This is a genomic window from Arthrobacter sp. L77 (assembly GCF_000816565.1).
In the GTDB taxonomy this organism is placed as follows: Bacteria; Actinomycetota; Actinomycetes; order Actinomycetales; family Micrococcaceae; genus Arthrobacter_D; species Arthrobacter_D antioxidans.
Genome location: NZ_JWSU01000008.1, coordinates 174,796 through 230,427 on the forward strand (window position 1 = coordinate 174,796; position 55,632 = coordinate 230,427).

The following is a 55,632-nucleotide window of genomic DNA, read 5'->3' on the forward strand; positions in this document are numbered from 1 at the left end:
GGCTGCCCCTGGGAGGTGAACCGCCTGATGCCGATTCCGCTGAGTGTCGCTGGATCGTGATTCGCGCTACCGGTGGATGTAGGTGAGGCAGTCAGCGTTGTCGGGTCCTGGGCCAACGCGGACTTCGGGTGCGTTGCACATCAGATGATCGTTGTGGGTGCATTCGGTGCGCTGGCACGCTCCGACGCCGGCCAGGACCTTGGGCAGGCCGCCGTGGACACCGATGTCGATGAAGGTGGCGCACGCCGCGTGGTCCTCTTCTCCGCCTACTGTGATGGCGGCTGCATTGCAATGGGAATGGTCGTTGAAGGAACAGCTGGCGACACTGCATTCTGCAACTTGTGTGCTCATGACAAAGGTCCTCCCTGGTTCAGCTGCCCGGCCGGGCAGCATCCTGCGTCCACGGTAGGCCTGAGGGAGGCGATCAAAAAGACCCAATCGGGTGACGTAATCCGCGGCTCCGGGTGGCGCATCTCTATCCCCTGACCGACGACGACGGGATCGGGGGACAGGCTGTCCTTCCCGCTGGCAGGATAGCGTCATGACTGCCGAGTCCTCGTCCTCCACCGCCCCGTCCGCAGCGGACGACCCCGCGGGTCCTACCTCGCGGCGACGCATCACCGCCGAACTGCTGATCGTCTTCGGGCTCTCGCTCGGGCAGTCCGGCGTGTACGCCGTCGTCAGCCTGGCGGACAAACTGACACGAGGACCCCTCGCCGGCCAGACCACCACCCTGAACCCGGTGCTCAACGAGCGTGAATACTTCGACCTCGCCTACCAGCTCCTGGACATCCTCTTCGCGCTGATGCCCGTGGCCCTCGTCCTGTTCCTGCTCAGCGGGCCCGGCGTCTCGGCCGTCCGGCGCCTCGGCCTCACCTTCGAGCAGCCGCTGCGCACCATCGGCGTCGGGGTGGGCCTCGCCGCGATCATCGCCGTCGGCACGCTCGGGGTGTACACGGGGGGCCGCGCGCTCGGGATCACGACGGCGCTCGTGCCGGCCGCGCTCGACGACTACTGGTGGACCATCCCGGTGCTCGTCCTCTCCGCGCTCCGGCACGCGGTGCTCGAGGAGGTCATCGTGGTGGGCTACCTGTTCATCCGCCTGCGCGACCTCGGCTGGTCCACGCCCGCGATCATCATCACGAGCGCCCTCATCCGCGGCAGCTACCACCTCTACCAGGGGTTCGGCCCGTTCATCGGGAACGTCCTGATGGGCCTGCTGTTCGCCTGGTTCTACACCCGGACGCGGCGGGTCATGCCGCTCGTGATCGCCCACGCGCTCATCGACATCACGGGGTTCGTCGGCTACGCGCTGCTCGGGCCCGCCCTGGGGATCGGCGGCTGAGCGGGCTCAGATCTCCACGCGCCCGTTGTCGGTCTCGAACGTCACCGACATGACACCGGGCGTCCCGTTGGGGGCGATCCACTGGACCTGCACGTCGTCGAGCGTCTTCTCGACGTCCGTCCCCAGCCAGTCCGTCACGCGCTCCGACGAGCCGGCGATGGTGAGGCACTCCAGCTTCACCGAGGCGGCCCGCGCCTTCGAGGGATGGAGGTCCTCCGTGCCGTCGTCCCAGCGGAGGAGATAGGGGACCTGGGGGTCCGCGATGAGCCCCTTGATGCCGATCTGCTGCCAGGTGAGCTCCTGGCCGTCCGGGAACTTCCGGTTGCCGGGTACGGCGCTGCGCCCGAGGCGCTCCTCGAACGGTGCCAGATCGTCGACGGCCACGCACCAGCCCATCCAGCCGCCGCCGGCTTCGGAGCGGGCGCGGACGGCCTGACCGAACGGGGCCTTGTCCGACGCCGGGTGGTTCAGCACCTCGACGACCTCCAGGTACTGGCCGTTGACCAGGGGGAAAATCATGTTGCGGGTGCCGAAGCGGGGGTGCACACCACCCTTCACCGGCTCCACGCCGAGCTTGGCCGAGATTCGATCGGCCGTCGCGGCAAGTCCATCGGGTTCGCAGGCATAAGATACATGGTCCAGGCGCATGCGGCTATCTTGGCACTAAGTGATCTGGGTCTCGACTAAGGGTTGCCTTACTCCCTGGGCGTGTCGGGGGAGAGGATCGGGACCGGGTCGGGAGCGCTCCCGCGGGCGGCTTCACGGAGGGTCACACGGTTGCCGGATCCGCCCGGATCGGCTTACATGAATGCAGGTCATGAGTGCCAGCACACAGCCCCGGCTTGCTGGCCGGCAACCCTCCAACCGCGGTGGGGTGCCCCGGGTGAAGACCAGGTCCGGCGTCCCATCGGCGCCGTTCAAGCGCGGGCTCCTGCGGGGTCCGGTCTCCCGGAGCGGTGTCCACCGACCGGAGCATCGGACAGGCGGAGCCCTTGATCAGAGGGAGCACCATGTCCACCGATTGGTCCTTTGAAACACGCCAGATCCATGCCGGCCAGGTGCCGGATGCCGTCACGGGGGCGCGGGCGCTCCCCATCTACCAGACCACCTCGTTCGTCTTCCCGAGCGCGGACAGCGCCGCGAACCGGTTCGCCCTGTCGGAGCTGGCACCCATCTACACGCGCATCGGCAACCCCACCCAGGAGGTCGTCGAGACCCGCATCGCGAGCCTCGAAGGGGGCGTCGGTGCCCTGCTGCTGGCCTCCGGCCAGGCCGCGGAGACCTTCGCGGTCCTCAACATCGCGGAGGCGGGGGACCACATCGTGGCCAGCCCCAGCCTCTACGGCGGCACCTACAACCTGTTCAAGCACACGCTGAAGAAGTTCGGGATCGAGACCACGTTCGTCGAGGACCCCGACGACCTCGGGCAGTGGCGCGCGGCGGTCCGGCCGAACACCAAGCTCTTCTTCGGCGAGGTCGTCTCCAACCCCCGGCAGGACGTCCTCGACCTCGAGGGCATCAGTGCCGTCGCGCACGAGCACGGCATCCCCCTGATCGTCGACAACACGCTGTCCACGCCGTACCTGATCCGACCCATCGAGTGGGGTGCGGACATCGTGGTGCACTCGGCCACCAAGTACCTCGGCGGCCACGGCAACGCCATCGCCGGGGTCATCGTGGACTCGGGCAACTTCGACTTCGCGCAGGACCCCGAACGGTTCCCCGGGTTCAACACGCCGGACGAGAGCTACCAGGGGCTCGTCTACGCCCGCGATCTCGGGGTGGGCAGCCCGCTCGGCGCGAACCTCGCCTACATCCTCAAGGCCCGCGTCCAGCTGCTCCGCGACCTCGGCTCGGCCGTCTCCCCGTTCAACGCCTTCCTCATCGCGCAGGGACTCGAGACCCTCAGCCTGCGCATCGAACGCCACGTGCAGAACGCACAGGCCGTCGCCGAGTGGCTGGAGGGGCACGACGGCGTCGAGCGCGTCACCTACGCGGGCCTGGCCTCGAGTCCCTGGTACGAGCGCGGGAGGAAGTACGGGCCCGACGGCACGGGGGCGATCGTGAGCTTCGACATCGCCGGGGGGCTGGAGGCGGGGAAGCGCTTCGTCGACGGCCTCGAACTGCACTCGCACGTCGCGAACGTGGGCGACGTGCGCTCGCTGGTCATCCACCCCGCGTCGACGACGCACAGCCAGCTCGGGGCGGAGGCCCAGCTCACTGCGGGCGTGCGACCCGGCCTGGTGCGGCTGTCCGTCGGCCTCGAGAACATCACCGACATCCTCGCCGATCTGGATGCGGGCTTCCGCGCCGCCAAGGGGGCCTGACCGTTCGTGACCACATACCCTCCTGCTCCGCTGCCCGACTGGACCCACGACGCACCGCCGCACGGGGACGGGCTGCTCCGTTTCGCGTCGGTCGGCCCGCTGGTCCTCGAGACCGGGGGTGAGCTGCCCGACGTCCAGCTCGCGTTCGAGACCTGGGGCCGGCTGGACCGGGACGGCTCCAACGCCGTCCTCGTGCAGCACGCCCTGACCGGCAGCTCGCACGTGGCGCGCGGCGCCTCGGAGGAGGAGGGCTGGTGGGACTCCCTCGTGGGCCCCGGCCGCACGGTGGACACCGACCGCTACTTCGTGGTGTCCGTCAACATGCTGGGAGGCTGCTACGGCTCGACGGGGCCGTCCAGCCTCGCACCCGACGGCGAACCGTGGGGTGCACGGTTCCCGTTCGTCACCATCCGCGACGCCGTCCGCGCGGAGAGCCTGCTCGCCGACCAGCTCGGCATCGACCGCTGGCACTCCGTGCTCGGCGGGTCGATGGGCGGCGCCCGGGCCCTCGAATGGGCACTGATGTTCCCCCGGCGCGTGGAGCGGTGTGCCGTCATCGCCTGCACTGCCGCCAGCTCGGCCGAACAGATAGCGTTCGCCCAGGCGCAGCTGCAGGCCATCCGGCTCGATCCCGCCTACCGCGGCGGCGACTACTACGACGGCCCGCAGCCGGAGGCGGGCCTCGGCATCGCCCGGCGGATCGCGCACATCACCTATCGCGCGGAGCAGGAACTGGAAGCACGTTTCGGTCGTGCGGAGCAGGACGCCGAGCAGCCCCTCGGGGCCGTCCTGCCCGCCGGCCGGGGCCGCTACCGGGTGGAGAGCTACCTCGACCACCAGGCGGACAAGCTCGTGGACCGGTTCGACGCCAACAGCTACGTGATCCTCACCGAGGCGCTCATGAGCCACGACGCGGCGCGCGACCGCGGGAGCCTCGAGGACGTGCTGGGGACGGCGACGTCGGAGTTCTTCATCGCCGCAGTGGACACCGACCGGCTGTACTTCCCCTGGCAGTCGCATCGGCTCGCGGCCGGCCTGCCCGGCGAGGTCCCCGTCCACATGATCTCCTCGCCGATGGGCCACGACGCCTTCCTCACCCAGATCCACCAGCTCGACGACCAGCTCCGATCGGCTTTCTACGACCGGTAGCCGATGCCGCCGGTGAGCACCTAGGGTGGAAGTAAGCCTGCTTAGGAAGTGGTGGCGGGCGCGGCCGGGGCGACGTCACCGGCCGATCGATCTGCGATGAAGAGGAGCTGTTCATGGAACTGAGCACCATCGGCTGGAACCAGGAAGCCCGCGACAAGATCCTGCTCGACGCCGACCGCGCGCTGCAGGGCGCGGTGAAGGAGGCAGCGGAGACCATGGACGGGAAGTCCCGCGACGAGGTCTACGAGTTCCTCTTCCAGAAACTGCAGCCGCAGTTCGTCGACTTCAAGCCCGGGCCGGACCTCAGCGCCTGCGCCGACGCCGTGGCCAACGGCGAGGTCGCGCTCGACGGCTGAACGCCGGCGGGCGCCGACCGGAGCTAGTCCGCGGCGCCCGGCGGCATGCCCGGGCCGAAGATGGGCCCGGGCTCGGGACGCTTCGCGATCACGCCGTCGCCGGAGGACTGGTGCCGGAGCCGCCGCAGGACCCAGGGCATGAGGTGTTCGCGCGCCCAGACGAGGTCCTCGCTCCGCGCCGCCCGCCAGCTCCGCGCCGGCAGGTCCTTGGGCTGCAGCGGCAGCAGGGTGTGCCGCACGGCGAGGGTGTCGAGCACCATGGCGGCAATGGTGTGGTGGCCGAGGGGGGAGAAGTGCAGCCGGTCCGCGGACCACATCTGCGGGTTGGTGAGCTGGCGGAGCGCCCACATGTCGGCGATGACCGCTTCGTGCCGGGCGGCGATCGTCCGGAGGTTCTCGTTGTAGATGGCGGTCTTCGACCGCACGCTCCCGAGGACCGTCTCGCGGACGTCGGGGCCCGTGACCAGGACGACCGTCGCGCCCGAAGCGCCCAGCGTCCCGACCACCGGGTCGAGCTTCTCGGCGAGCAGGTCGGGATCGCCGCCGCGGCGCAGGAGGTCGTTGCCGCCGGCCGAGATGGTGACGAGGTCCGGGCGGAGAGCCAGGCCCGCCTCCACCTGCTGGTCGATGATCTGCTGCAGCAGGCGCCCCCGCACCGCGAGGTTCGCGTAGGCGAAGTCCGCCTGGCCGCGCGCCAGCTCCTCGGCCGTCCTGTCCGCCCAGCCGCGGTTGCCCCCGATGCTCTCCGGGTTGGGGTCGCCGATGCCCTCGGTGAAGGAATCTCCGAGCGCCACGTACCGGTGCCACGGATGCGGGTCGGGGTGGAGGCCGGGGTCGACCATCGGGCCGTCCGGAACGGGTGCGGCGTCGGGGGGCAGCGGGGTCTCGGCGTTGGAAGGGGTCACCGGGCCATTCTGCAACGGGCGCCCTTCGTGCGCCAGCGAGCGGCCCCGCGGGAAGAGGTGGAAGGATGGGATGCATGACTGAACCTGCCACCGGCACTGCCGCGCCCTCCACCGACGCCCCGACCCCGGTGGTCCTGTGGTCGAAGCCGGAATCCGAGCGCGGGGGTACGCCCCTGCTCGTCCTGTTCCACGGCTACATGGCCGACGAGCAGGACCTCATGGGCCTCGCCGACCACCTGCCCGCAGATTTCACCGTGGCGTCCGTCCGCGCGCCCCTGCCGGCGGGACCGGGCTACTCCTGGTTCCCGCTCTCCCGCGAGCTCGACTACTCCGTGGAGCGCGTCGTCGAGAGTGTCACGGCGGTGTCCGGCTGGCTCGACTCCGTCCGCGGGAACCACTCCGGCGTCAGCCTCCTCGGCTTCTCCCAGGGCATGGCGGTCGCGACGTCGCTCCTGCGGCACCGGCCCACGGACTTCGCATGCGTCGTCGGGCTCTCGGGGTTCACCGTGCCGTCGGAGGGCCATGCGTTCTTCCGTGACGACGACGCCGCAGCCTCGCCCGTGCAGTTCTTCTGGGGACGCGACCAGGAGGACCAGGTCATCACGCCGGAGCTGATCGAGGTCACGCATGCCTGGCTGGTGAAGCACACGAAGCTGACGAAGATCCTCTACCCGAACATGTTCCACGGCATCAACCAGCAGGAACTCGCGCACGTCCGGGAGTTCCTCACCATGACGGTCCTCGGACGCCGCTGACCCCGCCGGGCGGTCGGCTCACGCCCGGGCGCGGCTGATCCGGATCTGCACGCCGTTGACGCTGACGGTGTCCCCGGCGTGCAGCTGCCGGCCGCGGCGCTCCTCGATCTCGCCGTTCACCTGCACGAGCCCGTTGTCGATCAGCGTCTTGGCCTCGACGCCGTCCTCCGCGAGCGAGGCGAGCTTCAGCGCCTGCCCGAGCCGGATCATGTCGTCGCGGATGGGCAGTTCAGCGGTGCCTGCGTCGTCGGTCATGCATCCCATCATGCCGGATGCGCCGCACTAGGCTGTACGGGTGTCTGATGCCCCCGCGCTGCCCCCTGCCCTCGGCTTCCCGCTCGCCCTCGCCGCCGGCCTCGCGATTCCCGTCCAGGGCAGGATCAACGGCGCCCTCGGCACGGTGCTCGACGACGGCATCGCCGCGGCGCTGATCAGCTTCGGGACGGGACTCGTCATCATGACCGCCCTCACGCTCGCGCTGCCGAGCGCGCGGGCGGGAGCACTGCAGATCATCCCGTCCGTCAGGGAACGGCGGTTCCCGCCCTTCTACATCGCAGCCGGGGCCATCGGGGCGTTCTTCGTGTTCTCCCAGTCGCTGACCATCGGGATCCTCGGCGTCGCCCTCTTCACGGTGGCGACCGTCATGGGCCAGTCCCTCAGCGGGCTCCTCGTCGACAAGGCCGGGATCGGCCCCGGCGGCAGACGTGCCGCCACACCCATGCGGGTGATCGGCGTCGTGCTGACGGTCCTGTCCGTCATCTGGGCGGTGTCCCCGCGGTTCGGGGCCGCCGGCGAGGTCTCGGCCTGGCTGGTCCCGGTCCTGCTGCCCGTCGCGGCAGGCGTGCTCATGAGCTTCCAGCAGGCCATGAACGGGACGGCGGCACTCCACTACGGCACCCCGCTCGCCGCCACCCTCATGAACTTCATCGCGGGCACCGTGGTCCTGCTGTCGGCCTGGCTGATCAAGATCGCCCTCGCGGGGCCCGGCAATCCGCTGCCCACCGAGTGGTGGTACTACCTCGGCGGGCCCATGGGATGCATCTTCATCGCGCTGGGTGCGCTGCTGGTGCGCAGCCTCGGTGTCCTGCTCACGGGGCTGTGCATGATCGGCGGCCAGCTCGTGGGATCGCTCCTCCTGGATCTCGTGGTTCCCGCGCCCGGCACCATCGTGGTGTTCGCCACGGTGGCCGGCACGCTCCTGACCCTCGCGGCGATCATCCTCACGACGCTGCCCTGGCCGCGGCGCGCCCGCGCCCGGGCCCGGCGACCGGTATCCGGGTAAGGGCTCCGGCACACAGCAGGGGCCGGTCCCGGAGGGCCGGCCCCTGCTGTTCGAAGCGGTCCCGGCTAGCGGTCCGCGACCTCGTGGTCGTGGTCGTGCTCCGGGTGGAGCCCGCCGCCACTCTCGGTGCCGCCGCCGAGGGGGTTGCCCTCGAAGCGGTCCTTCGTGCCCTTGCCCTTCGCCGGGGCGCCGGCGCCGTTCACCTCGACAGTGCTCATGGCATAGCTGATCGTGAGGTGGGCGACGGCGTCGCTCAGCTGGTCGAGGGCCTCGATGCTGAGGTTGTTGGTGTCGTCACACGCCGCGTGGTAGCAGGCGTCATAGGGAGCGCCCGCTTCGCCGCCGAAGAGCTCTGCCTGCTCGGCGGTCTTGATGCCCTCGGCACCCGTGAACAGCCCGCCGGCCGGGATGCCCTCGGCGATGAAGGGCCCGTAGTCGCTGCGGCCGCTGAACGCGGTCTCACCGGAGGCCAGCCCCACCGAGGCGAAGTAGTCGTGGAAGTCCTGCTCGATCTGCCCGGAGCCTGCGGGCCCCGCTGCGGCGCCCGGGCCGACGGGGAAGGCCGAGTTGTCGCCGTCGTACACGAAGCGCCCGAAGTTCGGCGAGCCGATCATGTCGAAGTTGAGGTACAGGCCCACGGAGTCCAGCTGGTCCTTCGCGACGAGATCGGCCACGTAGTGCTCGGCGCCGAGCAGGCCTTCCTCCTCCGCGCCCCACCAGGCGAAGCGGACCTTGTTCGCGGGCTTGACCTTGCTCATGCCCTCGGCCACGGCGAGGATGCCCGCGCTGCCCGTCCCGTTGTCGTTGATGCCCGGGCCGGCGAGGACGCTGTCCAGGTGCGCCCCGACCATCACGACGTTGTCCGGGTTGCCGGTGGCCGTCTCGGCGATCACGTTGTACGTCTCGCGGTTCTCCGAGACGGTGTCCACCACCACGCTGCCGGTCACGCCGTCGCCGATCAGGTCGGTGCCGGCGGCGAAGCTCGCCCCGACCACCGGGATGCCCACGAGGTCCGGCGCGCCGAGCGTCCCGGCCACGGGACCGGTGTTCGCCCCCACCCCGGTGTTGAAGATGATGACGGCGCTGGCGCCCGCCGCCTCGGCGTTGGCGGCCTTGACCGCGAAGGTGCAGCTGCCGCGCTGGACGAGGGCGATGGCCTTGTCCGGGAACCCGACGAAGTCGGAGGCCTCGCAGCCGCTGGTGCCGGTCGCGCTCGCCGTGCCCGTCGTGTCGACGGCCTTGATGACCCCCGACGCCGCACCGGCGCCGGAGAAGGTCATGGTCGCCACGTCGTCGGGGCCGTAGGTGACGCCGTCGGGCGTGGTCTGTGCCAGCACGGCGGGGCTGAGCTCCGCGAAGTACGGGAAGGTGAAGGGCTGGACGGTGGGCTTGTAGCCCGCCGCGGTCAGCTTGCCCACGATGTAGTCGACCGAGTCGGAGTAGCCCTCGGTGCCGGAGGCCCGGGTGTCACCGTTGGCTTCGGCGATGGCGTCCAGGGCGGTGAGGTGACCCACCACCTTCTCCACCGTGACTGCGGTCCGGAGCTTCTTGGAGGAGTTGTTGTTGCTGTTGTCGAAGGTCGGGGCGGCATTGGCCGCGAAGCTGCCGCCGGCCACGAGGGCAACAGTGCCCGCGAGGGCCAGCGCCGAGCGCCCGAGGCGGGAGCGCGGCGGTAGGGACAGGGTCATGGGATTCCTCAGGGTGCGAGCGCCCGGTCGGTCCGGACTGACGTGACATGGATCACACGTCACATTGGTCCCAACTTAGGAACACAGGGGCGCCGCGTCAAGGACCGGCGGGCCCCGGGATGCGGGTCGCCGGGCGGAACGGGCCCCGGCCGCGCGGGACGGACCCGGTAGGCTGGCGGATAGCCTCCGCGCCCGTCCACCGGGCCGGATCACCCGATCCACGCGACCCCCACCAGCGGACCGCACCCAGCGGCCTGCCCAGAACTGGAGACACACCATGGCAGCAGCCAAGTCAGCACTCGACCCCATCATCTCGCTCGCCAAGCGGCGCGGCTTCGTATTCCAGTCGGGGGAGATCTACGGCGGTTCACGGTCTGCCTGGGATTACGGGCCCCTCGGCGCGGAGTTCAAGGAGAACATCAAGCGGCAGTGGTGGCAGACGATGGTGCGCGGCCGCGAGGACGTCGTCGGGCTCGATTCCGCCGTCATCCTGCCCCGCCAGGTCTGGGAGGCCTCAGGGCACGTCGAGGTCTTCAGCGACCCGCTGGTCGAGTGCCTCTCCTGCCACAAGCGGTACAGGGCCGACCACCTCGAGGAGGAGTACGAGGAGAAGAAGGGCCGCGCCCCGGAGAACGGGCTGAAGGACGTCACCTGCGCGAACTGCGGCACGCGGGGCCAGTGGACCGAGCCGCAGGAGTTCTCCGGACTCCTGAAGACCTTCCTCGGCCCCGTGGCCTCCGAGGAGGGCATGCACTACCTCCGCCCGGAGACCGCGCAGGGCATCTTCGTGAACTTCAACAACGTGCTCACCACGGCGCGCAAGAAGCCGCCGTTCGGGATCGGGCAGATCGGCAAGAGCTTCCGCAACGAGATCACGCCGGGCAACTTCATCTTCCGCACGCGGGAGTTCGAGCAGATGGAGATGGAGTTCTTCGTCGAGCCGGGCACCGACGAGGAGTGGCACCGGTACTGGATCGACCAGCGGTTCTCCTGGTACACCGACCTCGGCATCAAGGCCGACAACCTGCGCCTCTTCGAGCACCCGCTGGAGAAGCTGAGCCACTACTCCAAGGGCACCACGGACATCGAGTACCGCTTCGGGTTCTCCGGTTCCGAGTGGGGCGAGCTCGAGGGCATCGCGAACCGCACCGACTTCGACCTGTCCACGCACTCCAAGCACTCGGGCACCGATCTCGGCTACTTCAACCAGGCCACCAACGAGCGCTACACGCCGTACGTGATCGAGCCCGCCGCCGGCCTGACCCGCTCGTTCATGGCGTTCCTCGTGGACTCGTACACCGAGGACGAGGCACCCAACGCGAAGGGCGGCGTGGACAAGCGCACCGTGCTGAAGCTGGATCCGCGCCTCGCCCCCGTCAAGGCCGCCGTCCTGCCGCTCAGCCGCAACGAGGACCTCTCCCCGAAGGCCAAGGACCTCGCGGCGCAGCTGCGGAAGTCCTGGAACATCGAGTTCGACGACGCCGGGGCCATCGGCCGCCGCTACCGCCGCCAGGACGAGATCGGCACGCCGTTCTGCATCACGGTGGACTTCGAGACCCTCGACGACCAGGCCGTCACCATCCGCGAGCGCGACAGCATGACCCAGGAGCGCGTGTCCCTCGACAAGGTGCAGGGCTACCTCGCCGAGCGCCTGATCGGCGCCTGATGGCCCTGGACTACCGTGCCTGGCAGGACGGGGACGACCTCGAGCTGATCCAGCTCTGGGGAGGCCCCGAATCGGCGGCCGCCGAGCAGTTCCGCGGCTCGTTCCGCCCGCCGTCGGACAGCCCCTGGAACCGCTGCATCACCGCGGTGGACCAGGGCGTCCCCGTGGCGGCCGGCTGCGTGTACGGGGCGGCGCTCCACCCGGACCGGCTCTGGTGCTACATCGAGGTCGCCGAGGACCACCGGCGTGCCGGTGTCGGGTCGACGCTCCTCACGATGCTGCAGCACGAGGCCGCGGCGTCGCCGTCGGGCGTCACCGTCCTGCGGTCGAAGGTGTCGCCCGGGACCACCGGCGCGGCGTTCGCCGAGGCCACCGGGTTCGGCACCCTGCAGCGTTCGCGGCTCGTCGTCGTCGGGCCCGGGGCCCTCGCGGCGCCCGCCTTCGACGACGCGGCCGGGCCGCAGCTCGAGGAGGCGGCCACCGGGTCCGTGGAGCTCACGCGGGCCCTCGCGGCCTTCTACGAGTCGGTCCACGCCTGGGACCGGGCGGACCTCAGTCTGGGCCGCGCCCAGCAGCTGTTCCTCGGCGATGCGAGCGGCGCCGGGGGAGCGATCGTGCTGCGGGACCGGCCGAAGGCCGACGGCGGGGCCATCGCGGCCTTCGCGGTCAGCTACACGCAGGCGCGCTCCGACGACCCGGCGGACGTGCTGCTCGGCTACGACACGACCCTGCCCCCGCAGGAGCAGCAGGCTGCCGTCGCCACCCTCATCGCGATGCTCGTGCACCAGTACCCCATCCAGCTGGAGGTCGACGACGCCATGGAGGCGCTGGCCGCCGTCGTCGACCCCCTGCTGGCCACGGGCGCGGCACGGCTCGCCGGGCCGGAGACGCTGGTCGTCGCGACGGGCTGAGGCCGACGGCGCGTCAGCCGCGGTCGTGCCGTCCGGCCTCCAGGTCCGCGAGGTCCGCGGCCTCCCGCTCGGTCACGGTCATGGCCCCGCCGCCGAGGTGCGCGGGCATCCACCAGGCGCCGGCCTCCGGGGTCACCGGGAAGTCGGCGATGCACGTCTCGATGCCGTCCTGGAGCTCCCGGCGGAGCTTCTCCGTCTCCTCGGCGACGTCGAGCCCCGGCGCGTGGCGGATGGCGGGGCTGATGTGGACGCGGACGGGGGACCTCCACGCGCGCCGCAGGGAGAAGCCGTGGCCGCGGGTCAGCAGCCGGTGGGAACCCCAGACGGAGACCGGGATCACGGGGACGCCGGCCTCGGCGGCGAGCCGTACCGCGCCGGTCTTGAGCGCGCGGACGGTGTAGCTGCGGGACACCCCGGCCTCGGGGAGGATCGCCACGTACTCGCCGGCCCGCAGCTTCGCGAGGGCGTCGTCGTATGCCGCCGCACCCGCCTTCCGGTCCGTGACGACGTGCCCGAGGCCGAAGACGAACGGGCTGACGAACCAGTGCTCCGCCGCGCGTCGGGAGATCATGTAGCGCGCCTGGATGCGGGCGTGGTTCCACAGGACGAGTTCCGCGAAGGCGAAGTCCAGGTAGCCGAAGTGCGTGATGACGACGACGGCGCCGTGCCCGGGCACGGCGCGGCGCGACCGCCCGTTCAGGGGGTCCGACGCGGGCAGGTTCTCCGTCCCGGTGACCGTGACCGGCAGGCGCAGCGCCGCGAACGCGGTCTTTCCCGCATACACGACGAACCGGTACATGCGGTCGCTCTGCCGCGGCTTCCATCCCATGCTCAGATCCTTCTTCCTGCCCTCGGTGGTCGCGGGAAGAACCCGCTGGTGCTCTCTATGTACTCTTTGTACCCCGGCCGGGCGGACATCCGCTGCTCGGTCAGGGGTTTTCCGGTCTTCGCGGCGAGGGTCCAGCCCATGAGGGCGGGGGAGAGGACGGTCAGCACCCCGGGCCAGGAGTCGGCGGCCACGAGGAAGAGCCCCGTCCAGACCAGGGCGTCGCCGAAATAGTCCGGGTGCCGCGTGGACCGCCACAGGCCGGTGTCGAGCACCGTCCCGCGGCGCGACGGGTCGTTCCTGAAGGAGGCCAGCTGCTGGTCGCCCACGGCCTCGAAGAACAGGCCCGCGGCCCAGACCGGGAGCATGTCCTCGTACCGGGGGTCCTCCTCGCCGCCGCGGCCGCGCCGGCCGATGAACGCGGCGAGCCGGAGGCTCCAGACCATCACGAGGACCAGCACGAGGATCCGCCGTCCGTCGTCGCCCTCGCCCGCCGAGGCCAGGAACACGACGACGGCGATTCCGACGAACCCGAGGCCCCACGCGACGTCGATGACGGCGTGGCGTCGCTGCGCGGTCGCCACGGCGAAGGTGAGCGCCATCAGCAGGACGACGGCGACGATCGAGAGGCCGACGCCGCCGAGGACGGAGGAGAGGGGGAAGCCGGTCATGGGCACCTCCGGGGGGACCGCGGATGGGGGGAGGGGGTCAGGCGGTGATGTCGAGCGGATCGCCGGCGCGGAAGAGCGGGGCGGACCGCTCGAGGACGCGGCGCTCGATCACGGCACCGGTGTCCTCGGCGAAGCGGCCGAGGAGGAACGAGGTGCTCATGCCGTGCCAGACCGGCACCGTGCGGAACATGAAATGGCCGGCGCCGAGCATCCGTACGTAGCGCACGTCCGCCGCCACCGGCTTGGCCCGGCGGGCGAAGGCGAGCGACGCCGTCGGGCTCGTCCACCGGTCGGTGTCCCCGTGCATGATCAGGAGGCTGCGGCCGCGGACCGGCTCGACGGGGCTCGAGGGCGCCAGCCACGGCGCGAGGGCCGCGACGGCGCGGACCTGCGGGTGCCCCGCGGCGGAGAGCGCCGTCAGCCCGCCCATCGAGTGGCCGAGGAGGTAGACCGGCACGTCCGGGTGTTCCACGCTGATCCGCCCCAGCGCCCACCGGGCGTCCTGGAGGGCCGACCGGTCCTCCCCGTTCCACCCGCGGACCCGGTTGCGCAGCGTCCAGACCGCGAGTCCCTGCCCGCCGCCGCCGGAGGCCAGGCGCGCGGCGAAGGGGCGCATCCGGAGGGGGCTGAGGTGCGTGGGCCGCACCGCGTCGTAGCTGTCCGCCCGGCCGCCGTGCAGGACGAGCGCCACGCCGCGCACCTCCGACGCCGCACCGCCGATCGAGAGCACGGGATCCCTGTCCCGTGCCGGGGGTGTTGCCTTCGCTGCCACGTGCCACCTCTCTCCGCCCCGGACGGGGCTGCCTCTGCCCGGGGCGGGCTCCCTGCGTAGAATCGCAGACGGTGCCCGGCGCACCTGTCACCGCACCATCCAACCAGCCCGACCACCGAGGATGCCCGTGGGCCACAGCCACCAGCACACCAGCGGGAGTTCGGAGCCGTCCGCCCCCGCGATTGCCGCGCGGCGCCGGGCGAACCTCCTGCTCGCGGCCATCCTCGTGCCCCTGGGCGTGGTCACGCTCATCGCCATGATGCTCCTGTGGCCGAGCGGGGACCGCAGCTCGCTCACCGTCGCCAGTCCGTACGCGACGGCGGAGGGCGTCAGCTTCGACCGCGGCACGGTCCGCGAGGTCCGGGAGGCGGACTGCCCGTCCTCCCGGCCCACGGTCGACGCCGGCGGGACGGCGCTCACGTGCACCGTCGCCTACACGCAGCCGGCCCTCGGGGGCGCCCTCGTCCCCGTCGAGGTGACGCCCGAGCTCGCGAAGGCCGAGGCCGTCGAGCCGGGCGACGAGATCCGCTACCTCAACCTGGCGACCGTCGTGCAGGGCGGGGCGGCGCCCTACGTCTTCGTCGACTTCGTCCGGTCCGTCCCGATCGTCGCGCTCGCCGTCCTGTACGCCGTCGTCGTCATCGCCGTGGCGCGCTGGCGGGGGCTGCGGGCCATGATCGGCCTCGTGGGCGCCCTCGTGGTCCTCGCGCAGTTCATCCTGCCCGGCCTCGTCGAGGGTGCGCCGCCCCTGCTGCTGGGCCTCGTCGGCTCGATCGTCATCATGTACGGCGTCCTCTACTTCGCGCACGGCTTCTCCGCGCGCACCTCGACGGCGCTGCTCGGGACGGTCTTCGGCCTCGGCATCACGGCGGTGCTCGCGGCCTGGGCCACGGACGCCGCACACCTGACCGGCGTGGGCGACGAGAACGCGTACACGCTCGCGAACGCCTCGGACGAGCTGTCGATCTCCTCGATCATCCTGTGCGGCCTGATCATCTCCGGGCTCGGTGTCCTCAACGACGTGACGATCACGCAGTCCTCGGCGGTGTGGGAGCTGTACGAGCTCGCCCCGAACACCTCCGGGCGCCGGCTCTTCGGGTCCGCCATGAGGATCGGCCGCGACCACATCGCCTCCACCGTCTACACCATCGCCTTCGCGTACGCCGGGGCCGCGCTGCCGGTGCTGATCCTCGTCTCCCTCTACGAGAGGAACCTCATCGACACGCTCACGAGCGGCGAACTGGCCGAGGAGGTGGAGGACCCCGTGCGTGGTCAGCAGCAGCAGCTCGTCCTTCGTGCCNCGGCCGCCCTCGCCGCCGGGGGCGCGGGGACCCTCGCCCCCGGCGATCGGCTGGTGGCGCTCGGTGATCGGCGCACCCCGGAGGCGGGCGCGTGACGAACGCGTGGCGCAAGGCGGCAAAGGCGGCCAGGGCGGACAGGGCTCGTGCGGCAGGCAGCGCCGCCGGATTTGCGGGTGCTTGCGACAATGGAGGGGTGACCGCAGTACCCACCCTCCCCGTCCCCTCCGGCGATCCCGGCTACGGCGACCCCTCGGATGCTCCTCCCGACGCACCCGACGGCGCGCTCAGGCTCGATCTGCCGCCACTCACCCTCGGCCCCATCACCGTGGACACGCCGGTGATCCTCGCCCCCATGGCGGGCATCACCAACAGGGCGTTCCGCCGACTCTGCCGCGAGTACGGCGGCGGCCTGTACGTGTCCGAGATGGTGACCTCCCGCGCGCTCGTGGAGCGCAGCCCGGAGTCGATGCGCATCATCTCGCACGACGACGACGAGGCGGTCCGTTCGGTGCAGCTCTACGGCGTCGATCCGAAGACCGTCGGAGCGGCCGTCCGCCTCCTCGTCGAGGAGGACCGCGCTGACCACATCGACCTGAACTTCGGCTGCCCCGTCCCGAAGGTCACCCGCAAGGGCGGCGGCGCGGCCCTGCCGTGGAAGCTCGATCTCTTCACCGGGATCGTGCAGACCGCCGTGCGCGAGGCATCGAAGGGGAACGTCCCGCTGACCATCAAGATGCGCAAGGGCATCGACGAGGACCACCTCACCTTCCGCGAGGCCGGCAAGATCGCGCGTGACAGCGGGGTCGCCGCCGTCGCCCTCCACGGCCGCACCGCGGCGCAGTTCTACTCGGGGCAGGCCGACTGGAACGCCATCGCGGAACTGCGCGAGGCCCTGCCGGACATCCCCGTGCTAGGCAACGGCGACATCTGGAGCGCCGAGGACGCCGTCCGCATGGTGCGGCAGACCGGTGTCGACGGCGTCGTCATCGGGCGCGGCTGCCAGGGGCGGCCGTGGCTCTTCGGCGACCTGGTGAACGCCTTCGAGGGCAGCTCGTCCCGGCACCGGCCGGGCCTCGGGCAGGTCGCCGCCACGGTGTACCGCCACGCGGAGCTGCTCGTGGAGACCTTCGGCAGCGAGATGATGGGGCTGCGCGACATCCGCAAGCACATGGCCTGGTACTTCAAGGGCTACGTCGTCGGCGGGGACCTGCGCGCCAGGCTGGCCACCGTGCCCACCCTCGAGGTGCTGCGCGGGCTCCTGGACGAACTCGACAAGGACTCGCCGTACCCCGGGCAGGACGCCGAGGGGCCCCGCGGCCGCGCCGGTTCACCCAAGAGGACCGCGCTGCCCGAGCACTGGCTCGACGGCCGCGTCCTCAACGCGGCGCAGCAGGCGGACATCGCCGCGGCCGAGGTGGACGTATCCGGCGGATGACCGCCCTCCCGCAGTCCACATCGGCGCGGGCCGGCACGCACACCCTTCCCCGTTGCGCTAGAAAGGCACCATGAGCTTCCGCGATCCGTCCGTCCCCCCCGGCTACAGTGCCGCGGACACCGAGCGGTGGGTGGAGGAACCGCCCAAGGGTTCGCACCGGACCGACTTCGAACGCGACCGCGCGCGGGTGCTGCACTCGTCCGCCCTGCGCCGGCTCGGCGCGAAGACCCAGGTGGTCGCACCGGACACCGACGACTTCGTGCGGACGCGCCTCACCCACTCGCTGGAGGTCGCCCAGGTGGGCCGCGAACTCGGCAGGACCCTCGGCTGCGACCCGGACATCGTGGACACCGCGTGCCTGGCGCACGATCTCGGACACCCGCCCTTCGGGCACAACGGCGAGTCCGCGCTCAACGACCTCGCCCACGGGATCGGCGGGTTCGAGGGCAACGCCCAGACCCTGCGGCTCCTCACGCGGCTGGAGCCGAAGGTCCTCGCCCCGGGCGGCGGGCCCGCGGGGCTGAACCTCACGCGGGCCAGCCTCGACGCCGCCTGCAAGTACCCGTGGACGGCGTCGGCAGCGCCCGTCATCAGCGGCCAGCGCACCACGAAGTTCGGTGCGTACGACGACGACCTCCCGGTGTTCGCGTGGCTGCGCGACGGCGCCCCGGACGGCCGCTCGTGCCTCGAGGCGCAGGTGATGGACCTCGCGGACGACATCTCCTACTCCGTGCACGACGTCGAGGACGCGATCGTCGCCGGGCACCTGCAGCTGAAGTGGATGGACAGCGCCGACGCCCGCGCCCGCGTCGTGGGCTACACGCAGCAGTGGTACCTCCCGGGCAGCGACCCGGCCGCCGTCGACGCCGCCCTCTCCCGGCTGGAGAGGACGCCGGTGTGGGTGCGCGAGGCGGACGGCACGCGACGGTCCATGGCGGCGCTCAAGAACATGACGAGCCAGCTGATCGGCCGGTTCTGCCTGAGCGCCATGCAGTCCACGCGGTCCATCTACGGACCCGATCCGCTGACGCGCTACAACGCGGAGATGGTGGTCCCGGAGGAGACGGTCATGGAGATCGCCGTCATGAAGGGCCTGGCCACCACGTACGTCATGACCACGGACCACCGCCAGCCCCTCTACGAACGCCAGCGGGAGATCCTCGCGTCCCTCGTGGCGCAGGTCCACGCCGACGGGGACCGGCACCTCGAACCGATGTTCGCCGCGGACTGGCGGGAGGCGGAGGACGACGACGCCCGCCTGCGCGTGGTCGTCGACCAGGTCGCCTCGCTCACCGACGTGTCCGCCCTCGGCCTCCACGAACGCATCGTCGGCCCGGTCCCGGCCCTCTGGTAGGCCGTTCCCGCGCCTGCCCGGAGGGGCGCCCACCTCCGCCCGGAGGGCGGTCGGAGTGTCGCCGGGGCGGGCCTAAACTGGGGGCATGGCCGGACTCATCAAACGCGAAGACATCGATGAGGTACGCCAGCGCACGGACATCAAGGAGGTCGTCGAGGCCTACGTCACGCTGAAGTCCGCGGGTATCGGCTCGTGGAAGGGCCTGTGCCCGTTCCACGACGAGCGGTCGCCGTCCTTCCACGTGCGGCCTCAGATGGGCTCGTACCACTGCTTCGGCTGCGGCGAGGGCGGGGACGTCATCAGCTTCGTGCAGAAGCTGGACCACACCTCCTTCAGCGAGACGGTCGAGAAGCTCGCCGCGCGGATCGGCCTCGAGCTGCACTACGAGGACGGCGGGACCGGGCCGCGCCGCGAGGACGTGGGCCGGCGGCAGCGGCTCCTGGATGCGCACAAGATCGCCGCCGAGTTCTTCCGCGACCAGCTCCTCACGCCCGGCGCCGGCACGGCCCGCCAGTTCCTGCAGGATCGCGGCTTCGACCGCGACGCGGCCGCGCACTTCGGCGTCGGCTACGCACCCCAGGGCTGGGACGGACTGCTCAACCACCTCACGGGGCGCGGCTTCACGCTCGACGAGCTGAAGCTCACCGGCATGTTCAGCGCCTCCTCGAGCAACGCCGGGCGCTTCTACGACCGGTTCCGGGGGCGCCTGATCTGGCCCATCCGCGACATCACCGGGGACACCGTGGGCTTCGGTGCGCGCAAGCTCTTCGAGGACGACCAGGGGCCCAAGTACCTCAACACCCCGGAGACCTCGCTCTACAAGAAGTCCCAGGTGCTGTACGGCATCGACCTCGCCAAACGGGAGATCGCGAAGAACCGGCAGCTCGTGGTCGTCGAGGGGTACACGGACGTCATGGCCTGCCACCTGGCGGGCGTGGGCACCGCCGTCGCCACGTGCGGCACGGCGTTCGGCACGGACCACATCAAGATCGCCCGCCGGCTCCTGTCCGACGACGGCACCGGCGGCGAGGTGATCTTCACGTTCGACGGCGACGCCGCGGGCCAGAAGGCCGCGCTGCGTGCGTTCGAGGAGGACCAGCGGTTCAACTCGCAGACCTATGTGGCCGTCGAGGCCTCCGGCGCGGATCCGTGCGAACTGCGCCAGACACGGGGCGACGACGCCGTGCGGGAACTCATCGCCGACCGCCGGCCGCTGTTCGAGTTCGCCATCAAGGCGTCGTTCGCCACCTTCGACCTCTCCTCCGGTGAGGGCCAGGTCAGGGCGCTGCGCCATGCAGCCCCGATCGTCGCGCAGATCCGCGACGTGTCGCTGCGGTCCACCTATACGAGGGAGCTCTCCCGCTGGCTCGGGATGCAGTACGTGGGGGAGGACCAGGTGGCACGGGCGGTGTCCGCGGCCGCGCGCCGGGACACCTCGTCCTCGGCCGGCGGGCGTCAGCAGGGGCAGCAGGCCCACCAGTCCCGCCAGGGAGGCCAGGGCCAGTCCGGGAACGCGGCGACCGGCGGTCCCGGTGCGGTGCCGTCGGAGGAGCCGTTCTTCGAGCGGCCGGACCCCCGGGACCCGATCGCCCGCATGGAGCGGGAGGCGCTCGAGGTGGTGCTGCAGCAGCCCACGCTCCTCACGGCGCCCCAGTGGGAGAGCTTCTCCACCATGCACTTCACCGTCCCGGTCTACGAGGCGCTCCACAACGCCGTCCTCGCCGCGGGTGCGGCCGGAACGGAGCTGTCGCGCTGGGTGGAATCGGTGCGCGACGGCGTGCCGGACGTGCTGCGCCCCCTCGTGAGTGAACTGGCGGTCCGGCCGCTGCCGGCCAAGGACGCCGACGCGATGGTGAGCTACTGCCGGGACATCCTGAACCGGCTCACCGAACTGCGGATCACGCAGCAGAAGGCGGAGAAGCTGGGGCAGCTCCAGCGGATGGATCCCGCGGCCGATCCGGCCCTCTACAACCAGCTGCAGAGGGACCTGATGGAGCTCGAGATGCAGCGGCGGCAGCTCCGCGAGGAGTGAGCCCGGGCCGATTTCACTTCGCTGCCCGGGGTATGTAAAGTAGAGACCGCGCTTTCCTCCGTAGCTCAATTGGCAGAGCATTCGACTGTTAATCGAAGGGTTACTGGTTCAAGTCCAGTCGGAGGAGCAACGAAGGGCCGGTGGCCAGGGTCGAGACCCGGGCCACCGGCCCTTTCCCTTTGCCCGGGTGCACGAGGACCGCTCCCGGAAACCTGTCAGAGGGCAGGCGTAGGCTTCGGCCATGAACACTGAAGGTACTGAGGGCAAGCTCATCCTGGTCACCGGGGCCACGGGGTACATCGGCGGTCGGCTCGTGACGAAGCTGGTCGCCGAGGGCCGCCGGGTCCGCGTCATCGTCCGGTCCCCCCAGAAGCTCAAGGACGTCCCCTGGGCGGGATCCGTCGAGATCGTGGAGGGCGACCTGCAGGACCGCGAGGTCATGCGCACGGTCACCCGGGGCGTCGACACGCTCTACTACCTCGTCCATTCCATGGGGTCCGGACGGAACTTCGACCGGCGCGAGGCGGACATCGCCACCACGGTCTCCGAGGCCGCCACCGCCGCGGGGGTGCGCCGCATCGTGTACCTGGGCGGCCTCCACCCCGAGGGCGTGGAGCTGTCCACCCACATGCGCTCACGCACGCAGGTCGGCACCATCCTCCTCGAATCCGGGACGCCGACGATCGCCTTCCAGGCCGGCGTGGTCATCGGGTCGGGATCGGCGTCGTTCGAGATGATCCGCCACCTGTCCGACGTCCTCCCCGTCATGCCCGCGCCCAAGTGGGTCCTCAACCACATCGAGCCCATCGCGGTCCGCGACGTCATCCACTACCTCATCGGGGCGCTCGACCTCCCCGAGGGCCTGAACAGGACGTTCGACCTGGGGTCCCGCGAGGTGCTCACCTATGCCGAGATGATGAACCAGTACGCCGAGGCGGCCGGGCTCCCGCGCCGCAAGATCCTCGCGCTGCCGGTCCTGACGCCGCGCCTGGCCGGGCACTGGGTCAATCTCGTCACTCCCATCCCGCGGGCGATGGCCATGCCGCTCATCGAATCCCTGCAGCACGACGCCGTCACCGCCGAACACGACATCGACCAGTACATCGCCGTGCCCGAGGGCGGGCTCACGGGCTACCGTCGGGCGGTGGACCTGGCACTCGGCAAGATGCGCGGGGGAGAGGTGGAGACGAGCTGGGCCGGCGCCACGCAGGTGGACTCCGAGGCCGACCCGCTCCCCTCGGACCCGCAGTGGGCCGGCCACACGGTCTTCACCGACGTCCAGACCTACAGCTCGAGCGCCTCCCCGGAGAAGCTGTGGACCGTGGTCGAGGGGATCGGCGGCGAGAACGGCTGGTACTCGTGGCCCGTGGGCTGGGCGGCCCGCGGCTGGATGGACAAGCTCGCCGGCGGCGTGGGCCTCCGGCGTGGACGGCGGGACGCCAAGGAACTCCTCACGGGCGAGGCCCTGGACTTCTGGCGGGTGGAGGAGATCGTCCGCGGCAAGCGCCTGAGGCTCCGCGCGGAGATGAAGGTGCCCGGCAGGGCGTGGCTCGAGTTCAGGGTGGAGCCGGACGGCTCCGGCAGTTCCCTCTACCAGCGGGCGGTCTTCTTCCCGCAGGGGCTCTCCGGACGGCTGTACTGGCTGGCCGTGCTGCCCTTCCACGGTTTCATCTTCAAGTCGATGGCACGCAACATCGCGACGACGGCGGAAGGCCTGCCCTCGGACTCAGGGTCGGCGTCCGAGACCACGGCGGCCTGAGGCGGGTCCCTGCAGTGGCGCGCGGCAGTGGCGCGCGCCGACGCCGCGCTACTGCAGGGCGGGGACGGTCCTCGGCCGGACGACCGTCCAGAGGAACACCACGCCCAGGGCGATGCACGCGGCCATCACGACGGCCATGGGGGTGGCGGATTCGATGCCCTCACCCAGCAGGCCGACGAGCGGCGAGATCAGGCCCGCCGTCCCGAAGGTCACCGCACCCAGGAGGGACGCCGCCGTGCCGGCCTGCGCTCCGTTGTTGATGAGTGCCAGGACCTGGACGCACGGGAAGACGAAGCCCGTGGCCATGATGTAGAACCACAGCGGCACGGCCGTACCCCAGAAGCCGAAGCCCAGCTGGTCGAAGCCGATGATGAGGATCGCCATGGTCAGCTGGACGATCGTCGCCGTCGCGATGACCCACTGCGGGCCCACGCGCCGGAGGACGCGCGCACTGATCTGCACGCCGGCGACGATGCCGAGCGAGTTGACGGCGAACAGCAGCCCGTACTGCTGCTCGTTCAGTCCGTAGGGGCCCTGGAACAGGAAGGGCGAGGCCGAGAGGTAGGAGAAGAGCCCGGAGAAGTTCATGCCGCCGACCAGCAGGATGCCGATGAAGATGCGGTCGCTCAGGACGGTCCGGTAGCGCTGGGCGACGGTGAGGCCGGACCGGCGGCGGTTCTCCCGGGGGAGGGTCTCGACGATGAACAGCGAGACCGCGGTGATGACCAGCACGCCGTAGCCGGCGAGGAACCAGAAGATGCCGGGCCAGGGGAAGAGCAGCAGCAACTGGGAGCCGATCACCGGGGCGAAGATGGGCGCCATGCCGTTGACGAGCGCCATGTAGGACAGCATGCGGACGAGGGTGTAGCCGCCGAAGAGGTCGCGCACCATGGCCATCGCGACCACGCCGCCGCCCGCGGCTCCCATGCCCTGGAGGACGCGGAACAGCATGAGCGTGTTGATGTCCTCGGAGGACGCTGCGCCGATGGAGGCACCGACGTGCAGTGTGGTCGCGAAGATCAGGGGCAGGCGACGGCCGATCTTGTCGCTGAGCGGTCCCACGAGGAGCTGTCCGCCCGCGAAGCCGATGATCGTTCCCGTCAGCGTCAGCTGGATGGCCGCCTCGGAGACCCCGAGGTCCGACCGCAGGGCCGGGAAGGCGGGCAGGTACAGGTCGATCGTGAACGGCCCGAGGGCGGTCAGGGTGCCGAGGATGACCACGTAGATGATCTTCTCGCGGCGGGAGAGGGCGTCGCCGGGATGGGTGGTGGTGCTCACGCTGGTGCTCAAGATGCTGCCTAACGGAAAACGGTGGTGCGGCCGGGGTTCTGATCGGGTGAAGCAGGGGATGCATCGACTGCGGCGGCGGCCCGGCGACGACGGCGGAGCGGCTCGCGACGTGCAGCACGTCGTCCACGGTGGGACGATTTGGTTGCTGCGGCGAATCAACGGTGCTCCTATCGTACGACCCCCGTCAACCCTCGCGCCGTCCCCGGTCGTGGCCCGGACGGCGGATGCGCTGCTAAGCAGGCTTCGGATTGACGTAGGGTGTTGAAGGGCCGAACGAGCAGGGAGAACCAAGCATGAGCGAGCACGACGTCGACACGGAGACCACGGAGCCACCGCGGCATCTCGCACGGGTCATCGGCATCACGATGGCCGCCGCCGTCGGAGGCCTCCTGTTCGGGTTCGACACGGCCGTCATCAACGGTGCGGTCGATTCGATCCAGGCCGACTTCGGTCTGAGCGCGAGCGTACTCGGGTTCACCGTCGCCATCACGCTGCTCGGCTGCGCCGCGGGTGCCTGGTTCGCCGGGGGGCTGGCCGACCGCTGGGGGCGCAAGAAGGTGATGGTCGCGGCAGCCTTCCTGTTCGCGATCAACTCCGTCGGATCGGCCTTCGCCGTCTCCGAGTGGGACCTCATGGCCTGGCGCCTCGTCGGAGGCCTGGCGATCGGTATCGCCTCCGTCATCGTCCCCGGGTACATCGCCGAGATCGCGCCCTCGAAATGGCGCGGTGGGCTCGCCTCGGTGCAGCAGCTCGCCATCACGATCGGCATCTTCGTCGCACTGCTCTCCGACGCCTCGTTCGCCAGTGCCGCCGGCGGCGCCGGGAACGAGTTCTGGTGGGGCCTGTCCGCCTGGCGCTGGATGCTCCTGGTCGGCGTGCTCCCCGCCGTCGTCTACGGCGTCCTCGCGCTGATCATCCCCGAGTCGCCGCAGTTCCTCATCCGTGCCGACCGGGACAAGGACGCCGCCCGCATCCTGTCGCGGGTCTCGGGTGTCAGGGACACCGAGGGCAAGATCCGCCAGATCCGGGAGAGCTTCGAGCGCGAGGACCGTGCGAGCTACCGGGACCTGCGCGGTCCCGCGCTGGGGCTGCAGCCCATCCTGTGGGTCGGCATGGCCATCGCGGCGCTCCAGCAGCTCGTCGGCATCAACGCGATCTTCTACTACTCCACGACGCTGTGGAAGTCGGTGGGCTTCAGCGAGAGCGACTCCTTCACGACGTCGGTGATCACCTCGATCATCAACGTCACCATGACGTTCGTCGCCATCTTCTTCGTCGACCGCATCGGGCGCCGCAAGCTGCTGCTCGCCGGATCCATCGGCATGACGGTCGGACTGCTCGCGGCGACCCTCGCGTTCCTCCAGGCGGAGGGCACCGGCGAGGACGTCGCACTGCCCGGGGTCTGGGGCCCGGTGGCCCTCGTGGGAGCGAACCTCTTCGTCATCTTCTTCGCCGCCACCTGGGGCCCGGTCATGTGGGTCACGCTCGGCGAGATGTTCCCCAACCGCATCCGTTCGATCGCCCTCGGCGTCGCGACGATGGTCAACTGGGTCTTCAACTTCATCGTCACCCTCACCTTCCCGTGGGTCAGCGCCAACCTCGGCCTGTGGGTCATGTACGCGGCCTTCACGGTCTTCGCCGTCGTGTCCTTCGTCTTCGTCAGGACTAGGCTCCCCGAGTTCGCGGGCAGGGACCTCGAGGACAACGCCGAGCTCGCGTCGGCGCGATGACGGGCACCGGGAATGCCGGGCGAGCGGCAGTACCGCATGGGGGCGCATCGTGCTCCCGGCGACGCCGGGACCGGCGGGCGGCTGACGTGCCCGGGCCCGATGGTAATTTTGGTTCAGCGAATGTCCAGCAAGACACACACGAATGGAGGCAGGGCCTATGAACAGCTCGGCTAGTACGCGCGGCAAGCGGTCCACAGGCTCACTCTCGCTCTACGGACTGGTCAGGCTGCTCGCGCGCCTGACGCCGAGGCAGGTCAGCGACGAGGTCTCGATCGCCCTCGAGCAGATGAAGCGGAAGGGCACCAAGGCCGGCATCGCTGCCGCCTTCCTCGTCGTCGCCCTGGTCTTCGTGCTGTTCTTCGCCGTCGCGCTCGTCGTCGCGGCCATCATGGGCCTCGCCGAGATCATGCCCGCCTGGCTGGCAGCCCTGCTGGTGGCGCTGGTCTTCCTCGTCATCGGCGGCATCTTCGCACTGATCGGGGTCTCCCGCCTCAAGAAGCAGCTCCCGCTGGTGCCCGAGGACGCGATCCGCGGCATCCGCTACGACCTCGGGGTGCTCAAGGAGGGCCGCAGCTTCGACCCGGCCACCCTGGACATCAAGAAGCCCAAGGAGGAGAAGAAGCCCAAGGACGCCGACAAGGACACCCCGCCGAAGGAGCCCACGCCCTCCTACGAGGAGCTGCGCGGCCGCACCGGCGAGCGCCGGATGCACATCGCCGACGCCCGCGATTCCCTCGGTGCGCGCGTGGACGTCAAGGCACGCGTCGACAAGGCCCGGCACCGCTCGCCCCAGGGCGCGCAGACGGCCGGCAGCCCGGCCGCCGGCGACAGGACCGCGGCAGTCGCCGTCCGGCGCGACGTCCCCCTCAACACGAGCCTGGCCGACCGCTGGAAGCCGCTGAGTGTCCTCGCGGCGTCCGTCGCGGCGATGCTCGTCATGCTGCGCCGCCTGCTCAGCAAGTAACAGCGAGTCCGACCGACAGACGGCCGGTCCGCCGATCCCCGCCCGCGAGCGGGGGACGGGGGGCCGGCCGTCTGCCTGCATAATGGGACGGGGAGGCACGGGTGATGAGACTGATCGGGGCTGGAGGACGGCCGGGTGGCGATGCCACGGTGCTGACGACGGCCTGGACCCTGCCCAACCTGGTCACGATCGTCCGGTTCCTCGGAGTCCCGCTGTTCGTGTGGTTCATCACGCAGCAACGCTACGGCGCGGCCGTGATCACGCTCGTGGTGATCGGTTCCACCGACTGGGTCGACGGGTACCTCGCCCGGCGGCTCAACCAGGTGTCCGTCGTCGGGAAGTGGCTCGACCCGGTCGCCGACCGCACCGCCCTGATCGTGGTGGCGGTGACCTTCGTCGTCGACGGAATCGCCCCCGCCTGGCTTGTCTGGACCATCGTCATCCCGGACCTCATCCTCATCATCAACGCACTCGTCCTCTTCCGCGGGCCGCTGCACCTCCCCGTCATCACGGTCGGGAAGATCCGGACCGCGCTGCTGCTGGTCGGAGCGCCGCTGCTCCTGCTGCACGAGGTCGAGGGCTTCGAGCAGGACTGGATCTCCGGTCTCGCCCAGGCCCTGCTCGCCGCGGGGTGCGTCCTGCACCTCGTCGCGTTCGTGGCCTACTTCATGGCAGCACACCGCAAGTACCGGCTGGAGCGGGCCGAGCAGCAGTCGTGCCCGCCCTAGCCATCGCGCTCGCGCTGCTCGGCGCGGTCTTCCTCGCGTTCGGAGCGCAGCGCCAGGGCAGCGCCGTCCGGGCGAACACGGGCGGACTGAACCTCAGCTCGTCAGGCTTCACCCGCCTCCTCACCAACCCGCGCTGGCTGTTCGGACTCCTCCTGCTCGTCACGGGGACAGCGCTGAACGTGATCGCCCTGTCGCTCGCCAGCCTGACGGTGGTGCAGCCCATCGGGGCCATCGCGCTCGTCATCACCACGATCGTCAACTCCCGGGACCAGGGCATCCGCCTCAACCGCCCCACCGTCGCCGCGATCACCGCGTGCGTGGCGGGCAGTGCCCTCTTCGTCATCCTCGCCGTGAACGTCACCCGCGAGAACCACGCGATCGAGCCGGCCCAGGAACTGTCGGTGGTGCTCCTGCTGGCGGCCGCGGTCCTGCTGTTCGGCTCCCTGGCCGTGGTGGGCCGCCACCGCCTCAACGCCTTCGCCTACATCCTGGGGGCCGGCGTCCTCTTCGGGTTCGTCGCCGTCCTGACCAAGATCGTGGCGGGCCACCTGCTCGAGCCGAACGGCCGGTTCCTGCTCAACGTCCCGATCACCACCCTGCTGGCCCTCGCCGCCGCCGTGGCACTCGGAATCTGGTTCGTGCAGAGCGCCTACGCGACGGGCCCGCCCGACCTCGTCATCGCGGGCCTCACCGTGATCGACCCGATCGTCGGCATCGCCGTGGGCATCACCATCCTCGACGAACTCCAGCCCGATGTCCGGACGGTGACCGCGTTGGGCATGGGTGCGGCAGCCCTCGTTGCTATTGTTGGGGTCGTTGCCCTGGCCCGACACCACCCCGACGTCGTGAAGCGGCAGCGCTGATCCGCCCCATCGAAGCACCTGTCCAGCACACCGACGTAGGGATCCCCTTCCGTGAGTTACCCGGCTGATTCCAAGCCCCTGACCATCCTGATCGCCGCGGACACCTACCCGCCCAACGTGAACGGTGCGGCGCAGTTCGGCTACCGCCTGGCGAAGGGGATGTCAGGACGCGGCCACGCGGTGCACGTCCTCGCTCCGCGCCCCTCCAACGGCCCGAGCGTCACCGAGCCGGACGGCGACTGGTCCGTCCACCGCCTCCGCTCGCACAGCGTCCCCACGCACGACTACTGGCGCATCTGCTACCCCTGGGAGATCAAGCGGGACATCAGCCTGCTCTTCGACCGCGTCCAGCCCGACGTCGTCCACATCCAGTGCCACTACATGGTGGGGCAGTACGCGCTGTACGAGGCCGTGCAGCGGGGCATCCGGGTCGTGGCCACCAACCACTTCATGCCGGAGAACATCAACCCCTTCCTGCCCTTCCCCGAGTGGTTCAAGCGGATCGTGGCGAAGAACTCGTGGCGGGACATGGGCAAGGTGATGGGCAAGGCCGCCGCCGTCACCACCCCGACGCCGCTGGCCGCGAAGGCCATGCACGACCACGCCTTCCTGCGCGAGGTGCTGCCCGTCTCCAACGGCATCGATGCCGCCGCCTACGAGGTCCAGCCGGGCGAGGTCATCGAGCCGAACGAGCACCCGACCGTCCTCTTCGTGGGCCGGCTCGCCGAGGAGAAGCACATCGACGTGCTGATCGACGCCGTCGCCAGGACCCCCGAGCACCTCGACGTGCACCTCGAGATCGTGGGAGGCGGCGAGGTGAAGCCGGCCCTGCAGGCGCAGGCCGCCCGGCTCGGCATCAGCGACCGCGTGTCCTTCCGCGGCCTGATCGACGACGACGAGCTGCGCCGGAGCTACATCCGGGCCTCGCTGTTCTGCCAGCCGGGGACCGCCGAACTGCAGTCGCTCGTGACCCTCGAGGCGATGTCCGCGTCCACCCCCGTGCTGCTCGCCAACGCCATGGCGCTGCCGCACCTGGTGTCCGACGGCGAGAACGGCTACCTGTTCGAGCCGGGGAACGCCGACGAGCTCGGCAAGCGCATCACGGAGATCCTCGGCCTCTCCCGCGAGGACCAGCAGAAGATGGGGGCGGTGAGCCGCGCCATGGTGGGCAAGCACGACATCAACGCGACGCTGGAGACGTTCGAGGGCCTCTACTACGGGACCCTCTCCTCCGAGGCCCCCGCCCCCCGCGAAGCGGATCTCACCGTCCGCATACAATGAAGGCTGCGTCCGGCGCCGGGACGATCGTTCCGGCGACGGTGCACCAGGGGCCCTGCGCTCCCTGGGGGCTGTAGCTCAGCTGGTTAGAGCAGCGGACTCATAATCCGTTTGTCCTGGGTTCAAGCCCCAGCAGCCCTACGCACCCGGTCGACGACGACCCCGCGGATGCGCCGCCCTCCAGGGGCTGGCGCATCCCCCGGTCCATCGGCCGCCACCCCGTCTGCCACTGGCGCCCTAAGTTACCGGCGGGTAACATGAGGGCGTGGGCGCCTGCCCGCGCAGGATTCAGTGGTCGAGGAACAGTGCTGGTCGCCGACGACCAGAGTGAGGGGCATCCCATGAGCAAGAGGACGATCGACGTCGACAACCTCCCGTACGCCGACGGCGACTTCTTCGCCTTCGAGGAGCTGCTGTCCGACAAGGAGCGCTCCAGGCTGCAGGAGATCCGCGGCTGGCTCACCCGCGAGGTCCGCCCGCATGCGGTCGACTGGTGGAACAAGGGCGTCTTCCCCCAGGACCTCATCCCGAAGGTCGCCGAACTGGACCCGATGAGCCCGGTCTACCGCCAGGGCTACTCCAATCTCTTCGCCGGCATGACGCATGCCGAGTTCACCCGCGCCGACACCTCGTTCGCCACCTTCATGGGTGTCCACGACGGGCTGTTCACCGGTTCCATCGAGGCGCTCGCCTCGAAGGAGCAGCAGGAGGAATGGCTGCCGGACATCTACGCGATGAAGAAGATCGGCGCCTTCGGACTCACCGAACCGCTCGGCGGCTCCGACGTCGCCGGAGGAACCCGGACGACGGCGCGTCGCGACGGCGGTTCGTGGGTGCTCAACGGCGCCAAGCGGTGGATCGGCAACGCCACCTTCTCCGACTGGGTGGTCATCTACGCGCGGGACCTCGCGGACAACCAGGTCAAGGGCTTCATGGTGGACACCACCCTCCCGGGCTTCTCCTCCTCCAAGATCGAGAACAAGATCGCCCTCCGCACCGTCGAGAACGCGGACATCGTCCTCGACGACGTGGTCGTCTCCGACGACTGCCACCTGAAGGGCGCCAACAGCTTCCGCGACACCAACAAGGTCCTCAAGGTCACGCGCCTGGCCGTCGGCTGGCAGGCCGTCGGCCAGCAGCTCGCCGCCTTCGACGTCGCCCGCCGGTACGCCGTGGAGCGCGAGCAGTTCGGCCGGCCGATCGCCAGCTTCCAGCTCGTCCAGCAGCAGCTGGTGCTGATCCTGGGCAACGCCATGAGTTCCATGGGCATGATGGTGCGGCTGTCCCAGCTCGAGGACGCGGGCAAGGCGAAGGACGAGCAGTCCGCCCTCGCCAAGGCGTTCACCACGGCGCGCATGCGCGAGAGCGTCGCGGCGGGACGCAACATCCTCGGAGGCAACGGGATCGTCGTCGACTACGAGATGGCGAAGATCTTCTCCGACGCCGAGGCGATCTACTCCTACGAGGGCACGCAGGAGATCAACACCCTCGTGGCCGGCCGGTCGATCACGGGCATCGCCGCGTTCGTCTAGGCTCCACCGAGTGGCAGCAGCACCGACGGGCGCCGGTCCGTCACGAAGGACAGCGGGTCCACGTACTCGCCGTCCTCGCGGACACCCCAGTGGAGGCACGGCTGCCTGCAGTGCACCCGGCCGGGCCCGCGGGCAGGGCCGGGCGCACTGCGCGCGTCGAGCGTGGCCACCACCTGCCCCCGGGCGACGCGCACGCCCCGGGACAGCTCGGTGGAGACGGGTTCGAAGCTGCTGATCCGACCACCGCCGTGGTCGATCGACAGGACGCCCCGATCCACCACCGTTCCCGCGAAGGACACGACGCCGTCCGCCGGACTCACCACCGGGACGGGCCCGCCGGCGCCGGCGGACAGGTCGACGCCCCGGTGCCCGCGTTCCCACGTCTGCGGCGGCCTCTCGAACGGGCGCAGCACGTCGGGAACAGGCTCCAGGGGCCACGACCACTCCGGCACGAACGGTGCCGGACCGGTCCCCTCGCCGACACCCGACGTGGAGGCAGGCGCAGCAGAGGACGCGGCAGCGGAAGCAGGGGGAGGGACGTCGGCTCCGGGCAGGACGCCGAGCAGCACTGCGAGGAGGGCGACGACCACGGCGCGGACGGCATGCCCGCGGACGCCATGCCCGCGGGAACCGGCGCGACGACGCCGTGGCCGGGGTGCCGGGAGATCAGGGGGACGGGGCATGGCTCCAGTCTGGATCGCCCGTCCGCCGACGGCGCCGGCCGGCGCCCGTATGTGGACATCGTGCACGGGGAGCCGAGGGGTGCGGGCGCCCGCGGGAGGGCCGCCGGCGCCGCTGCCCGGCCGTCGTCGTCGGCCTGATCCGGCACGGCCGCTGTAGTACACTGGACACAGCAGTCTGCTGCTCCCACACCCGCGTGCCCCGGCATCGATGGCTCGTGGAATCCGCAGGCTGACTACGCGTATCTGTGATTCGGCGCCGACATACGGCGCCGAAGTGCCCACCCTGCGGTCCGGACCAGTCCGGTAGGGGAGGGCATGTCCATCCGACGACCGGGTACCAGGACGTACCGGCCACCCCGGCCGGCACCGAGACAACCGTCAACAAGCTTCAGGCGGCGCACCGCGCCCGAGCCGAAGCTGAAGAAAGGCATGACATGCCAGTCGTAACCATGCGCCAGCTGCTCGACAGCGGCGTCCACTTCGGTCACCAGACCCGCCGTTGGAACCCGAAGATGAAGCGCTTCATCTTCACCGAGCGCAACGGCATCTACATCATCGATCTCCAGCAGTCGCTGGGCTACATCGACCGCGCCTACGAGTTCGTCAAGGCCACCGTCGCCCACGGCGGCACCGTGCTCTTCGTCGGCACCAAGAAGCAGGCCCAGGAAGCGATCGCCGACCAGGCCACGCGCGTCGGCCAGCCCTACGTCAACCAGCGTTGGCTCGGCGGCATGCTCACCAACTTCCAGACGGTCTCCAAGCGCATCCAGCGCATGAAGGAACTCGAAGAGATCGACTTCGACGACGTCGCCGGTTCGGGCCACACCAAGAAGGAGCTCCTGCTCCTCAAGCGTGAGCTCACGAAGCTGCAGAGCAACCTCGGTGGTATCCGCAACCTGACCAAGGCCCCCTCGGTCGTGTGGGTCGTCGATACCAAGAAGGAGCACCTCGCCATCGACGAGGCGAAGAAGCTCAACATCCCCGTCGTCGCGATCCTCGACACCAACTGCGATCCCGACGAGGTCGACTTCCCGATCCCGGGCAACGATGACGCCATCCGCGCCGTCAACCTGCTGACGCGGGTCGTCGCCGACGCCGTGGCCGAGGGCCTCATGGCCCGCCACAACCGGTCGGGCAACAACGAGGCCGCTGCCGACGAGCCCATGGCCGAGTGGGAGCGTGAACTGCTCCAGGGCAACTCCGACGCCGCCGCTGCCGCGCCCGAGGCGACCGAAGCCGCAGCTCCCGAAGCTGCAGCCGAGACCCCCGCCGCCGAGGCTCCCGCCGTCGAGGAGGCGCCCGCAGGCCTGCAGGCTCCCATCGCCGAGGAAGTCCCCGAAGCAGTAGCTCCCGCCACGGAAGCCGCCAGCGACACCAAGTAGTCCTCGATGCGTAAGGGGTGTGGGTCAAACCACGCCCCTTACGCATGTTCCGATCCACCTCAACTTAGGAGTTCATATGGCAAATTTCACTGCCGCTGACATCAAGGCCCTGCGCGAGCGCACGGGCGCAGGCATGATGGACGTCAAGAAGGCCCTCGACGAGGCCAACGGCGACGCCGACAAGGCCCTGGAACTGATCCGCATCAAGGGCCTCAAGGGCGCCACCAAGCGCGAAGGCCGTTCGACCGCCGAGGGCCTCGTCGCCGCTCGCGTCGACGGCAACGTCGGGGTCATGATCGAGGTCAACTGCGAGACCGACTTCGTCGCCAAGGCCGGCCCCTTCATCGAGTTCTCCAACAAGGTGCTCGGTGCGGCCGTCGAGTCCGGCGCCACCGACGTCGAGTCCCTCCTGGCGTTCGAGCTGGACGGCAAGCCCGTCTCCGAGCACGTCATCGAAGCCGGCGCGCTGCTCGGCGAGAAGGTCGACGTCCGCCGCGTCGCCCGCATCGAGGGCCAGATCGTCGATGCCTACCTGCACAAGACGTCCAAGGACCTCCCCGCCCAGGTCGGCGTGCTCTTCGCCGTCGAGGGTTCGGGCGACGCCGCCGTCACGGCGACGCACGACGTGGCCGTCCACATCGCCGCGTACTCGCCCACCTACCTGACGCGCGAGGACGTCCCCGCCGAGCTCGTCGAATCGGAGCGTCGCATCGCCGACGAGACGGCCCGTGCCGAGGGCAAGCCCGAGCAGGCCCTCGCGAAGATCGTCGAAGGACGCCTCACCGGCTTCTTCAAGGAGGGTGTCCTGGTTGACCAGGCCTTCGCCAAGGACGCGAAGAAGTCCGTCGCCGCGGTCCTCACCGAGGCCGATGCCAAGGCCACGGCCTTCGCACGGTTCCGCGTCGGAGCCTAGTCCTCCAGGCCGGGTCGACAGCACGACGGTGAAGGGCGGCCACCCCTCGAGGTGGCCGCCCTTTCCTGCGCCCGGGAGGCGCGCCGTATCCTGTAACGGGTCCGGCACCATCCCACCTTCGCACCACCGGCCGTCCGACCAGGACCGGCCCACAGCACAATGCCCGGGAGGCACTTCATGGACACCACTTCCACTGCTCCGACGGGTCGTCCCACGGGGCGGCGCCGGGTCCTGCTCAAGCTCTCCGGTGAGGTCTTCGGCGGCGGCAAGCTGGGCGTCGACCCGGACACCGTCCGCGGGATCGCCGAGCAGATCGCCGCGACCGTCGGCGACGTCGAGGTGGCGATCGTCGTGGGCGGCGGCAACTTCTTCCGCGGTGCCGAGCTGTCGCAGAGCGGCATGGACCGCTCCCGCGCCGACTACATGGGCATGCTCGGCACGGTCATGAACTGCCTGGCCCTGCAGGACTTCCTCGAGCAGGCCGGTGTGGAGACGCGCGTGCAGAGCGCCATCACCATGGGCCAGGTCGCCGAGGCGTACATCCCGCGGCGCGCCATCCGCCACCTCGAGAAGGGCCGCGTGGTCATCTTCGGTGCCGGCGCCGGCCTGCCCTACTTCTCCACCGACACGGTCGCGGCCCAGCGTGCGCTGGAAGTGCACGCGGACGAGGTCCTCATGGCCAAGAGCGGCGTCGACGGCGTCTACACCGCGGATCCGCACAAGGACCCGACGGCGGAGAAGCTCGAGAGCCTGTCCTACGACGAGGCGCTTCGCCGGGACATCCGCGTGATGGACCAGACGGCCATGACCATGTGCAAGGACAACAACCTGACCATGGTGGTCTTCGGGATGCAGGGCGAGGGCAACGTCACGCGCGCCATCCGGGGCGAGAAGCTCGGCACCCTCGTCACCACCTGACCCGGAGGAGGAACGGCGCCGCCGCACCGGGCCGCGCCCGGGCGCGGTGCGCCGTTGAACTAGGATTGACCACTGGAACGGTTGCCGTGCAGCCGACTGCAGATCGAAGGAGACATTGTGATCGAAGAGACCCTGCTGGAAGCCACCGACAAGATGGACAAGGCCGTGGAGGTCGCAAAGGAGGACTTCGCGACGGTCCGTACGGGCCGCGCCAACGCCTCCCTGTTCTCCAAGGTGGTCGTCATGTACTACGGCGCCCCCACCCCGCTGCAGCAGCTCGCGTCCTTCCAGAACCCGGAGGCGCGCACCCTGCTCATCACCCCGTTCGACCGTGCCTCCCTCAACGACATCGAGCGTGCGCTGCGCGACTCCGATCTCGGCGCGAACCCGTCCAACGACGGCAACGTGATCCGGGTGGTCCTGCCCGAGCTGACGCAGGAGCGTCGCAAGGAGTACGTGAAGCTGGTGAAGACCAAGGCCGAGGACGCCAAGATCTCCATCCGCAACGTCCGCCGCAAGGCCAAGGACGGCATCGACAAGGCCGTCAAGGACGGCGACGCCGGTGAGGACGAGGGCTCGCGTGCGGAGAAGGAACTCGACGCGATGACCAAGGCGCGCGTGGACCTCATCGACGAGCTCCTGAAGCGCAAGGAAACGGAGCTGCTCGAGGTCTGATGGCAGATCACAATCCTCCCGGCGCGGGCCTCGGGCGTGTCCCGGAGCCCGACGCCGGGACAGCGACCGCCGCGGCGCCCCTCGCCGGTGCCGCCCCGGGCGATGCCGCCGGCTCCCGCCGGGCACGGCGCGCCGGCGGGACGTCCGGGTCCGGACTGCTGAAGCGGCGCCGGCCGGCCCGCGATCCCGGTGCCCCGTCGCGTGCCGGGCGCAACCTCCCGGCGGCGATCGGCGTGGGCGCGGGACTCCTGATCCCCGTCCTGGTGGGACTGCTGTTCTTCCCGGTCGTCTTCGCGGGCATCGTGACCCTCTTCGCGGCCGTGGGCGTGTGGGAGATCTCCCGGGCGCTGGGCCTGCGCCGCATCCGCGTGCCGTTCGTGCCGACCATGGCGGGGACACTCGTGCTCCCGTTCTCCGCCTACTTCGCCGGCCCCGAGGGGCTCGCCGCAGCGACCGTCGCCGCCGTCGTCGTCATCTTCCTGTGGCGCTCGCTCGACCCCGCACCGGATGCCGCGAAGAGCCTCATGGCCGGGACGTTCACCCTGCTCTGGGTGCCGTTCATGATGAGCTTCGCGATGCTCCTGATGCGGGCGGACGAAGGCTACCTCGTCATCGCCACGATCCTGCTGCTCGTGGTCGCGAACGACACCTTCGGGTACCTGGTCGGAGCGTTCTTCGGCAAGCACCCCATGGCGCCGAAGATCAGCCCCAAGAAGTCCTGGGAGGGCTTCGGCGGCTCCATCGGCGGTGCGATGATCATCGGCGGGCTGTGCGCGGTGCTCCTGCTCGGTCAGCCGCTGTGGATCGGACTGGCCCTCGCGGTCGTCGTCGTCGCCTCGGCCACCGCCGGCGACTTCGCCGAGTCGATGATCAAGCGGGAGCTCGGCGTGAAGGACATGGGCACCATCCTCCCCGGTCACGGCGGTGTGATGGACCGGCTCGATTCGATCGTCCTGGCGTGTCCGGTGGCGTATCTGCTGTCCGCTACATTGGTACCGGGGTTGCTCTGACCGCAGGCCGGCGGGGGATCCCGGGGCCCGCGGGTCCTTGACTGTCCCTCGATGGCTCAGGCGGAAGGATCAGCCCACATGGACCTCGCTCGCCCCGACAGCCCCCCGTTCGCGCGCGTCGGACGCCGGGAGGTCGGCTACAACACCCGCCAGGTGGACCGCTTCCTGACCAGGGCACGCACCTCCTACGACGGGGAGGGTCCGGCGGCGGACGCCATCACCAGCGGGGACGTCCGCTCCATGGCCTTCGACCCGGCCCGCGGCGGGTACGAACCGCAGGCCGTCGACGCCGCCCTGGACCGGCTCGAGGACGTCCTCGCGCAGCGGGAACGCGACTACCTGATCAGGACGGAGGGCGAGCACGCGTGGCTGCGGCAGATCGGCCGGACCGCCGCCGTGCTCCGCCGCAGGCTCCACCGCCCGGCGGGCGAACGTTTCCGCCGCCCCTCGAAGCAGGGCACCCCGAGCTACAGCGTCGAGGACGTCGACCGCCTGTGCGACGACCTCCTGCAGTACCTCGAGAACCATGTCCCGATGAGCGTCGACGTCGTCCGCCGCGCCGTGTTCCGTGAGGCCCGGGGAGCGGACGGCTACGAGGAGGCCCAGGTGGACGCCTTCCTGGACCGCGTCATCGAGCTGATGGCCGGGATCGATTGACCTAGCGCGGTTCGGGCGTGTGGAGGCGCGCCAGGACGCGCGACGCCGTCGCCGGCCGCCGTCCCGCCGTGGCGCGCGACACGAGCACCATGGTGAGGAACGCCGCCGGTACCGTCCACAGGGCCGGCTGGCTGATCCACACCCAGCGGTCGTCCGCCTCGGGCCCCAGCAGGGCGGTGGCGGCGATAGCCCCGCCGCACAGGACGGCGCCGACGAGCATCCCCGCGATCGCGCCGGCGTCCGTGAGGCCCCGCCACCAGATGCCCAGCAGCAGCAGCGGGCAGATGGTGGAGGCGGTGAACGCGAACACGGACCCGACGCTTCCGGCCAGCGCGAGGGTGTCGGTGAGGAGGGCGATCACCAGGGGGACGATCGTGGACAGCAGTGCGGCCCGCCGGAAGCCCGTCACGCTGCCCTGGAAGAACTCCTGGCTGATCACGCCGGCGAGGGAGACCACGAGGCCGCTCGTCGTGGACAGGAACGCGGCGAAGGCTCCCGCGGTCACCAGGGCGGACAGCAGGTCGCCCGTCGCGCCGTCGAAGATGCGCCCGGGGAGCAGGAGGACCGTCGCGTCCGCGGCGCCTCCCGCCGCGAGTTCGGGGGTGTGGATCCGCCCGAGGATCCCGTACACGGTGGGGAACAGGTAGAAGACCGAGAGCAGGCCGAGCACGAGCACCGTGGTGCGCCGCGCCGACGCCCCGTCGGGGTTCGTGTAGAAGCGCACCAGCACGTGGGGGAGCCCGAGGGTGCCGAACAGCAGCGCGATGACGAGCGAGATCGTGCCGTACAGGGAGGCGTGCGCCGTCGTGTTCAGGTCGGTCGTGAACGCGCTGCCGCCCGCCGTGACCGACGCCCCGTCGGCTCCCAGGCGGAACAGGATGAACGCCGCCGGGACGGCGAGGGCCGTCAGCTTCAGCCAGTACTGGAAGGCCTGGACGAACGTGATGGAGCGCATGCCGCCCGTGACCACGCTCAGGCACACCACGACGACGACGGCGAGCGGTCCCACCCACGACGGCAGCCCCGTGGTGATCTGCACCGTCAGGGCCGCACCGTGGAGCTGCGGCACGATGTACAGCCAGCCGACGACGACGACGAGCATGCTCGTCACGCGGCGCACCATCAGCGAGTCCAGGCGTGCCTGCGCGAAGTCGGGGATGGTGTAGGCGCCCGAGCGGCGCAGCGGCGCGGCGACGAACAGCAGGAGCATCAGGTAGCCGGCGGTGTACCCGATCGGGAACCAGAGGGCATCCACCCCGGAGATGAGGATGAGCCCGGCGACGCCGAGGAAGCTCGCGGCGGACAGGTATTCGCCGCCGATCGCGGAGGCGTTCCACCAGGGGCGGACCGTCCGGGAGGCGACGTAGAAATCCCCGGTGGTCCGGGAGATCCGCAGGCCGTAGATGCCGATCAGCACGGTGCTGAGGGCCACGAGGAGCAGGGCCGTGTAGCCGACGGCGGGGCTGAGGTGCAGGCTGCCGGCGTCGAGCGCGTCAGTCATCGTCGACGAGGTCCTGGAAGCGCCGCTCGTTGCGGGAGGCGCTGCGTACGTAGAGGACCGCGCAGCCGATGACGAGCGGGTACACCCCGAGGCCGAGGATCAGCCAGGGGACGGGGACCGTCAGGACGGTCATCGCCTCGATGTCCGGGAACACCGCGAGCAGCACCGGGATGCCCATCAGGATCACCAGGAAGCCGCCCGCCACCACGAGGGCGAGGCGCAGCTGCGACCGGATCAGGGAGGCGACGAACAGCTGGCCCAGCTCGGACTGCTCGGCCATCTCGCGGGCCACGGGGAAGGACGCCCCGGTTGCGCGGGCGGCCGTCCTCGGGGCGGTCACCCGGACACGGCGGGGCGGCTCCGGCTGCTCCTGCGTCATCGGGGGGCTTCGGGGCTCACTGGCCCGGCCGGAGGCGGGTGGCCTCGAGCTTCTCGCGGACATCGGGGAGGTGCCGGCGGCTGACCGGCAGCTCGGCGTCGCCGACGAACAGGCTCGCCCGGCCGGCGCTGATCCGGACCTTCCGGACCTGGTCCATCGCCACGAGGTAGGAGCGGTGCGTGCGGAGGAAGCCTGCCTCGGCCCACTGGCGCTCGAGGTCGTTGAGCGGGATCCGGATGAGGTAGCTCGCCTCGGACGTGTGCAGGCGCGCGTAGTCGCCCTGCGCCTGGACGTAGCGCACGTCGTCGCGCCTGATCATGCGGCTGACGCCCCCCTGGTCCACGGTGATGACCTCCGGCGCCGGCGTCGAGCCCTCCATCAGCTCGCACACCCGGCGGACCGATTCCGCGAGGCGCTCGGTGCGCACGGGCTTCAGCAGGTAGTCGACGGCGCGCAGCTCGAAGGCCTCCAGGGCGCGGTCCTCGTCGGCGGTGACGAACACGACGGCGGGCGGACGGCTGAAGCGGGAGATCACCCGGGCGATGTCCAGCCCCGAGAGGGACGGCATGTGGATGTCGAGGAACAGGGCGTCGACGCTGTGCTGCTCGAGGGCCCTCAGCGCCTCCGCGCCGCTGGAGGCGCGGTGGATGGTCCCCACCCGCGCGTCCCTGCCGAGCAGGAACGCCAGTTCCTCGACGGCGGGGAGTTCATCGTCGGCGACGACCACAGTGAGCATGCGTCCTAGATTACGCGTTTCACGCCCGGTGGTCGGGCTGCGACTTGGGCACGCGCATCGTGATGAGCGTCCCGGCGCCGGGCGCGGTGTCGATGATCAGCCCGTGGTCGTCGCCGTACACCTGGCGCAGGCGGGAGTCGACGTTGCGCAGGCCCACGTGCACGCCCTCCGTGTGCCCGGCCAGCACGGACCGGAGGTGGTCGGGTTCGATCCCCACGCCGTCGTCCTCGATGGTCACCTCGGCGAAGGCCCCGACGTCGTGCGCGGTGATCGTGATGTTCCCGATGCCGTCCTTCGAATCGAGGCCGTGGCGCACCGCGTTCTCGACGAGCGGCTGGAGGCTGAGGAACGGGATGACGGTGCTGAGGACCTCCGGGCCGATCTCGAGGCTGACCTTGAGCCGGTCGCCGAACCGGGCGCGTTCCAGCAGGAGGTAGCGGTCGATGCTGCGCAGCTCCTCCGCGACGGTCGTGAAGTCGCCGTGGCGGCGGAAGGAGTAGCGCGTGAAGTCGGCGAACTCGACCACGAGGTCGCGGGCACGCTGCGGATCCGTGTTGATGAAGGACGCGATCGCGTTGAGCGAGTTGTAGATGAAGTGCGGGCTGATCTGCGCCCGCAGGGCCCGCACCTCCGCCTCCGCGAGGAGCCGGCGCGAGTAGTCCAGCTCGGCGAGCTCCACCTGGGTGGACACCCACCCGGCGAGCTCGTTCGTGGCCCGGACGAGGCCGGCGTTGACGTCCTCGGCGACGGCCCCGACGGTGCCGACCACGCGGTCGTCGACGCGGACGGGGGAGAGGACCAGCTCGCCGGGCTCCGCCAGCCCCGCGGCCTCGAGGTGCTGGCGCCGGAAGATCTGGGTGCGGCCGCTCTCGAGGACCTGCCGGACCAGGGGCATCACGTCCGGCGGCGTCCCGCGCCCGCCGTCCCAGGCGAGCACCCCGGCGTCGTCGCTGATCATGAGGACATCGCACCGCAGGAGTCCGTGCAGGTACCGGCTCGCCTTCGACGCCCCCGCCGGAGTGAGTCCCTCGCGCAGGTGCTCGGAGGCCAGGGAGGCGGTGTGGAGCGTGGCGTAGGTGGCGCGGTCGGCGTCGGACCCGAGGTCCCGGTACGAGCGCGACAGCCGGAAGCCGAGCGAGGCGACCACGGCGAGGGTGATGACGACGACGGCGCACACCAGGGCGGTGTCGACGGCGGCGCTGAACATGGCTCCAGCGTATCCGCCCGAGCTCCCCGGTCGTCCCGCCGGATGACCGTTCACCGCACCTACCGGCGCGCTCGGCGACGAACGCCCGTGTCCGGCTGGTGCGACCCGCGGCCGTCCCGCACAGTGATGGGAGTCACACCGACGTGCCTCCCTGTGTTGCGACGGTGCCGCCCTCGCGGCTGGAGTGACTCCCGACCTAGAAGGAGGAACCATGGGCTCGCACCCAGGAGAGCCGGACACCGGCTCCGGTCCTGCCGTCGACTTCACCGAAGTCCAGCAGACCGAGCAGTTCAGGGAACTGCGCAAGCGCCACCGCAGTTTCGTCTTCCCCATGGCAGTGTTCTTCCTGCTCTGGTACTTCGCCTACGTGCTGCTGGCCGCCTACGCGATCGACTTCATGGCCACGCCCGTGGTCGGCAACATCAACATCGGCATCATCCTGGGGCTGCTGCAGTTCGTCAGCACCTTCGCCATCACCATGTGGTACGTCAGCTATGCCAACCGGCGCCTCGACCCCATCGCCGCGAACCTCCGGCACGAGCTCGAGGAAGCGGCCCCCGAAGCGTTCATCGACCCGTCAGGCGGAAAGAAATGATCCCTCTCATGAGTGCGGGCGTCCGCGTCCCGCTCCAGACCACGGAGACGACGACGGTCGGCTCGCCGCTGCTCAACATCACCATCTTCGGACTGTTCGTCGCCGTCACCCTGGTGATCGTGCTCCGGGCGAGCCGCAACAACAAGACCGCGGCCGACTACTACGCCGCGGGCCGCTCCTTCACCGGCGGGCAGAACGGCACCGCCATCGCGGGCGACTACCTCTCGGCGGCGTCGTTCCTCGGCATCGTCGGCGCGATCGCCATCAACGGCTATGACGGCTTCCTGTACTCGATCGGGTTCCTCGTCGCGTGGCTCGTGGCGCTGCTGCTGGTCGCGGAGCTCCTCCGCAACACCGGCAAGTTCACCATGGCGGACGTGCTCTCCTTCCGCCTGAAGCAGCGTCCCGTCCGCATCGCAGCGGCCATCACCACGCTGGCGGTCTGCTTCTTCTACCTCCTCGCGCAGATGGCGGGCGCCGGTGGACTCGTCTCGCTTCTGCTCGGCATCGACGACCGCCTCGGCCAGTCCCTGGTCATCACCGTCGTCGGCGTGCTCATGATCATGTACGTCCTCATCGGCGGCATGAAGGGCACCACCTGGGTGCAGATCATCAAGGCCTGCCTGCTGATCGCCGGCGCGTTCATCATGACCATCTGGGTCCTGGCCCTGCACGGCTTCAACCTCTCCACGCTGCTCGGCGCGGCGATCGAGACCTCCGGCAACGCGGCCATCACCAGCCCCGGCCTGCAGTACGGCCTCAGCTCCATCACGCGGCTCGACTTCCTCTCGCTGGCGCTCGCGCTGGTGCTCGGCACCGCGGCCCTGCCGCACGTGCTCATGCGCTTCTACACCGTCCCGACGGCGAAGGAGGCCCGCCGGTCCGTGGTCTGGGCCATCTGGCTCATCGGTGCGTTCTACCTCTTCACGCTCGTGCTCGGCTACGGCGCCAGCGCGCTGATCGGCTCGGACCGCATCCTGGCCGCTCCGGGCGGCGTGAACTCGGCGGCCCCGCTGCTCGCCTACGAGCTCGGCGGGTCGATCCTCCTCGGCCTCATCTCCGCCGTCGCCTTCGCCACGATCCTCGCGGTCGTCGCAGGCCTGACCATCACCGCCGCGGCCTCCTTCGCCCACGACATCTACGCGAGCGTCATCCGCAAGGGCAAGGTCAACCCCGACGGCGAGGTCAAGGTGGCCCGCCGCACCGTCGTCGTGATCGGCCTGCTGTCCATCCTTGGCGGCATCGGTGCGCAGGGGCAGAACGTCGCGTTCCTCGTGGCGCTCGCCTTCGCCGTGGCGGCCAGCGCCAACCTGCCGACCATCCTCTACTCGCTGTTCTGGAAGAAGTTCAACACCCAGGGCGCGGTCTGGAGCATGTACGGCGGCCTCGGCTCGGCCATCCTGCTGATCGCCCTCTCGCCCGTCGTCTCCGGCGGCGAGAAGTCGATGATCCAGGGCGCGGACTTCTCGCTGTTCCCGCTCAGCAACCCGGGCATCGTCTCGATCCCGCTCGCGTTCTTCCTCGGCTGGCTGGGCACCACGCTCTCCCGGACCCCGGAGGACCCGATGAAGCAGGCCGAGATGGAGGTGCGCTCGCTGACCGGTGTCGGAGCCGAGAAGGCCACCGACCACTGATCCGGTCCACCCGAGCACGACCGAAGCCGCCCCGCCGCATGGTGGGGCGGCTTCGTCCGTTCATGGAGGGACGATCAGGACGTCGGTCGCGGTCCGCGGGCCAGCAGCGGCTCGACCCGGAACGGGATCAGCTCGCCCATGGCCAGGGAGGTGTCGCAGCGCTCCACGCCGTCGCACGCGAGGATCTTGCCGTTGATCCGGAAGAGGTCCTCGGCGTCGACGGCGACCACACGGACCAGGATGTCGGCCTGCCCGGTCAGGCCGAAGGCCTCGATGACCTCGGGCACCGCCTCGATGCTGCGGGTGATGGCCGCGAGCTTCTGCTGCTGCACATGGACGTGGATGAACGCCGTCAGGGGGTAGCCGAGGGCCACGGTGCTGATGCGCCGCTCGAAGGAGAGGAAGACCCCCTTCTTCTCGAGCTGTGCCATCCTCGCCTGGACCGTGTTCCGGGAGAGGCCGAGCTTCTGGGCGAGGGCGACGACGGTGCGCCGGGGGTCCTTCGCCAGGGCCTGCAGCAGGCGTGTGTCGGTGAGGTCGAGGGGGTGCATAGTGCGCAACGCTAACACGGCCCCCGAGGCTCCTACAGGGCACTCTGCTCAGTCGAGAGCGTTACGGTTGTGCCGCCTGTACGGTGTGAGTAGGGTCACAACCACTCCGGGCAACGGCGCCCGGATTCCCTCCCAGCCGTGCGGACAGCCGGCGGAGGGTCCTCTGCGAACTGCGAAGGTTGCGTGCAATGGCTCAGGACGGCACCCGGCCAGGACCGGGATCCACCGGCGGGATCGACGACGCCGCACCGGCGGGCGGGACGGTGCTCCCGGGCCCCGCCCACACGGGGGCGGACGACCTCGTCCAGCTCATCGACCACCTCGGTGTCCGCCACGCCAACGCACACTACGACGGACTCGTGGCCGACATCGACGGCGCCGCGCTGCAGAAGCTCTACGAGGACATGGTGGTGGTACGTCGCATCGACGCCGAGGCCACCGCGCTCCAGCGCCAGGGGGAGCTGGCCCTCTGGCCGCCGCTGCTGGGACAGGAGGCGGCGCAGATCGGGTCCGGTCGCGCCCTCCGCGAGGACGACTTCGTGTTCTCCAGCTACCGGGAGAACGCCGTGGCCTACTGCCGGGGCGTGGACCTCGCGGACATCCTCCGGGTCTGGCGGGGCAACGCGTCCTCGGGCTGGGACCCGTACACGATCAACATGGCCACCCCGCAGGTCATCATCGGGGCACAGACCCTCCACGCCACGGGGTACGCGATGGGCATCATCAACGACGGCGCCGATTCCGTGGCGGTGGCCTACTTCGGTGACGGCGCCACGAGCCAGGGCGACGTCAACGAGGCCATGGTCTTCGCCGCCAGCTACCAGGCGCCGGTGATCTTCTTCTGCCAGAACAACCACTGGGCCATCTCCGAGCCGGTAGGGCTGCAGGCGCACGTGCCGATCGCGCGCAGGGCGCCCGGCTTCGGCATCCCGTCCGTGCGCGTGGACGGCAACGACGTCCTGGCGTGCCTCGCCGTGACCCGGGAGGCCCTCGCCCGCGCCCGTTCCGGCGGTGGCCCCACCTTCGTCGAGGCCGTCACGTACCGCATGGGGCCCCACACGACGGCTGACGATCCCACGCGCTACCGGGACGCCAACGAGCTCGAGGACTGGGCGGCGCGCGACCCGCTGGCCCGCCTCGCGACCCTGCTCGACTCCCTCGGCCTGCTGGAGGCCGAGTACACGGACTCCGTGAAGGCGAAGGCCGATTCCGTGGCCGCCGAGCTGCGGGAAGGCTGCCTGTCCATGCCGGAACCCGCGCCGTCGGACGTGTTCAGGCACGTGTACAGCACGCCGAACTCGTGGCTGGACCGCCAGCAGGACCACTACGAGCGCTACCTCGCCTCCTTCGCCCAGGCACCCCAGGAAGGACCCCGCTGATGTCCACCATGACCTTCGGCCGCGCGATCACCGCCGGTCTCCGCCGCGCCATGGACGACGACCCCAAGGTGATCCTCATGGGTGAGGACATCGGCAAGCTCGGGGGCGTCTTCCGCATCACCGACGGCCTGCAGAAGGACTTCGGGCCACACCGCGTCATGGACAGCCCGCTCGCCGAGGCCGGCATCATGGGCACTGCCGTCGGCATGGCGTACCGCGGGTACCGGCCGGTCGTCGAGATCCAGTTCGACGGCTTCATCTACCCGGCGTTCGACCAGATCGTGTGCCAGGTGGCCAAGCTGCACTACCGCACGCAGGGTGCCGTGAAGATGCCGATCACCATCCGCGTGCCCTTCGGCGGCGGCATCGGCTCCCCGGAGCACCACTCCGAGTCCCCGGAGGCCTACTTCACCCACACCTCCGGCCTGCGGGTGGTCAGCGTCTCCAACCCGCAGGACGCCTACACGATGATCCAGCAGGCCATCGCGAGCGACGATCCCGTCCTCTACTTCGAGCCCAAGCGGCGCTACCACGTCAAGGGCGAGGTGGACGAGGGCGTGGATCCGGCGTCGTCGGACATGGGTGCCGCGCGCGTGGTCACTGAGGGGACCGATGTCACGCTCGTGACCTACGGTCCGCTGGTCCCGACCGCCCGCGACGCCGCCGTCGCGGCGTCCGACGACGGCATCTCGATCGAGGTGATCGACCTGCGCTCGCTCGCGCCGATCGACTTCGCGACGGTCGAGGCCTCGGTGCGGAAGACGGGCCGGCTCGTCGTCACGCACGAGGCCGCGCAGTCCGGCGGGCTCGGAGCGGAGATCGCCGCGAGCATCACGGAGCGGTGCTTCGACTACCTGGAGCACGCGCCCGTGCGCGTCACGGGCTTCGACATCCCCTACCCGTACTCGAAACTCGAATTCCACCACCTCCCGGACCTCGACAGGATCCTCGACGGAGTGGACCGCGCCCTGCGCCGGCCGAACTCCCTCAGCGGACTCGACCGCCCGGATGGCAGCCAGGGAGCAGGACAGTGACCGTGACCGCGTCGAGGACCACCACCAGCATCCGCGAGTTCCGCCTGCCCGACCTGGGGGAGGGGCTGACGGAGTCGGAGATCGTCCAGTGGCACGTCGCCGAGGGTGACACCGTGGAGCTCAACCAGATCATCGCCGACGTCGAGACCGCGAAGGCCGTCGTCGAACTGCCGTCGCCCTACGCCGGCGTGGTGGTGCGGCTGCACGAGGCGGCGGGGAGCGTCGTCGACGTCGGAGCGCCGATCGTCTCGTTCGAGGTGGCCGGTTCCTCCGGGCCCGACGACGTCCCGACCCCGCCGTCGGCCACCCGCGGGCCGGTGCCTGCCGGGCCGCCGCCCGACGAGCCGGCGCCCGCCCGGCGCGAGCCGAACCTCGTGGGCTACGGAGCCGCCGTGGAGAAGGGCGGCCGCCCGCAGCGGCGCGGCCGCGTCCTCCCGGCGGTCGGCGCCCCGCACCCGGCAGCAGTCCAGCAGCCCGCAGCGAGCACCCCGCACCCTGCGGCGTCCGGGCATCGTGAGCGGCCGCGGTCGACGCCGCCCGTCCGCAAGCTGGCACGCGACCTCGGCGTCTCCCTCGACGCCCTGACGGGTACAGGTCCCGGCGCGCTCATCACCCGGGCGGACGTGCTGGCCGCGCTCGCGGGCACGGGGGGGAGTCCGGCCGGACCCGCTGCGGCGCCGGCCTCGCCGGAGCCCCTCCCGGTCCGCTCGAGCGCCGGGGAGATCCGGACACCGATCCGTGGCATGCGGAAGCACACGGCGGCCGCCATGGTGGCCAGTGCGTTCTCGGCCCCGCACGCCACCGAGTTCCTGACGATCGACGTCACGCCGACCATGGAGCTGCTCGCGGAACTCAGGGCCGGCCGCGCCTTCGAGGGCACCCGGGTGACGCCGCTGACCGTCGTGGCGAAGGCCGTGTGCATCGCCATCGCGCGCAACCCGACCCTCAACTCGTCCTGGGACGAGCAGGCACAGGAGATCGTGCAGTACGCGGACGTGAACCTGGGGATCGCCGCCGCGACGCCGCGCGGACTGCTCGTACCGAACATCAAGGCCGCGCAGGCGCTGACCCTGAAGGACCTCGCCCAGGCGCTCGGGGCCCTGACCGAGACCGCCAGGGCCGGCAGGACGCCGCCGGCCGATCTCACGGGCGGCACCCTCTCCATCACGAACATCGGTGTCTTCGGCATCGACGCCGGCACGCCGATCCTCAACCCGGGGGAGGCGGCGATCCTCGCGATGGGCGCCGTCCGCACCACGCCGTGGGAGTACCGGGGGGAGATCGCCCTGCGGTCCGTGATGACGCTCAGCCTGTCCTTCGACCACCGGCTCGTGGACGGCGAGCAGGGCTCACGCTTCCTGGCGGACGTCGGCACCATCCTGAGGAACCCGGCGATGGTCCTGGCGATGGTCTGACCGGCCCCGCCGGCGGGCCACGGCGCTACGAGTAGAGGCTGCGGTAGCTCTCGGAGCGCTCGAGGTAGGGCTCCCACAGGATCGTCCCGGGGTCGGCGCCGCCGATCGCGGCACCGAGACGGTCGAGGTAGTAGTCCCACCCGGGTCCGACGCCGGCGGCCATGGCCGCGCCGACCGGGCCGTCGGGGACGGCCTGGGTGAAGACGAGGGTCGTCAGCCCGTCCGCCTCGCCGAGCTCCAGGGTGTGCTGCCAGGCGATGCGCGGACCGGATCCGTCGGCCGAGAAGGGGGCGCTGTCGCGGCTGCGGACCTCGAGGCGGCGCGGCGGCTCGCAGGTCTCGACGAGGTAGACCTCCTCGGGCACGTCCTCGCCCTCGGCGGTCATCCGGAAGACGACGTCGCCGGAGGCCGGGTTCCCCGTCCACGTGCCGATCCAGCGCTCCATCCGCCGCGGCTCGGTACAGGCGGCCCACACGTCGGCGATCGGCGCGGCGAACGTGCGCGTGAAGACGATCCGCTCCACGCCGTTGCGTGTCTCGCGGCGGCCGAGCGGGGTGGTGCTCACGCGGTGTCCTCCTGGCGGCTCGGCAGTGCTACGGCAGTGCTACGGCAGTTCGAGGATGAGTTCCCTGACCACGGCGCCCCGGGCGGGGGCGAAGCCCTGCGTCTCGCCGACCTGCCGGAACCCCCAGCGCTCGAGGATGCGGATGGAGCTCACGTTGTCGGCGACCGCGCGGGCGCGGATGGGCCGCTGCGTCACCTCGTTGAGGAACTGGCCGACGGCGGCGGTGGTGATCCCCTGCCCCCAGCGGGACCGGTCGATCCAGTAGCTGATCTCGGGCGTCTCGCCGTCGTGATAGGCGAGGATGCTGCCCACCACGTCACCGTCGGAGAGGATGGTGCGCACCGTGATCCGGGGGTCGTTGAGGATGTCCTGCCAGTGGTTGTCGAACACGCCGCGGTCGGACGGGTTCTTGGCCCCGAAGGCGGCCATGTGGTTGGCGCTCGGGTCCAGCTGGTGCGAGAAGAACTCGTCGAGGTCGGTGGCTTCAACGGGACGTAGCGTGATCACGGCGGTACCTTCAGTCGGTGGTGTGGCCGGGCGGTCGGCGCGGCAGGAACTTCTCGTGCTTCAGCGTACTAGGCGGGGCGGCCCGCGGCCCGGGTGGGGCGCGGTCCGTCACACCGTCAGCGCCGCCCACGCCATCTGCTCCAGGAGGTCCCGGAACGCGGCGAGTTCACGTGCGGAACTGGGACGGTGGGTGGTGTGCGGGGTCGAGTTGATCAGCCCGAACACGGCGTGCACCTTGCGCCGCAGCAGCGACGCCTCGGTGTCCGGCCGGTAGGCGGCCAGCTCGTCGACCCACACCTGGACATAGGTGCGCTGCAGGGACCGCACGGCGCGCTGGTCGTCGGCCGCCAGCGCGCCGAGGTCGCGGTCCTGGACGCGGATGACATCGGCGTGGCTCACGGCGAACTCCACCTGGAACCGGATGAGGCCCTTCAGGGCCTCCTCGGGTGACACGGCCGCCCCGGCGACCTCTCGCCCGCCGTCGAGCAGGTCCTCGCTGACCCCGGTGAGCAGGGCGGCGAGCACCGAGGGCTTGCCCGCGAAGTGCCGGTAGACGGCGGGTCCGCTCACCCCGGCTGCGGCGCCGAGGTCCTCGATGGACACGCCGTTGTAGCCCCGCTCCGCGAACAGCGTGGCGGCGGCCCGGAGCAGCGCGGTGCGCCGTGTGGCCTTGGCGATGCTCCGGCCGGTCACGCGCTCTTCGATTGGCGATGCCTCCATGCGGGTCCTCGTCTGGTGTGGTTCCGGTCGTGTCCAAGGGAAATGTCCCCCTCATTCTGATGGACTTCCGGGTTAATGACCACTAACCTGAAACCGGTTAGTGTGTGCTAACTGAACCGTGCCCGAGGAAGTTGTCGATGGAGACCCTGACGTCGAAGGTGGATCCGCTCTCAACGGCGTTCACCGCGAACCATGCCGCCCAGACCGCGCTCGTCGAGGACCTCCGCGCGCGCCTCGCCACGGGCGCCCTCGGCGGACCCGAGCGGTCGCGGGAGCGGCACGTCGCACGCGGCAAGCTCCTCCCGCGCGAGCGCATCGACCGGCTCCTCGACGACGGCAGCCCGTTCCTCGAGATCGCGCCGCTGGCGGCGAACGGCATGTACGACGACGAGTGCCCGGGGGCGGGCGTGATCGCCGGGATCGGCCTGGTGCACGGGCGCCACGTCCTCGTGATCTCGAACGACGCCACCGTCAAGGGCGGCACCTACTACCCGATGACGGTGAAGAAGCACCTCCGCGCACAGGAGATCGCCCTCGAGAACAACCTGCCGTGCGTCTACCTCGTCGATTCCGGCGGAGCGTTCCTGCCCCGCCAGGACGACGTGTTCCCGGACCGCAACCACTTCGGCCGCATCTTCTACAACCAGGCCACCATGTCGGCGCGCAAGATCCCGCAGATCGCCGCGGTGCTGGGGAGCTGCACCGCCGGCGGCGCCTACGTCCCGGCCATGAGCGACGAGACCGTGATCGTCCGCAACCAGGGCACCATCTTCCTGGGCGGACCGCCGCTCGTGAAGGCCGCGATCGGCGAGGTGGTGACCGCGGAGGAGCTCGGCGGCGGCGACGTGCACGCCCGGGTCTCCGGCGTGACGGACCACCTGGCCGACAACGACGAGCACGCGCTCGAGATCGTCCGCGACATCATCGCCACCCTGCCGCCCGCCACCCTTGTGCCGTCCGTGCCGGTCCTCGCGCCGGCCGTCGCGGAGGACGGGCTCTACGGGGCCGTGCCCACGGACGTCAACGCCTCCTACGACGCCCGCGAGATCATCGCGCGCCTCGTCGACGGATCGCTCTTCCACGAGTTCAAGCGCGACTACGGGACCACGCTCGTCACGGGCTTCGCGACCATCCACGGGCACCGCGTGGGCATCGTCGCCAACAACGGCGTCCTGTTCAGCGAGTCCGCGCTCAAGGGCGCCCACTTCATCGAGCTCTGCGACCAGCGCGGCGTCCCCCTCGTCTTCCTGCAGAACCTCTCCGGCTTCATGGTCGGCAGGGACTACGAGGCCGGCGGCATCGCGAAGAACGGCGCCAAGATGGTCACCGCGGTCGCCACCGCGCGCGTGCCGAAACTGACCGTCGTCGTCGGCGGGTCCTTCGGCGCCGGGAACTACTCCATGTGCGGCAGGGCGTTCTCGCCCCGCTTCCTGTGGATGTGGCCCGCCGCCCGCATCTCCGTCATGGGCGGCAACCAGGCGTCCTCGGTCCTCGCCACCGTCCGCCGCGACCAGCTCGAGGCCCGCGGCGAGGAATGGGCGCTCGAGGACGAGGAGGCGTTCCGCGCGCCCATCCGCGCCCAGTACGAGGCGCAGGGCAACCCCTACTACTCGACGGCGCGGCTCTGGGACGACGGCGTGATCGACCCCGCCGACACCCGCACCGTCCTCGGCCTCGCCCTCGAGGTCTGCGCCAACGCGCCCCTGCCCGATACCTCCTTCGGCCTCTTCCGGATGTGACCAGATGACCCCCAGCCCGACCCCCGACACGATGCCCGACCCGACCCCGACCGCCGCGTGGCCCTTCGACACCGTCCTCGTGGCCAACCGCGGGGAGATCGCCTGCCGCGTCATCCGGTCCGTCCGCGCGCTGGGCCTGCGCTCGGTCGCCGTGTACAGCGACGCCGACGCCGGCGCCCGCCACGTCCTCGAAGCGGACGTCGCCGTCCGCCTCGGCGCCGCCGCACCGTCGGAGAGCTACCTCTCCATCCCCGCCGTCGTCGAGGCCTGCCGGCGCACGGGAGCCGAGGCGGTCCACCCCGGGTACGGGTTCCTCAGCGAGAACGCCGCCTTCGCCGATGCGCTGCAGGAGGCCGGGATCGTCTTCATCGGCCCGAGCGTCCACTCCCTCGACGTCATGGGGGACAAGATCCGGTCCAAGAACCACGTGGCCGGGTTCGGCGTGCCCGTGGTCCCGGGCATCGCCGAGCCGGGCCTGACGGACGAGGACCTGATCCGTGAGGCCGCCGCCGTCGGGTTCCCGCTGCTCATCAAGCCCTCCGCGGGAGGCGGCGGCAAGGGGATGCACGCCGTCCACCGCGCCGAGGACCTGCCCGAGGTGCTCACGACCGCCCGCCGTGTGGCCGCCCGCGCCTTCGGCGACGACACCCTGTTCCTGGAACGCCTCATCGAGAGGCCCCGCCACATCGAGGTGCAGGTCCTCGCCGACTCCCACGGCACCGTGATCCACCTCGGCGAGCGCGAGTGCTCGCTGCAGCGCCGCCACCAGAAGGTGATCGAGGAGGCGCCGTCGGCCCTGCTCGACGAGGCCACGCGCCTGCGGATCGGCGAGGCCGCGTGCAACGCCGCCCGCAGCGTGGACTACACGGGTGCCGGGACGGTCGAGTTCCTCGTCTCCGATGCCGCGCCGGACGAGTTCTTCTTCATGGAGATGAACACGCGCCTGCAGGTGGAGCACCCGGTCACGGAGCTCGTCACCGGGGTGGACCTCGTCGAATGGCAGATCCGCGTCGCCGCGGGGGAGCGCCTGCCGCTCACGCAGGAGGACGTCGTCCTCACCGGCCACGCCGTCGAGGCGCGCGTGTACGCGGAGAACCCGGAGGCCGGCTTCCTGCCGTCCACGGGCAGCATCCTGGCGCTCGCCGAACCGGCCGGGGACGGGATCCGTGTGGACAGTTCCCTGCTGCCCGGGGGCACCGTCTCGTCGTCGTACGATCCGATGCTCGCCAAGGTGATCGCCTGGGGGGCCGACCGCGCGCAGGCGCTCGACCGCCTGGACGCGGCGCTCGCCGGCACGGTGGTCCTCGGCGTGGACACCAACCTCGAGTACCTGCGCCTGCTGATCGGGGACGACGACGTCCGGGCCGGGCGCCTCGACACCACCCTCATCGAGCGGAAGCTCCCCGACCTGGCCTTCCGGCGCGTCACCGCGCAGGACCTGGCGCTCGCCGCCGTCCTCCTCGTCGAGGCCGAGGGTGCAGCCGGGGTCCGCGGCGGGTCGCCCTGGCGCCGCGGGGACGGTTTCCGCCTCGGCCCGGCGCGCCCGCACACCGTGCCCCTCGAGTACGACGGCGGGACGGCGCCCGTCGCGCTGCTGCGCGACGGCACGGGCTGGACCGCCACGGTCGACGACGTCACGCCCGCCATCGCCGTCACGGTCGAGGCCGGCGTGCCGGGCGCGACCCTCGACGGCATCCGGTCGCGCCTCCCGTACGCGGTCGACGGCGACACCGTCTGGATCGGCGACGCCGGATGGTCCACGCGCATCCGCCGGCCCGGCCGCCGCGAACTCGTCGACGCCGCACGGTCCCGCATCACGCGGGAGGAGGGGGCCGCGGATCCGCTGGTCCGCAGCCCCATGCCCGGGACCGTCGTGTCCGTCGCGGTCGCGGACGGAGCGACGGTCGAGGCCGGCGACGTCCTCGTGGCCGTCGAGGCCATGAAGATGGAACACCAGCTCACCGCCGGCCTGTCCGGCGTCGTCCGCCTGTCCCTCAAGCCCGGGGACCTCGTGAAGGCACAGCAGATCGTCGCCACCATCGAGGCCGCCCCGGTACCCGGCTCCACCTCCAGCACCGCCCCCACAGCAGGATCCACGGAAGGGAACGCAGCATGAACTTCGAACTGAGCGAGGAATACCAGGACCTCGTGGACACCGTCCGCGAGTTCGCCGACGAGGTGGTGGCGCCGGTCTCCGCCAAGCACGACGCCGAACACAGCTTCCCGTACGAGGTCGTCAAGCAGATGGGGGACATGGGCCTCTTCGGGCTCCCGTTCCCCGAGCAGTACGGGGGTATGGGCGGCGACTACTTCGCGCTGTGCCTGGCCCTCGAGCAACTGGCCCGCGTGGACCAGTCCGTCGCCATCACGCTCGAGGCCGGCGTATCCCTCGGCGCCATGCCCGTCTACCGGTTCGGCACCGAGGAGCAGAAGCAGCAGTGGCTGCCGTCCCTCGCGTCGGGCTCGGCCCTGGGTGGTTTCGGCCTCACGGAGTCCGAGGCCGGCTCGGACGCGTCCGGCACGAAGACGACGGCGAAGCTCGAGGACGGGCCCGGCGGTTCCGAGTGGGTGGTCAACGGCACGAAGGAGTTCATCACCAACTCCGGCACCGACATCACGTCCCTGGTCACCGTCACCGCCGTCACGGGCACCTCCGAGCGGCCCGACGGCTCGGTGAAGAAGGAGATCTCCACCATCCTCGTCCCCACGGACACGCCCGGGTTCACCGCGGAGAAGGCCTACAACAAGGTGGGCTGGAACGCCTCCGACACGCACCCGCTGACCCTCAAGGACGTCCGTGTCCCCGAGGCGAACCTGCTCGGCACGCGTGGCCGCGGCTACGCCAACTTCCTGCAGATCCTCGACGAGGGCCGCATCGCCATCGCCGCACTCGCCACCGGCGCGGCCCAGGGGTGCGTGGAACAGTCCATCCGCTACGCCGGGGAGCGCAGGGCCTTCGGCAACACCATCGGCGCCTACCAGTCCATCCAGTTCAAGATCGCCCGTATGCAGGTCCGCGCGCACACCGCGCGCCTCGCCTACTACGACGCCGCGTCCCGCATGCTCGCGGGCAAGCCGTTCAAGACGCAGGCGTCCATCGCCAAGCTCGTGGCCGGCGAGGCCGCCATGGACAACGCCCGCGATGCGACACAGATCTTCGGCGGCTACGGTTTCATCAACGAGTTCGTGGTGTCGAGGCACTACCGTGACTCGAAGATCCTCGAGATCGGTGAGGGGACCACGGAGGTCCAGCTCATGCTCATCGCGAGGGAACTCGGCCTCTAGGTCCATCCGGCCGACGACGGCGACGGCGACACGAAGGAGAAGCAGTGATCAACAAGGTGGTTGGCAGCGCGGCGGAGGCCGTGGCGGACATCCCCGACGGCGCATCGCTCGCGGTCGGCGGGTTCGGCCTCTGCGGCATCCCGGTGACCCTGATCGAGGCCCTGCACGGCCAGGGGACGGCGGAGCTCGAGACGGTGAGCAACAACTGCGGTGTGGACGACTGGGGGCTCGGGATCCTCCTGTCCGACCACCGCATCCGCCGGACCATCAGCTCCTACGTCGGGGAGAACAAGGAGTTCGCCCGCCAGTACCTCGCCGGCGAGCTCGAGGTGGAGCTCACGCCGCAGGGCACGCTCGCCGAGAAGCTGCGCGCAGGGGGTGCGGGCATCCCGGCGTTCTACACGACGGCGGGCGTCGGCACCCAGGTCAGCGAGGGCGGCCTGCCGCAGCGCTACGACGCCGAGGGGAACGTCACGCGAGCCTCCCAGCCCAAGGAGGTGCGGTCCTTCGACGGCGTCGACTACGTGCTCGAGGAATCCCTGCGCCCCGACTACGCGCTGGTCCATGCATGGAAGGGCGACCGCCACGGCAACCTCGTGTTCCACGCCACCGCCATGAACTTCAACCCGCTGTGCGCCCAGGCCGGCCGCATCACCATCGCGGAGGTGGAGGAACTCGTGGAACCCGGCGAGCTCGACCCCGGCCAGGTCCACACGCCCGGCATCTTCGTCCAGCGCGTCGTCGTCGCCCCTGACCCCGAGAAGCGCGTCGAGAAGCGGACGGTCTCGCTGGCCGCACCCGCAGGATCCGCCGCACCCGTCGCCTCCGAAGGAGCATGACCATGGCACTCTCACGCAACGAACTCGCGGCCCGGGTGGCCCTGGAACTCGAGAACGGCCAGTACGTGAACCTCGGGATCGGCATGCCCACCCTCATCCCCAACTACATCCCCGACGGCGTCGAGGTGGTGCTGCACTCCGAGAACGGCATCCTCGGCGTGGGGCCGTACCCGGCGGAGGACGCGGTGGATCCCGATCTCATCAACGCCGGCAAGGAGACCGTGACCGCCAACGTAGGCGCCGCGTTCTTCGACTCGGCGTCCTCCTTCGGCATGATCCGCGGCGGGCACGTGGATGTCGCGGTGCTCGGAGCCATGGAGGTGGCCCGGAACGGCGACCTCGCGAACTGGATGGTGCCCGGCAAGATGGTCAAGGGCATGGGCGGCGCC

General features: G+C 70.5%; 53 protein-coding genes, 2 tRNA genes and 1 riboswitch (1 of these 56 only partly in view). Of the genes, 37 read left to right on the top strand and 18 right to left on the bottom strand.

The genetic code is table 11. The features are described 5' to 3' along the window. Window positions 1-66 precede the first annotated feature (66 nt). Entirely contained in the window at window positions 67-351 is a 285-nt protein-coding gene (locus tag RY94_RS17560) for a DUF1540 domain-containing protein (protein WP_082046440.1), read from the bottom strand. A gap of 190 nt (window positions 352-541) precedes the next feature. Here RY94_RS17560 and RY94_RS15660 point away from each other — a divergent pair, with 190 nt between their 5' ends. Then, window positions 542-1,345 (top strand): CPBP family intramembrane glutamic endopeptidase, encoded by an 804-nt coding sequence (locus tag RY94_RS15660; RefSeq protein WP_082046441.1) that lies wholly within the window; start codon window positions 542-544, stop codon window positions 1,343-1,345. Window positions 1,346-1,351: 6 nt separating this feature from the next. Here the strand turns inward: RY94_RS15660 and RY94_RS15665 are convergent, their stop codons facing one another. Further along, on the bottom strand, window positions 1,352-1,993 hold the full coding sequence (locus tag RY94_RS15665) for a VOC family protein (protein ID WP_043447339.1): 642 nt from the start codon (window positions 1,991-1,993) through the stop codon (window positions 1,352-1,354). 165 nt (window positions 1,994-2,158) lie between these two features. After that, window positions 2,159-2,275: riboswitch (SAM riboswitch) on the top strand. Between the two features lie 80 nt (window positions 2,276-2,355). On the opposite strand from RY94_RS15665, the gene RY94_RS15670 reads away from it, so the two are divergent. From RY94_RS15670 to RY94_RS15680, 3 genes are all read left to right on the top strand, one after another. Further along, on the top strand, window positions 2,356-3,672 hold the full coding sequence (locus tag RY94_RS15670; protein ID WP_043447718.1) for a bifunctional o-acetylhomoserine/o-acetylserine sulfhydrylase: 1,317 nt from the start codon (window positions 2,356-2,358) through the stop codon (window positions 3,670-3,672). A 6-nt stretch (window positions 3,673-3,678) separates the two neighbouring features. Further along, complete coding sequence (gene metX / locus RY94_RS15675) at window positions 3,679-4,821, top strand: homoserine O-acetyltransferase MetX (RefSeq protein WP_231554570.1); 1,143 nt, start codon at window positions 3,679-3,681, stop codon at window positions 4,819-4,821. A gap of 113 nt (window positions 4,822-4,934) precedes the next feature. Continuing rightward, window positions 4,935-5,177, top strand: a complete 243-nt coding sequence (locus RY94_RS15680) for a hypothetical protein (RefSeq protein WP_043447341.1) — start codon at window positions 4,935-4,937, stop codon at window positions 5,175-5,177. Between the two features lie 23 nt (window positions 5,178-5,200). On the opposite strand, the gene RY94_RS15685 is transcribed toward RY94_RS15680, so the two are convergent. Beyond that, the gene (locus tag RY94_RS15685; protein ID WP_043447724.1) at window positions 5,201-6,019 is read right to left on the bottom strand and encodes an SGNH/GDSL hydrolase family protein; all 819 of its coding nucleotides are present in this window, start codon (window positions 6,017-6,019) and stop codon (window positions 5,201-5,203) included. Window positions 6,020-6,156: 137 nt separating this feature from the next. Between RY94_RS15685 and RY94_RS15690 the strand changes: the two genes are divergently transcribed. Then, entirely contained in the window at window positions 6,157-6,837 is a 681-nt protein-coding gene (locus tag RY94_RS15690; RefSeq protein ID WP_052274491.1) for an alpha/beta hydrolase, read from the top strand. A gap of 18 nt (window positions 6,838-6,855) precedes the next feature. On the opposite strand, the gene RY94_RS15695 is transcribed toward RY94_RS15690, so the two are convergent. Then, a complete protein-coding gene (locus tag RY94_RS15695; protein WP_082046468.1) occupies window positions 6,856-7,101 on the bottom strand; it encodes an RNA-binding S4 domain-containing protein in 246 nt (81 codons plus the stop codon). A 31-nt stretch (window positions 7,102-7,132) separates the two neighbouring features. Here RY94_RS15695 and RY94_RS15700 point away from each other — a divergent pair, with 31 nt between their 5' ends. Continuing rightward, window positions 7,133-8,119, top strand: coding sequence for a DMT family transporter (locus RY94_RS15700; protein WP_043447345.1), 987 nt, complete (start codon window positions 7,133-7,135; stop codon window positions 8,117-8,119). Window positions 8,120-8,184: 65 nt separating this feature from the next. Here RY94_RS15700 and RY94_RS15705 read toward each other — a convergent pair whose 3' ends face one another. Next, entirely contained in the window at window positions 8,185-9,807 is a 1,623-nt protein-coding gene (locus RY94_RS15705; RefSeq protein WP_043447347.1) for a M28 family peptidase, read from the bottom strand. 277 nt (window positions 9,808-10,084) lie between these two features. On the opposite strand from RY94_RS15705, the gene RY94_RS15710 reads away from it, so the two are divergent. Both RY94_RS15710 and RY94_RS15715 read left to right on the top strand, forming a co-directional pair. Next, window positions 10,085-11,473, top strand: coding sequence for a glycine--tRNA ligase (locus RY94_RS15710; protein ID WP_043447352.1), 1,389 nt, complete (start codon window positions 10,085-10,087; stop codon window positions 11,471-11,473). Beyond that, on the top strand, window positions 11,473-12,384 hold the full coding sequence (locus RY94_RS15715) for a GNAT family N-acetyltransferase (RefSeq protein ID WP_043447355.1): 912 nt from the start codon (window positions 11,473-11,475) through the stop codon (window positions 12,382-12,384). The genes RY94_RS15710 and RY94_RS15715 overlap by 1 nt, the downstream gene beginning before the upstream one ends. A 13-nt stretch (window positions 12,385-12,397) precedes the next feature. Here the strand turns inward: RY94_RS15715 and RY94_RS15720 are convergent, their stop codons facing one another. The 3 genes from RY94_RS15720 to RY94_RS15730 are packed head-to-tail and all read right to left on the bottom strand — an operon-like array spanning window position 12,398 to window position 14,653. Further along, window positions 12,398-13,213 carry a lysophospholipid acyltransferase family protein gene (locus RY94_RS15720; RefSeq protein WP_043447358.1) on the bottom strand — a complete coding sequence of 272 codons (816 nt, stop codon included), beginning with the start codon at window positions 13,211-13,213 and terminating at the stop codon, window positions 12,398-12,400. Between the two features lie 2 nt (window positions 13,214-13,215). After that, entirely contained in the window at window positions 13,216-13,881 is a 666-nt protein-coding gene (locus RY94_RS15725; RefSeq protein ID WP_043447361.1) for a DUF1295 domain-containing protein, read from the bottom strand. Window positions 13,882-13,918: 37 nt separating this feature from the next. Beyond that, window positions 13,919-14,653, bottom strand: a complete 735-nt coding sequence (locus tag RY94_RS15730; protein ID WP_156135216.1) for an alpha/beta hydrolase — start codon at window positions 14,651-14,653, stop codon at window positions 13,919-13,921. Window positions 14,654-14,774: 121 nt separating this feature from the next. Here RY94_RS15730 and RY94_RS15735 point away from each other — a divergent pair, with 121 nt between their 5' ends. From RY94_RS15735 to RY94_RS15760, 6 genes are all read left to right on the top strand, one after another. Then, window positions 14,775-16,049, top strand: a complete 1,275-nt coding sequence (locus RY94_RS15735) for a YibE/F family protein (protein WP_082046443.1) — start codon at window positions 14,775-14,777, stop codon at window positions 16,047-16,049. Between the two features lie 200 nt (window positions 16,050-16,249). Continuing rightward, complete coding sequence (dusB, locus tag RY94_RS15740; protein WP_052274521.1) at window positions 16,250-17,389, top strand: tRNA dihydrouridine synthase DusB; 1,140 nt, start codon at window positions 16,250-16,252, stop codon at window positions 17,387-17,389. Between the two features lie 70 nt (window positions 17,390-17,459). Beyond that, window positions 17,460-18,743, top strand: a complete 1,284-nt coding sequence (locus RY94_RS15745) for a deoxyguanosinetriphosphate triphosphohydrolase (protein ID WP_043447362.1) — start codon at window positions 17,460-17,462, stop codon at window positions 18,741-18,743. Between the two features lie 85 nt (window positions 18,744-18,828). Beyond that, window positions 18,829-20,775, top strand: a complete 1,947-nt coding sequence (gene dnaG / locus RY94_RS15750) for a DNA primase (RefSeq protein WP_043447365.1) — start codon at window positions 18,829-18,831, stop codon at window positions 20,773-20,775. A gap of 54 nt (window positions 20,776-20,829) precedes the next feature. Continuing rightward, window positions 20,830-20,902 (top strand) — tRNA-Asn (locus RY94_RS15755). A 114-nt stretch (window positions 20,903-21,016) separates the two neighbouring features. After that, window positions 21,017-22,534, top strand: a complete 1,518-nt coding sequence (locus tag RY94_RS15760) for an SDR family oxidoreductase (RefSeq protein ID WP_043447367.1) — start codon at window positions 21,017-21,019, stop codon at window positions 22,532-22,534. A 48-nt stretch (window positions 22,535-22,582) separates the two neighbouring features. Here RY94_RS15760 and RY94_RS15765 read toward each other — a convergent pair whose 3' ends face one another. Further along, entirely contained in the window at window positions 22,583-23,824 is a 1,242-nt protein-coding gene (locus RY94_RS15765; protein ID WP_442853462.1) for a multidrug effflux MFS transporter, read from the bottom strand. 293 nt (window positions 23,825-24,117) lie between these two features. Here RY94_RS15765 and RY94_RS15770 point away from each other — a divergent pair, with 293 nt between their 5' ends. The 7 genes from RY94_RS15770 to RY94_RS15800 all read left to right on the top strand — a co-directional run bounded on the left by RY94_RS15770 (window position 24,118) and on the right by RY94_RS15800 (window position 30,919). Beyond that, window positions 24,118-25,554, top strand: a complete 1,437-nt coding sequence (locus tag RY94_RS15770) for a sugar porter family MFS transporter (protein ID WP_082046445.1) — start codon at window positions 24,118-24,120, stop codon at window positions 25,552-25,554. Between the two features lie 157 nt (window positions 25,555-25,711). Further along, window positions 25,712-26,518 (top strand): phage holin family protein, encoded by an 807-nt coding sequence (locus RY94_RS15775; RefSeq protein WP_043447373.1) that lies wholly within the window; start codon window positions 25,712-25,714, stop codon window positions 26,516-26,518. Window positions 26,519-26,622: 104 nt separating this feature from the next. Continuing rightward, window positions 26,623-27,246, top strand: coding sequence for a CDP-alcohol phosphatidyltransferase family protein (locus RY94_RS15780; RefSeq protein ID WP_043447375.1), 624 nt, complete (start codon window positions 26,623-26,625; stop codon window positions 27,244-27,246). Beyond that, window positions 27,234-28,109 carry a DMT family transporter gene (locus tag RY94_RS15785; RefSeq protein WP_043447378.1) on the top strand — a complete coding sequence of 292 codons (876 nt, stop codon included), beginning with the start codon at window positions 27,234-27,236 and terminating at the stop codon, window positions 28,107-28,109. Before RY94_RS15780 ends, RY94_RS15785 begins: the two co-directional genes overlap by 13 nt. Before the next feature lie 51 nt (window positions 28,110-28,160). Continuing rightward, a complete protein-coding gene (locus RY94_RS15790; RefSeq protein ID WP_052274492.1) occupies window positions 28,161-29,390 on the top strand; it encodes a glycosyltransferase in 1,230 nt (409 codons plus the stop codon). 64 nt (window positions 29,391-29,454) lie between these two features. Beyond that, a tRNA-Ile gene (locus RY94_RS15795) sits at window positions 29,455-29,528 on the top strand. Between the two features lie 200 nt (window positions 29,529-29,728). Further along, the gene (locus tag RY94_RS15800) at window positions 29,729-30,919 is read left to right on the top strand and encodes an acyl-CoA dehydrogenase family protein (RefSeq protein ID WP_043447742.1); all 1,191 of its coding nucleotides are present in this window, start codon (window positions 29,729-29,731) and stop codon (window positions 30,917-30,919) included. Here the strand turns inward: RY94_RS15800 and RY94_RS15805 are convergent. Beyond that, window positions 30,916-31,602, bottom strand: coding sequence for a M23 family metallopeptidase (locus RY94_RS15805; RefSeq protein ID WP_082046446.1), 687 nt, complete (start codon window positions 31,600-31,602; stop codon window positions 30,916-30,918). The genes RY94_RS15800 and RY94_RS15805 overlap by 4 nt on opposite strands. 434 nt (window positions 31,603-32,036) lie before the next feature. On the opposite strand from RY94_RS15805, the gene rpsB reads away from it, so the two are divergent. The 6 genes from rpsB (at window position 32,037) to RY94_RS15840 (ending at window position 37,157) form a co-directional block, all read left to right on the top strand. Next, on the top strand, window positions 32,037-32,984 hold the full coding sequence (gene rpsB, locus RY94_RS15815) for a 30S ribosomal protein S2 (protein WP_043447387.1): 948 nt from the start codon (window positions 32,037-32,039) through the stop codon (window positions 32,982-32,984). 76 nt (window positions 32,985-33,060) lie between these two features. Further along, complete coding sequence (gene tsf / locus RY94_RS15820; protein ID WP_043447389.1) at window positions 33,061-33,897, top strand: translation elongation factor Ts; 837 nt, start codon at window positions 33,061-33,063, stop codon at window positions 33,895-33,897. A gap of 177 nt (window positions 33,898-34,074) precedes the next feature. Continuing rightward, complete coding sequence (gene pyrH / locus RY94_RS15825) at window positions 34,075-34,815, top strand: UMP kinase (RefSeq protein ID WP_043447392.1); 741 nt, start codon at window positions 34,075-34,077, stop codon at window positions 34,813-34,815. A gap of 117 nt (window positions 34,816-34,932) precedes the next feature. After that, window positions 34,933-35,490: a ribosome recycling factor gene (gene frr, locus RY94_RS15830; RefSeq protein ID WP_043447395.1), complete on the top strand. Its 558-nt coding sequence runs from the start codon at window positions 34,933-34,935 to the stop codon at window positions 35,488-35,490. Then, window positions 35,490-36,500, top strand: coding sequence for a phosphatidate cytidylyltransferase (locus tag RY94_RS15835; protein ID WP_082046447.1), 1,011 nt, complete (start codon window positions 35,490-35,492; stop codon window positions 36,498-36,500). The genes frr and RY94_RS15835 overlap by 1 nt, the downstream gene beginning before the upstream one ends. 78 nt (window positions 36,501-36,578) lie before the next feature. After that, window positions 36,579-37,157 carry a DivIVA domain-containing protein gene (locus tag RY94_RS15840; RefSeq protein ID WP_043447398.1) on the top strand — a complete coding sequence of 193 codons (579 nt, stop codon included), beginning with the start codon at window positions 36,579-36,581 and terminating at the stop codon, window positions 37,155-37,157. Window position 37,158: 1 nt separating this feature from the next. On the opposite strand, the gene RY94_RS15845 is transcribed toward RY94_RS15840, so the two are convergent. From RY94_RS15845 to RY94_RS15860, 4 genes are read right to left on the bottom strand one after another with little or no spacing between them, the layout of a single operon-like run. Continuing rightward, window positions 37,159-38,658, bottom strand: coding sequence for a sodium/solute symporter (locus tag RY94_RS15845; protein ID WP_043447401.1), 1,500 nt, complete (start codon window positions 38,656-38,658; stop codon window positions 37,159-37,161). Further along, a complete protein-coding gene (locus RY94_RS15850) occupies window positions 38,651-39,037 on the bottom strand; it encodes a membrane protein (RefSeq protein WP_043447404.1) in 387 nt (128 codons plus the stop codon). Before RY94_RS15850 ends, RY94_RS15845 begins: the two co-directional genes overlap by 8 nt. A gap of 16 nt (window positions 39,038-39,053) precedes the next feature. Then, a complete protein-coding gene (locus RY94_RS15855) occupies window positions 39,054-39,773 on the bottom strand; it encodes a LytR/AlgR family response regulator transcription factor (protein WP_043447407.1) in 720 nt (239 codons plus the stop codon). Between the two features lie 19 nt (window positions 39,774-39,792). Next, window positions 39,793-40,980 carry a histidine kinase gene (locus RY94_RS15860; protein WP_043447409.1) on the bottom strand — a complete coding sequence of 396 codons (1,188 nt, stop codon included), beginning with the start codon at window positions 40,978-40,980 and terminating at the stop codon, window positions 39,793-39,795. A 211-nt stretch (window positions 40,981-41,191) separates the two neighbouring features. Between RY94_RS15860 and RY94_RS15865 the strand changes: the two genes are divergently transcribed. Together RY94_RS15865 and RY94_RS15870 are read left to right on the top strand one after the other, a co-directional pair. Then, window positions 41,192-41,575, top strand: a complete 384-nt coding sequence (locus tag RY94_RS15865) for a DUF485 domain-containing protein (protein WP_043447412.1) — start codon at window positions 41,192-41,194, stop codon at window positions 41,573-41,575. An 8-nt stretch (window positions 41,576-41,583) separates the two neighbouring features. Further along, window positions 41,584-43,209, top strand: coding sequence for a solute symporter family protein (locus RY94_RS15870; protein WP_043447416.1), 1,626 nt, complete (start codon window positions 41,584-41,586; stop codon window positions 43,207-43,209). A gap of 74 nt (window positions 43,210-43,283) precedes the next feature. Here the strand turns inward: RY94_RS15870 and RY94_RS15875 are convergent, their stop codons facing one another. Then, a complete protein-coding gene (locus RY94_RS15875; RefSeq protein WP_043447420.1) occupies window positions 43,284-43,760 on the bottom strand; it encodes an Lrp/AsnC family transcriptional regulator in 477 nt (158 codons plus the stop codon). Window positions 43,761-43,948: 188 nt separating this feature from the next. Here RY94_RS15875 and pdhA point away from each other — a divergent pair, with 188 nt between their 5' ends. From pdhA to RY94_RS15890, 3 genes are read left to right on the top strand one after another with little or no spacing between them, the layout of a single operon-like run. Beyond that, complete coding sequence (gene pdhA / locus RY94_RS15880) at window positions 43,949-45,139, top strand: pyruvate dehydrogenase (acetyl-transferring) E1 component subunit alpha (RefSeq protein WP_082046448.1); 1,191 nt, start codon at window positions 43,949-43,951, stop codon at window positions 45,137-45,139. After that, the gene (locus RY94_RS15885) at window positions 45,139-46,173 is read left to right on the top strand and encodes an alpha-ketoacid dehydrogenase subunit beta (protein WP_043447423.1); all 1,035 of its coding nucleotides are present in this window, start codon (window positions 45,139-45,141) and stop codon (window positions 46,171-46,173) included. The genes pdhA and RY94_RS15885 overlap by 1 nt, the downstream gene beginning before the upstream one ends. Window positions 46,174-46,175: 2 nt before the next feature. Further along, on the top strand, window positions 46,176-47,588 hold the full coding sequence (locus RY94_RS15890) for a dihydrolipoamide acetyltransferase family protein (RefSeq protein ID WP_043447426.1): 1,413 nt from the start codon (window positions 46,176-46,178) through the stop codon (window positions 47,586-47,588). Between the two features lie 25 nt (window positions 47,589-47,613). On the opposite strand, the gene RY94_RS15895 is transcribed toward RY94_RS15890, so the two are convergent. The 3 genes from RY94_RS15895 to RY94_RS15905 form a co-directional block, all read right to left on the bottom strand. After that, window positions 47,614-48,153, bottom strand: a complete 540-nt coding sequence (locus tag RY94_RS15895) for an SRPBCC domain-containing protein (protein ID WP_043447429.1) — start codon at window positions 48,151-48,153, stop codon at window positions 47,614-47,616. 39 nt (window positions 48,154-48,192) lie between these two features. Then, window positions 48,193-48,660, bottom strand: a complete 468-nt coding sequence (locus RY94_RS15900; RefSeq protein ID WP_082046449.1) for a GNAT family N-acetyltransferase — start codon at window positions 48,658-48,660, stop codon at window positions 48,193-48,195. Between the two features lie 108 nt (window positions 48,661-48,768). Further along, the gene (locus RY94_RS15905; protein WP_043447432.1) at window positions 48,769-49,380 is read right to left on the bottom strand and encodes a TetR/AcrR family transcriptional regulator; all 612 of its coding nucleotides are present in this window, start codon (window positions 49,378-49,380) and stop codon (window positions 48,769-48,771) included. A gap of 137 nt (window positions 49,381-49,517) precedes the next feature. On the opposite strand from RY94_RS15905, the gene RY94_RS15910 reads away from it, so the two are divergent. The 5 genes in view from RY94_RS15910 to RY94_RS15930 are tightly spaced (at most 44 nt apart) and all read left to right on the top strand, a layout consistent with a single transcriptional unit that may run on beyond the window. Further along, window positions 49,518-51,119 carry a carboxyl transferase domain-containing protein gene (locus RY94_RS15910; RefSeq protein ID WP_043447435.1) on the top strand — a complete coding sequence of 534 codons (1,602 nt, stop codon included), beginning with the start codon at window positions 49,518-49,520 and terminating at the stop codon, window positions 51,117-51,119. Between the two features lie 4 nt (window positions 51,120-51,123). Then, window positions 51,124-53,235, top strand: a complete 2,112-nt coding sequence (locus RY94_RS15915; RefSeq protein ID WP_052274493.1) for an ATP-binding protein — start codon at window positions 51,124-51,126, stop codon at window positions 53,233-53,235. Further along, window positions 53,232-54,404 carry an acyl-CoA dehydrogenase family protein gene (locus RY94_RS15920; RefSeq protein ID WP_043447438.1) on the top strand — a complete coding sequence of 391 codons (1,173 nt, stop codon included), beginning with the start codon at window positions 53,232-53,234 and terminating at the stop codon, window positions 54,402-54,404. Before RY94_RS15915 ends, RY94_RS15920 begins: the two co-directional genes overlap by 4 nt. Before the next feature lie 44 nt (window positions 54,405-54,448). Then, window positions 54,449-55,243, top strand: a complete 795-nt coding sequence (locus RY94_RS15925; protein ID WP_043447441.1) for a CoA transferase subunit A — start codon at window positions 54,449-54,451, stop codon at window positions 55,241-55,243. A gap of 2 nt (window positions 55,244-55,245) precedes the next feature. Further along, window positions 55,246-55,632: the 5' portion of a CoA transferase subunit B gene (locus RY94_RS15930; RefSeq protein ID WP_043447443.1), read on the top strand. 261 nt of this gene lie beyond the right edge of the window; only the first 387 of its 648 coding nucleotides appear in the window; it begins with the start codon at window positions 55,246-55,248; the stop codon falls past the right edge of the window.

What these genes read in the sequence shown, in the direction of transcription:
- RY94_RS15850 (WP_043447404.1), bottom strand. Translation starts at nt 39,037, where the DNA reads ATGACGCAGGAGCAGCCGGAGCCGCCCCGCCGTGTCCGGGTGACCGCC.
- RY94_RS15800 (WP_043447742.1), top strand. Translation starts at nt 29,729, where the DNA reads ATGAGCAAGAGGACGATCGACGTCGACAACCTCCCGTACGCCGACGGC.
- RY94_RS15860 (WP_043447409.1), bottom strand. Translation starts at nt 40,980, where the DNA reads ATGTTCAGCGCCGCCGTCGACACCGCCCTGGTGTGCGCCGTCGTCGTC.
- RY94_RS15665 (WP_043447339.1), bottom strand. Translation starts at nt 1,993, where the DNA reads ATGCGCCTGGACCATGTATCTTATGCCTGCGAACCCGATGGACTTGCC.
- pdhA (WP_082046448.1), top strand. Translation starts at nt 43,949, where the DNA reads ATGGCTCAGGACGGCACCCGGCCAGGACCGGGATCCACCGGCGGGATC.
- RY94_RS15775 (WP_043447373.1), top strand. Translation starts at nt 25,712, where the DNA reads ATGAACAGCTCGGCTAGTACGCGCGGCAAGCGGTCCACAGGCTCACTC.
- RY94_RS15840 (WP_043447398.1), top strand. Translation starts at nt 36,579, where the DNA reads ATGGACCTCGCTCGCCCCGACAGCCCCCCGTTCGCGCGCGTCGGACGC.
- RY94_RS15720 (WP_043447358.1), bottom strand. Translation starts at nt 13,213, where the DNA reads ATGGGATGGAAGCCGCGGCAGAGCGACCGCATGTACCGGTTCGTCGTG.
- RY94_RS15670 (WP_043447718.1), top strand. Translation starts at nt 2,356, where the DNA reads ATGTCCACCGATTGGTCCTTTGAAACACGCCAGATCCATGCCGGCCAG.
- RY94_RS15865 (WP_043447412.1), top strand. Translation starts at nt 41,192, where the DNA reads ATGGGCTCGCACCCAGGAGAGCCGGACACCGGCTCCGGTCCTGCCGTC.
- RY94_RS15660 (WP_082046441.1), top strand. Translation starts at nt 542, where the DNA reads ATGACTGCCGAGTCCTCGTCCTCCACCGCCCCGTCCGCAGCGGACGAC.
- RY94_RS15805 (WP_082046446.1), bottom strand. Translation starts at nt 31,602, where the DNA reads ATGCCCCGTCCCCCTGATCTCCCGGCACCCCGGCCACGGCGTCGTCGC.
- RY94_RS15685 (WP_043447724.1), bottom strand. Translation starts at nt 6,019, where the DNA reads ATGGTCGACCCCGGCCTCCACCCCGACCCGCATCCGTGGCACCGGTAC.
- RY94_RS15715 (WP_043447355.1), top strand. Translation starts at nt 11,473, where the DNA reads ATGGCCCTGGACTACCGTGCCTGGCAGGACGGGGACGACCTCGAGCTG.
- RY94_RS17560 (WP_082046440.1), bottom strand. Translation starts at nt 351, where the DNA reads ATGAGCACACAAGTTGCAGAATGCAGTGTCGCCAGCTGTTCCTTCAAC.
- RY94_RS15705 (WP_043447347.1), bottom strand. Translation starts at nt 9,807, where the DNA reads ATGACCCTGTCCCTACCGCCGCGCTCCCGCCTCGGGCGCTCGGCGCTG.
- RY94_RS15920 (WP_043447438.1), top strand. Translation starts at nt 53,232, where the DNA reads ATGAACTTCGAACTGAGCGAGGAATACCAGGACCTCGTGGACACCGTC.
- RY94_RS15780 (WP_043447375.1), top strand. Translation starts at nt 26,623, where the DNA reads ATGAGACTGATCGGGGCTGGAGGACGGCCGGGTGGCGATGCCACGGTG.
- RY94_RS15690 (WP_052274491.1), top strand. Translation starts at nt 6,157, where the DNA reads ATGACTGAACCTGCCACCGGCACTGCCGCGCCCTCCACCGACGCCCCG.
- RY94_RS15905 (WP_043447432.1), bottom strand. Translation starts at nt 49,380, where the DNA reads ATGGAGGCATCGCCAATCGAAGAGCGCGTGACCGGCCGGAGCATCGCC.
- RY94_RS15710 (WP_043447352.1), top strand. Translation starts at nt 10,085, where the DNA reads ATGGCAGCAGCCAAGTCAGCACTCGACCCCATCATCTCGCTCGCCAAG.
- rpsB (WP_043447387.1), top strand. Translation starts at nt 32,037, where the DNA reads ATGCCAGTCGTAACCATGCGCCAGCTGCTCGACAGCGGCGTCCACTTC.
- RY94_RS15885 (WP_043447423.1), top strand. Translation starts at nt 45,139, where the DNA reads ATGTCCACCATGACCTTCGGCCGCGCGATCACCGCCGGTCTCCGCCGC.
- dnaG (WP_043447365.1), top strand. Translation starts at nt 18,829, where the DNA reads ATGGCCGGACTCATCAAACGCGAAGACATCGATGAGGTACGCCAGCGC.
- RY94_RS15680 (WP_043447341.1), top strand. Translation starts at nt 4,935, where the DNA reads ATGGAACTGAGCACCATCGGCTGGAACCAGGAAGCCCGCGACAAGATC.
- RY94_RS15910 (WP_043447435.1), top strand. Translation starts at nt 49,518, where the DNA reads ATGGAGACCCTGACGTCGAAGGTGGATCCGCTCTCAACGGCGTTCACC.
- RY94_RS15745 (WP_043447362.1), top strand. Translation starts at nt 17,460, where the DNA reads ATGAGCTTCCGCGATCCGTCCGTCCCCCCCGGCTACAGTGCCGCGGAC.
- RY94_RS15845 (WP_043447401.1), bottom strand. Translation starts at nt 38,658, where the DNA reads ATGACTGACGCGCTCGACGCCGGCAGCCTGCACCTCAGCCCCGCCGTC.
- RY94_RS15835 (WP_082046447.1), top strand. Translation starts at nt 35,490, where the DNA reads ATGGCAGATCACAATCCTCCCGGCGCGGGCCTCGGGCGTGTCCCGGAG.
- RY94_RS15760 (WP_043447367.1), top strand. Translation starts at nt 21,017, where the DNA reads ATGAACACTGAAGGTACTGAGGGCAAGCTCATCCTGGTCACCGGGGCC.
- RY94_RS15915 (WP_052274493.1), top strand. Translation starts at nt 51,124, where the DNA reads ATGACCCCCAGCCCGACCCCCGACACGATGCCCGACCCGACCCCGACC.
- RY94_RS15875 (WP_043447420.1), bottom strand. Translation starts at nt 43,760, where the DNA reads ATGCACCCCCTCGACCTCACCGACACACGCCTGCTGCAGGCCCTGGCG.
- RY94_RS15870 (WP_043447416.1), top strand. Translation starts at nt 41,584, where the DNA reads ATGAGTGCGGGCGTCCGCGTCCCGCTCCAGACCACGGAGACGACGACG.
- RY94_RS15770 (WP_082046445.1), top strand. Translation starts at nt 24,118, where the DNA reads ATGAGCGAGCACGACGTCGACACGGAGACCACGGAGCCACCGCGGCAT.
- RY94_RS15695 (WP_082046468.1), bottom strand. Translation starts at nt 7,101, where the DNA reads ATGGGATGCATGACCGACGACGCAGGCACCGCTGAACTGCCCATCCGC.
- RY94_RS15725 (WP_043447361.1), bottom strand. Translation starts at nt 13,881, where the DNA reads ATGACCGGCTTCCCCCTCTCCTCCGTCCTCGGCGGCGTCGGCCTCTCG.
- RY94_RS15855 (WP_043447407.1), bottom strand. Translation starts at nt 39,773, where the DNA reads ATGCTCACTGTGGTCGTCGCCGACGATGAACTCCCCGCCGTCGAGGAA.
- tsf (WP_043447389.1), top strand. Translation starts at nt 33,061, where the DNA reads ATGGCAAATTTCACTGCCGCTGACATCAAGGCCCTGCGCGAGCGCACG.
- pyrH (WP_043447392.1), top strand. Translation starts at nt 34,075, where the DNA reads ATGGACACCACTTCCACTGCTCCGACGGGTCGTCCCACGGGGCGGCGC.